The 54,663-nt window shown below is 62.0% G+C and carries 60 protein-coding genes and 2 pseudogenes (1 of these 62 only partly in view); 36 read left to right on the top strand and 26 right to left on the bottom strand.

The annotated features are described in order from the left end of the window. A protein-coding gene (locus ACR3FF_RS09140; RefSeq protein WP_458187691.1) for an ABC transporter substrate-binding protein crosses the window boundary here: on the top strand, nt 1-868 show its end. The gene continues 920 nt to the left of window position 1, outside the view; the window shows 868 of its 1,788 coding nt (coding positions 921-1,788); its start codon lies beyond the left edge, outside the window; its stop codon occupies nt 866-868. Here the strand turns inward: ACR3FF_RS09140 and ACR3FF_RS09135 are convergent. Further along, nucleotides 865-1,179 carry a winged helix-turn-helix transcriptional regulator gene (locus ACR3FF_RS09135; protein ID WP_458187690.1) on the bottom strand — a complete coding sequence of 105 codons (315 nt, stop codon included), beginning with the start codon at nt 1,177-1,179 and terminating at the stop codon, nt 865-867. The two genes, ACR3FF_RS09140 and ACR3FF_RS09135, sit on opposite strands and share 4 nt — an antisense overlap. Nucleotides 1,180-1,453: 274 nt before the next feature. Between ACR3FF_RS09135 and ACR3FF_RS09130 the strand changes: the two genes are divergently transcribed. The 3 genes from ACR3FF_RS09130 (at nt 1,454) to ACR3FF_RS09120 (ending at nt 2,862) form a co-directional block, all read left to right on the top strand. After that, on the top strand, nt 1,454-1,921 hold the full coding sequence (locus tag ACR3FF_RS09130) for a VOC family protein (RefSeq protein WP_458187689.1): 468 nt from the start codon (nt 1,454-1,456) through the stop codon (nt 1,919-1,921). Nucleotides 1,922-1,968: 47 nt separating this feature from the next. Further along, on the top strand, nt 1,969-2,415 hold the full coding sequence (locus tag ACR3FF_RS09125) for a universal stress protein (RefSeq protein WP_458187688.1): 447 nt from the start codon (nt 1,969-1,971) through the stop codon (nt 2,413-2,415). Nucleotides 2,416-2,499: 84 nt separating this feature from the next. Next, entirely contained in the window at nt 2,500-2,862 is a 363-nt protein-coding gene (locus ACR3FF_RS09120) for a DUF7344 domain-containing protein (RefSeq protein ID WP_458187686.1), read from the top strand. 17 nt (nt 2,863-2,879) lie between these two features. Here ACR3FF_RS09120 and ACR3FF_RS09115 read toward each other — a convergent pair whose 3' ends face one another. Continuing rightward, nucleotides 2,880-3,422: a SprT-like domain-containing protein gene (locus tag ACR3FF_RS09115; RefSeq protein ID WP_458187685.1), complete on the bottom strand. Its 543-nt coding sequence runs from the start codon at nt 3,420-3,422 to the stop codon at nt 2,880-2,882. Between the two features lie 60 nt (nt 3,423-3,482). Here ACR3FF_RS09115 and ACR3FF_RS09110 point away from each other — a divergent pair, with 60 nt between their 5' ends. Continuing rightward, a complete protein-coding gene (locus ACR3FF_RS09110) occupies nt 3,483-3,959 on the top strand; it encodes a DUF6653 family protein (RefSeq protein ID WP_458187684.1) in 477 nt (158 codons plus the stop codon). Here ACR3FF_RS09110 and ACR3FF_RS09105 read toward each other — a convergent pair. Beyond that, entirely contained in the window at nt 3,956-4,801 is an 846-nt protein-coding gene (locus ACR3FF_RS09105) for an aldo/keto reductase (RefSeq protein ID WP_458187683.1), read from the bottom strand. The genes ACR3FF_RS09110 and ACR3FF_RS09105 overlap by 4 nt on opposite strands. 99 nt (nt 4,802-4,900) lie before the next feature. On the opposite strand from ACR3FF_RS09105, the gene ACR3FF_RS09100 reads away from it, so the two are divergent. Next, nucleotides 4,901-5,377 carry a DUF6789 family protein gene (locus tag ACR3FF_RS09100; protein WP_458187681.1) on the top strand — a complete coding sequence of 159 codons (477 nt, stop codon included), beginning with the start codon at nt 4,901-4,903 and terminating at the stop codon, nt 5,375-5,377. On the opposite strand, the gene ACR3FF_RS09095 is transcribed toward ACR3FF_RS09100, so the two are convergent. Then, nucleotides 5,378-7,150 (bottom strand): cbb3-type cytochrome c oxidase subunit I, encoded by a 1,773-nt coding sequence (locus ACR3FF_RS09095; RefSeq protein ID WP_458187680.1) that lies wholly within the window; start codon nt 7,148-7,150, stop codon nt 5,378-5,380. It abuts the gene before it with no gap. A 124-nt stretch (nt 7,151-7,274) separates the two neighbouring features. Continuing rightward, complete coding sequence (locus ACR3FF_RS09090; protein WP_458187679.1) at nt 7,275-7,676, bottom strand: universal stress protein; 402 nt, start codon at nt 7,674-7,676, stop codon at nt 7,275-7,277. 111 nt (nt 7,677-7,787) lie between these two features. Here ACR3FF_RS09090 and ACR3FF_RS09085 point away from each other — a divergent pair, with 111 nt between their 5' ends. Both ACR3FF_RS09085 and ACR3FF_RS09080 read left to right on the top strand, forming a co-directional pair. Further along, the gene (locus tag ACR3FF_RS09085; RefSeq protein ID WP_458187677.1) at nt 7,788-8,534 is read left to right on the top strand and encodes an SIR2 family NAD-dependent protein deacylase; all 747 of its coding nucleotides are present in this window, start codon (nt 7,788-7,790) and stop codon (nt 8,532-8,534) included. Nucleotides 8,535-8,583: 49 nt separating this feature from the next. Then, complete coding sequence (locus ACR3FF_RS09080) at nt 8,584-9,021, top strand: hypothetical protein (protein ID WP_458187675.1); 438 nt, start codon at nt 8,584-8,586, stop codon at nt 9,019-9,021. Here ACR3FF_RS09080 and ACR3FF_RS09075 read toward each other — a convergent pair. From ACR3FF_RS09075 to coxB, 3 genes are read right to left on the bottom strand one after another with little or no spacing between them, the layout of a single operon-like run. Continuing rightward, nucleotides 9,018-9,278 (bottom strand): cytochrome C oxidase subunit IV family protein, encoded by a 261-nt coding sequence (locus ACR3FF_RS09075; protein WP_458187674.1) that lies wholly within the window; start codon nt 9,276-9,278, stop codon nt 9,018-9,020. The genes ACR3FF_RS09080 and ACR3FF_RS09075 overlap by 4 nt on opposite strands. Before the next feature lie 2 nt (nt 9,279-9,280). Then, nucleotides 9,281-11,722, bottom strand: coding sequence for a cbb3-type cytochrome c oxidase subunit I (locus ACR3FF_RS09070; protein ID WP_458187673.1), 2,442 nt, complete (start codon nt 11,720-11,722; stop codon nt 9,281-9,283). Continuing rightward, nucleotides 11,719-12,474, bottom strand: coding sequence for a cytochrome c oxidase subunit II (coxB, locus tag ACR3FF_RS09065; protein ID WP_458187672.1), 756 nt, complete (start codon nt 12,472-12,474; stop codon nt 11,719-11,721). Before coxB ends, ACR3FF_RS09070 begins: the two co-directional genes overlap by 4 nt. Nucleotides 12,475-12,646: 172 nt before the next feature. Between coxB and ACR3FF_RS09060 the strand changes: the two genes are divergently transcribed. Continuing rightward, a complete protein-coding gene (locus tag ACR3FF_RS09060; RefSeq protein WP_458187671.1) occupies nt 12,647-13,168 on the top strand; it encodes a DUF6789 family protein in 522 nt (173 codons plus the stop codon). 27 nt (nt 13,169-13,195) lie between these two features. Here ACR3FF_RS09060 and ACR3FF_RS09055 read toward each other — a convergent pair whose 3' ends face one another. Further along, nucleotides 13,196-14,518, bottom strand: coding sequence for a M28 family peptidase (locus ACR3FF_RS09055; protein WP_458187670.1), 1,323 nt, complete (start codon nt 14,516-14,518; stop codon nt 13,196-13,198). A 96-nt stretch (nt 14,519-14,614) separates the two neighbouring features. Between ACR3FF_RS09055 and ACR3FF_RS09050 the strand changes: the two genes are divergently transcribed. The 6 genes from ACR3FF_RS09050 to ACR3FF_RS09025 all read left to right on the top strand — a co-directional run bounded on the left by ACR3FF_RS09050 (nt 14,615) and on the right by ACR3FF_RS09025 (nt 21,703). Beyond that, nucleotides 14,615-15,841, top strand: a complete 1,227-nt coding sequence (locus ACR3FF_RS09050) for an MFS transporter (RefSeq protein ID WP_458187669.1) — start codon at nt 14,615-14,617, stop codon at nt 15,839-15,841. A gap of 33 nt (nt 15,842-15,874) precedes the next feature. Then, on the top strand, nt 15,875-17,734 hold the full coding sequence (locus ACR3FF_RS09045) for a bacterio-opsin activator domain-containing protein (RefSeq protein ID WP_458187668.1): 1,860 nt from the start codon (nt 15,875-15,877) through the stop codon (nt 17,732-17,734). Between the two features lie 104 nt (nt 17,735-17,838). Beyond that, a complete protein-coding gene (locus tag ACR3FF_RS09040; RefSeq protein ID WP_458187667.1) occupies nt 17,839-19,620 on the top strand; it encodes an asparagine synthase-related protein in 1,782 nt (593 codons plus the stop codon). An 84-nt stretch (nt 19,621-19,704) separates the two neighbouring features. Then, the gene (locus ACR3FF_RS09035) at nt 19,705-21,009 is read left to right on the top strand and encodes a hypothetical protein (RefSeq protein ID WP_458187666.1); all 1,305 of its coding nucleotides are present in this window, start codon (nt 19,705-19,707) and stop codon (nt 21,007-21,009) included. Between the two features lie 293 nt (nt 21,010-21,302). Then, on the top strand, nt 21,303-21,446 hold the full coding sequence (locus tag ACR3FF_RS09030; protein ID WP_458187665.1) for a hypothetical protein: 144 nt from the start codon (nt 21,303-21,305) through the stop codon (nt 21,444-21,446). Nucleotides 21,447-21,538: 92 nt separating this feature from the next. Next, on the top strand, nt 21,539-21,703 hold the full coding sequence (locus tag ACR3FF_RS09025) for a hypothetical protein (RefSeq protein WP_458187664.1): 165 nt from the start codon (nt 21,539-21,541) through the stop codon (nt 21,701-21,703). Here the strand turns inward: ACR3FF_RS09025 and ACR3FF_RS09020 are convergent. Beyond that, complete coding sequence (locus ACR3FF_RS09020) at nt 21,700-23,427, bottom strand: ATP-binding protein (protein ID WP_458187663.1); 1,728 nt, start codon at nt 23,425-23,427, stop codon at nt 21,700-21,702. The two genes, ACR3FF_RS09025 and ACR3FF_RS09020, sit on opposite strands and share 4 nt — an antisense overlap. A gap of 157 nt (nt 23,428-23,584) precedes the next feature. Here ACR3FF_RS09020 and ACR3FF_RS09015 point away from each other — a divergent pair, with 157 nt between their 5' ends. Continuing rightward, complete coding sequence (locus ACR3FF_RS09015; RefSeq protein ID WP_458187662.1) at nt 23,585-23,734, top strand: hypothetical protein; 150 nt, start codon at nt 23,585-23,587, stop codon at nt 23,732-23,734. A 1-nt stretch (nt 23,735) separates the two neighbouring features. Next, nucleotides 23,736-24,773 (top strand): NAD(P)/FAD-dependent oxidoreductase, encoded by a 1,038-nt coding sequence (locus tag ACR3FF_RS09010; protein WP_458187661.1) that lies wholly within the window; start codon nt 23,736-23,738, stop codon nt 24,771-24,773. Here the strand turns inward: ACR3FF_RS09010 and ACR3FF_RS09005 are convergent. Then, a pseudogene (locus tag ACR3FF_RS09005) lies at nt 24,770-25,240 on the bottom strand (transcriptional regulator FilR1 domain-containing protein). The gene ACR3FF_RS09010 and the pseudogene ACR3FF_RS09005 overlap by 4 nt on opposite strands. Nucleotides 25,241-25,411: 171 nt before the next feature. Next, nucleotides 25,412-25,549, bottom strand: a complete 138-nt coding sequence (locus tag ACR3FF_RS09000) for a hypothetical protein (RefSeq protein WP_458187660.1) — start codon at nt 25,547-25,549, stop codon at nt 25,412-25,414. Between the two features lie 129 nt (nt 25,550-25,678). Here ACR3FF_RS09000 and ACR3FF_RS08995 point away from each other — a divergent pair, with 129 nt between their 5' ends. The 5 genes from ACR3FF_RS08995 (at nt 25,679) to ACR3FF_RS08975 (ending at nt 27,956) form a co-directional block, all read left to right on the top strand. Then, the gene (locus ACR3FF_RS08995) at nt 25,679-26,089 is read left to right on the top strand and encodes a DUF4870 domain-containing protein (protein WP_458187659.1); all 411 of its coding nucleotides are present in this window, start codon (nt 25,679-25,681) and stop codon (nt 26,087-26,089) included. Beyond that, nucleotides 26,090-26,563, top strand: coding sequence for a hypothetical protein (locus tag ACR3FF_RS08990; protein WP_458187658.1), 474 nt, complete (start codon nt 26,090-26,092; stop codon nt 26,561-26,563). A gap of 39 nt (nt 26,564-26,602) precedes the next feature. Further along, the gene (locus tag ACR3FF_RS08985) at nt 26,603-26,731 is read left to right on the top strand and encodes a hypothetical protein (protein ID WP_458187657.1); all 129 of its coding nucleotides are present in this window, start codon (nt 26,603-26,605) and stop codon (nt 26,729-26,731) included. A 118-nt stretch (nt 26,732-26,849) separates the two neighbouring features. Then, a complete protein-coding gene (locus ACR3FF_RS08980; RefSeq protein ID WP_458187656.1) occupies nt 26,850-27,557 on the top strand; it encodes a winged helix-turn-helix transcriptional regulator in 708 nt (235 codons plus the stop codon). A gap of 108 nt (nt 27,558-27,665) precedes the next feature. Beyond that, the gene (locus ACR3FF_RS08975) at nt 27,666-27,956 is read left to right on the top strand and encodes a hypothetical protein (RefSeq protein ID WP_458187655.1); all 291 of its coding nucleotides are present in this window, start codon (nt 27,666-27,668) and stop codon (nt 27,954-27,956) included. Between the two features lie 74 nt (nt 27,957-28,030). Here ACR3FF_RS08975 and ACR3FF_RS08970 read toward each other — a convergent pair whose 3' ends face one another. Further along, nucleotides 28,031-28,222, bottom strand: coding sequence for a DUF7511 domain-containing protein (locus tag ACR3FF_RS08970; protein ID WP_458187654.1), 192 nt, complete (start codon nt 28,220-28,222; stop codon nt 28,031-28,033). Between the two features lie 57 nt (nt 28,223-28,279). Beyond that, a complete protein-coding gene (locus ACR3FF_RS08965) occupies nt 28,280-28,711 on the bottom strand; it encodes a universal stress protein (RefSeq protein WP_458187653.1) in 432 nt (143 codons plus the stop codon). Between the two features lie 457 nt (nt 28,712-29,168). Between ACR3FF_RS08965 and ACR3FF_RS08960 the strand changes: the two genes are divergently transcribed. Next, entirely contained in the window at nt 29,169-29,303 is a 135-nt protein-coding gene (locus tag ACR3FF_RS08960; protein ID WP_458187652.1) for a hypothetical protein, read from the top strand. 351 nt (nt 29,304-29,654) lie between these two features. On the opposite strand, the gene ACR3FF_RS08955 is transcribed toward ACR3FF_RS08960, so the two are convergent. Beyond that, nucleotides 29,655-29,840: a DUF8028 family protein gene (locus ACR3FF_RS08955; RefSeq protein WP_458187651.1), complete on the bottom strand. Its 186-nt coding sequence runs from the start codon at nt 29,838-29,840 to the stop codon at nt 29,655-29,657. A gap of 370 nt (nt 29,841-30,210) precedes the next feature. On the opposite strand from ACR3FF_RS08955, the gene ACR3FF_RS08950 reads away from it, so the two are divergent. The 5 genes from ACR3FF_RS08950 (at nt 30,211) to ACR3FF_RS08930 (ending at nt 33,506) form a co-directional block, all read left to right on the top strand. Then, nucleotides 30,211-30,528, top strand: coding sequence for a HalOD1 output domain-containing protein (locus tag ACR3FF_RS08950; RefSeq protein ID WP_458187650.1), 318 nt, complete (start codon nt 30,211-30,213; stop codon nt 30,526-30,528). 37 nt (nt 30,529-30,565) lie between these two features. Further along, on the top strand, nt 30,566-30,706 hold the full coding sequence (locus ACR3FF_RS08945) for a hypothetical protein (RefSeq protein WP_458187649.1): 141 nt from the start codon (nt 30,566-30,568) through the stop codon (nt 30,704-30,706). Beyond that, nucleotides 30,703-31,797, top strand: coding sequence for a tyrosine-type recombinase/integrase (locus ACR3FF_RS08940; RefSeq protein ID WP_458187648.1), 1,095 nt, complete (start codon nt 30,703-30,705; stop codon nt 31,795-31,797). Before ACR3FF_RS08945 ends, ACR3FF_RS08940 begins: the two co-directional genes overlap by 4 nt. A gap of 86 nt (nt 31,798-31,883) precedes the next feature. After that, nucleotides 31,884-32,225: a DUF7344 domain-containing protein gene (locus ACR3FF_RS08935; protein ID WP_458187647.1), complete on the top strand. Its 342-nt coding sequence runs from the start codon at nt 31,884-31,886 to the stop codon at nt 32,223-32,225. Between the two features lie 9 nt (nt 32,226-32,234). Next, a complete protein-coding gene (locus tag ACR3FF_RS08930; protein WP_458187646.1) occupies nt 32,235-33,506 on the top strand; it encodes a DUF7405 family protein in 1,272 nt (423 codons plus the stop codon). 31 nt (nt 33,507-33,537) lie between these two features. On the opposite strand, the gene ACR3FF_RS08925 is transcribed toward ACR3FF_RS08930, so the two are convergent. From ACR3FF_RS08925 to ACR3FF_RS08895, 7 genes are all read right to left on the bottom strand, one after another. Continuing rightward, nucleotides 33,538-33,726: a DUF8147 domain-containing protein gene (locus ACR3FF_RS08925; RefSeq protein ID WP_458187645.1), complete on the bottom strand. Its 189-nt coding sequence runs from the start codon at nt 33,724-33,726 to the stop codon at nt 33,538-33,540. A gap of 301 nt (nt 33,727-34,027) precedes the next feature. Next, nucleotides 34,028-34,513 carry a hypothetical protein gene (locus ACR3FF_RS08920; RefSeq protein ID WP_458187644.1) on the bottom strand — a complete coding sequence of 162 codons (486 nt, stop codon included), beginning with the start codon at nt 34,511-34,513 and terminating at the stop codon, nt 34,028-34,030. Between the two features lie 3 nt (nt 34,514-34,516). Continuing rightward, a complete protein-coding gene (locus tag ACR3FF_RS08915) occupies nt 34,517-35,092 on the bottom strand; it encodes a hypothetical protein (protein ID WP_458187643.1) in 576 nt (191 codons plus the stop codon). Nucleotides 35,093-35,125: 33 nt separating this feature from the next. Further along, the gene (locus ACR3FF_RS08910; RefSeq protein ID WP_458187642.1) at nt 35,126-35,347 is read right to left on the bottom strand and encodes a hypothetical protein; all 222 of its coding nucleotides are present in this window, start codon (nt 35,345-35,347) and stop codon (nt 35,126-35,128) included. A gap of 759 nt (nt 35,348-36,106) precedes the next feature. Beyond that, nucleotides 36,107-36,430 carry a hypothetical protein gene (locus ACR3FF_RS08905; protein WP_458187641.1) on the bottom strand — a complete coding sequence of 108 codons (324 nt, stop codon included), beginning with the start codon at nt 36,428-36,430 and terminating at the stop codon, nt 36,107-36,109. A gap of 282 nt (nt 36,431-36,712) precedes the next feature. Further along, nucleotides 36,713-38,056, bottom strand: a complete 1,344-nt coding sequence (locus ACR3FF_RS08900; protein ID WP_458187640.1) for an MmgE/PrpD family protein — start codon at nt 38,054-38,056, stop codon at nt 36,713-36,715. A 73-nt stretch (nt 38,057-38,129) separates the two neighbouring features. Further along, nucleotides 38,130-39,113, bottom strand: coding sequence for a DUF3179 domain-containing protein (locus ACR3FF_RS08895; protein WP_458187639.1), 984 nt, complete (start codon nt 39,111-39,113; stop codon nt 38,130-38,132). A gap of 380 nt (nt 39,114-39,493) precedes the next feature. Between ACR3FF_RS08895 and ACR3FF_RS08890 the strand changes: the two genes are divergently transcribed. From ACR3FF_RS08890 to ACR3FF_RS08875, 4 genes are all read left to right on the top strand, one after another. Beyond that, nucleotides 39,494-41,299 carry a bacterio-opsin activator domain-containing protein gene (locus tag ACR3FF_RS08890; RefSeq protein ID WP_458187638.1) on the top strand — a complete coding sequence of 602 codons (1,806 nt, stop codon included), beginning with the start codon at nt 39,494-39,496 and terminating at the stop codon, nt 41,297-41,299. Nucleotides 41,300-41,582: 283 nt separating this feature from the next. After that, nucleotides 41,583-42,431 carry a hypothetical protein gene (locus ACR3FF_RS08885; RefSeq protein ID WP_458187637.1) on the top strand — a complete coding sequence of 283 codons (849 nt, stop codon included), beginning with the start codon at nt 41,583-41,585 and terminating at the stop codon, nt 42,429-42,431. Nucleotides 42,432-42,451: 20 nt separating this feature from the next. Next, complete coding sequence (locus ACR3FF_RS08880) at nt 42,452-43,924, top strand: stage II sporulation protein M (RefSeq protein ID WP_458187636.1); 1,473 nt, start codon at nt 42,452-42,454, stop codon at nt 43,922-43,924. 38 nt (nt 43,925-43,962) lie between these two features. Beyond that, a complete protein-coding gene (locus tag ACR3FF_RS08875; protein WP_458187635.1) occupies nt 43,963-44,529 on the top strand; it encodes a DUF998 domain-containing protein in 567 nt (188 codons plus the stop codon). On the opposite strand, the gene ACR3FF_RS08870 is transcribed toward ACR3FF_RS08875, so the two are convergent. Further along, the gene (locus ACR3FF_RS08870; RefSeq protein ID WP_458187634.1) at nt 44,530-46,167 is read right to left on the bottom strand and encodes a potassium channel family protein; all 1,638 of its coding nucleotides are present in this window, start codon (nt 46,165-46,167) and stop codon (nt 44,530-44,532) included. It lies immediately after the preceding gene. Between the two features lie 80 nt (nt 46,168-46,247). Here ACR3FF_RS08870 and ACR3FF_RS08865 point away from each other — a divergent pair, with 80 nt between their 5' ends. Next, on the top strand, nt 46,248-46,682 hold the full coding sequence (locus ACR3FF_RS08865; RefSeq protein ID WP_458187633.1) for a DUF7960 family protein: 435 nt from the start codon (nt 46,248-46,250) through the stop codon (nt 46,680-46,682). 182 nt (nt 46,683-46,864) lie between these two features. After that, the gene (locus ACR3FF_RS08860; RefSeq protein WP_458187632.1) at nt 46,865-47,656 is read left to right on the top strand and encodes an HAD-IIA family hydrolase; all 792 of its coding nucleotides are present in this window, start codon (nt 46,865-46,867) and stop codon (nt 47,654-47,656) included. Nucleotides 47,657-47,688: 32 nt separating this feature from the next. On the opposite strand, the gene ACR3FF_RS08855 is transcribed toward ACR3FF_RS08860, so the two are convergent. Further along, a complete protein-coding gene (locus ACR3FF_RS08855) occupies nt 47,689-49,185 on the bottom strand; it encodes a cryptochrome/photolyase family protein (RefSeq protein WP_458187631.1) in 1,497 nt (498 codons plus the stop codon). 245 nt (nt 49,186-49,430) lie between these two features. Between ACR3FF_RS08855 and ACR3FF_RS08850 the strand changes: the two genes are divergently transcribed. Then, on the top strand, nt 49,431-50,471 hold the full coding sequence (locus tag ACR3FF_RS08850) for an enolase-like domain-containing protein (protein ID WP_458187630.1): 1,041 nt from the start codon (nt 49,431-49,433) through the stop codon (nt 50,469-50,471). Between the two features lie 66 nt (nt 50,472-50,537). Here ACR3FF_RS08850 and ACR3FF_RS08845 read toward each other — a convergent pair. Then, nucleotides 50,538-51,917 (bottom strand): annotated as a pseudogene (locus tag ACR3FF_RS08845) (PAS domain S-box protein); the annotation flags it as partial. Between the two features lie 182 nt (nt 51,918-52,099). Next, nucleotides 52,100-52,729, bottom strand: coding sequence for a response regulator (locus tag ACR3FF_RS08840; protein WP_458187629.1), 630 nt, complete (start codon nt 52,727-52,729; stop codon nt 52,100-52,102). Nucleotides 52,730-53,092: 363 nt separating this feature from the next. Here ACR3FF_RS08840 and ACR3FF_RS08835 point away from each other — a divergent pair, with 363 nt between their 5' ends. Continuing rightward, nucleotides 53,093-54,067, top strand: a complete 975-nt coding sequence (locus ACR3FF_RS08835; RefSeq protein ID WP_458187628.1) for an aldo/keto reductase — start codon at nt 53,093-53,095, stop codon at nt 54,065-54,067. Nucleotides 54,068-54,663: the final 596 nt, after the last annotated feature.

Genomic DNA, 54,663 nt, shown 5'->3' with positions numbered 1-54,663 from the left:
GTCGGGCACGTACGGCCCGGTACAGAACGGGAAGACGATGAACTACCTCTCCGTGCCGACCATCAACGCCTTCTATCTCGGGTTCAACACGAACGCGGTGGAGAAACCGGCCCGGCAGGCCGCTGCCTACGCGCTGAACCAACAGGTCGCGGTCGAACAGGTGTTCAAAGGCCGTGGACAGGCCGCCTACCACTTCACGCCGCCGAGAATCTACCCAGGTGGTGTGGAGGCCTACGACCAGCACGCACAGAACAACTACCCCTACGGGTACAACGAGACGCAACTCCAGCAGGCGCGACAGGTGATGGAGGAGGCGGGATACGGGAGTAACAACCGCTACCAGTTCACGCTCACCACGTACGAGTCGACCACGTGGCAGGCCATCGCCAAAATCCTGCGCGACCAGCTACAGTCGGCGCACATCGACCTCCAACTCCAGCAAGCGCCGTTCTCGACCCTGCTCAGTCGTGGGCGGGACGGGAACCTGCAGGCGTACACGCTGGGGTGGATCATGGACTGGCCGGCACCCGACAACTTCCTGCAACTGTTGAACCCACCGCTGACGGACACGTCACGGTCCGACCCGATATCGTACACGAACTGGTCCGACACGGAAGCAGCGAACCAGGCGACGCAAGCGTGGCAGCGAATCCAGAACAATCCTGCGCCGACCGACCAGGCGCAGAGTGCCCGCAACGAGGCGTACGTCACCATGGAAGAGGCCAACTGGGAAGACGTGACCTTCCTCCCGGTGTACCACCGGGTCGACGAAGAGTTCTCCTACCAGTGGGCCAACGTTCCGAAGTTCGGTGCCGCCGGTCTGAGCAGACAGATGTACAACACGACGACGATCGGCTCTCGGAACTAGAGCCAGTCGGCGGCCCACGTTTCGATTTCTTCGAAGATGGGACAGAGCGAGCGGCCTTTGTCGCTGAGACTGTAGAACGTCGCGATGGGGGCGTCTTCCTCGGTGCGGCGGCTGACGAACTCCATCTCCTGGAGGTCGTCGAGCACCCGAGAGAGCGTCCGAGAACTCGCCCCCGTGGAGCGTTTGAGCTCGTTGAACCGTTTTTCACCCTCCTGTAAGTCGTAGAGGACGACCAGTCGCCACTGCGACCCTATCTGTTCGAACGACTCGACCACGGAACAGGGACCGTCCGCGATAGATTCCGATGACATCAGTGTAATCTGGTTACGCCTATGTCCGCGAACACGTAAATCGGTTCGGGCTCGAATCAGGTAACGCTGTGATACTACGACCGGAGGCGTTCGACTCGCTGAATAGATACGTGTCCGGACGCGTTTCGAGGCCGGTCAGACCGTCGCGGTACACGACTTCGAGAACGCCGGACCGCCCGGTAGATCGACGGACCTTCTCGCCTCCGGAGACGCATCGTCCGACACGGTCGGAATCGGCGATATCGGTATCCGAATCTACTCTCTCCCCCGAACCATGACCGACACACCACCCACCACTGGACTGCACCACGTGACGAACATCTGTACCGACATGGAGCGAACGCGAACGTTCTACGAGGACGTGCTCGGCTTTCACACCGTAAAGCGCACCGAGAACTACGACGACCCCGGAACGCTCCACTACTACTTCTCGCCGACACCGAAGGGAGAACCCGGCACCGTCATCAGCTACTTCGAGTATCCCGGTTCGCAGGGACGGCCCGGCGGCGGCGCGAGCCACCACTTCGCGCTGGGCGTCGAGGACGGCGCGACACTCCGCGAGTGGCGCGACCATCTACAGTCGAAGGGCGTTCGGGTCTCACCGGTCCGTGACCGGACGTATTTCGAGAGTATCTATCTCACCGACCCGGACGGACTCACCATCGAGTTCGCCACGTCGGGGCCGGGATTCGACGTGGACGAGGACGTCCCCGGAGGGGAGTTCGTGGAACCACCGAACTAACGACGGAAAGCCCAATTTATTTATCCTCCCTGTGTGCGTCGTCTGATATGGAACGAGCACTGGCGGTCGTCGAAGCGTCCGAGTCCGCGAAGAGTCTGGTTCGAGAGGCGGGTGAACTCGCGGCAGGGGTCGGCGCCGACCTCGTCTTGCTCCACGTCACCACCAACGACGAGTACGCGGACACCCGCGATTCGCTGGAACAAATCTCGTCTCTCGAAACCTCTTACACGGCTGGACAGGCCCTGGAGGGTGCCCGAAACTTCGCTGCAGACATCGGACGGGAGGTTCTCGAAGGCGTCGACGTAGAGTACGAAGCGGTCGGGCGCATCGGCGACGAACGCGACGAAATTCTCGACACTGCTCGCAAGTACGACTGTGACCACATCTTCCTCGCGGGTCGCAAACGCTCGCCCACCGGGAAAGCACTCTTCGGTGACCGTACGCAGTCGGTAATCCTCGATTTCGAGGGTGCAGTCACCGTCGTCACAACCTGACTGACCGAATCGAGGCCGTTCGTGCAGGTATCCGTTCTTTCCGAATCGAAACCCGTAAGTCGTTCTCCAGGTAATATCGAACGAATGTTCGGCCGACTACTTACCGGTGGGCCGGTTTCTGAACCGATAGCGCTGTCGTCCGACGACCTGTTCGACCTCTGTCGCGTCGAACGCCGGCGACACGCCATCTCCATCATGGCGAGCGTGGACGACCGCATCCCGATGCGGTCGCTCGTCGACGAGGTGACTGCTCGGGAATTCGGACCGAATGCGCCGACCGAAAAGCGAACGACCGTCTACACGACGTTCTACCAACGACACGTCTCCGTGCTGGCAGACGCCGGCGTGCTCTCGGCTCCGGACGGCCCGAGCGGCGTGCTCTATCCGGGCGAGAACGCAGCACCCGTCGCCGAACTGCTGTCGTACGTGGACGACATCTCGGACTGATTTCGTCTCACCGCGACCTACCACTCGTCGCCGAGTCTTCTGCGGGCGACCAGATACCCCGCGTGGGTTCGCCACCGCCTCCCGCTCGCTGCGTGTTCGACGCGATAGCGCGACCCGCAGGACCCACAGCGCCGTCGAGCGGGTCGTTTCACGGCCTCCGACGCGCGAAACCGTCGCGCCTCCCAGTCACAGGACGAACAGACGAGGCGAAGGCGCGCGTCCGCGAACGACCGACAGTGCCGGGGCGCGTCGAGTTCTCGCGCTTTCGCCTCGAATCGCGACCCGTGGCCCGACTCGCCGAACTGCTGAAACTCCCAGGCGTGAACAAGTTCATGTCGAATCGTTCCGGTGAACTCCTCCCACCCGAACGCATGGTAGGCGTCCCACGTCAGTCGAATCGTCACGTTCTCGGTCCGCCGGTCGAAGAGACAGGCTCCCGCGCGTCGCACCGCCCGGTCCGAACACTCCCAGTCGAGAGTGGCGAAATTGACGTCGATGGGAACCGTCCTCGCGTAACGTTCCGCGGCGGCGAGCAACTGGTCTCGCGTCTCCGGTTCCATTCGACGAGGGCTTCGAACCCCCGGGATATAACTTTCATCTTCGCACGCGAAGTGGCAAGCATGGAGCCGACGAAGACGGAGCCGACCGAATCCAGCAGTGACCGTCTGGTGCAGACGTTCTGGGAGCGACACTCGAACCCGAAGAGTGGCTGGACGCGGGTGCTCTCCTATCCGGTACTGATGGTCGCGCTGTACCGTCACGACTGGAAGATGCTCGGGTCGACGATTCTTTTCGTCCTCGTCAACCCCGTCCTCTTCTCGAAACCCGACCCGGAACGTGTCGGGGATAGTTGGATGTACAGGGGCGTCCTCGGCGAGCAACTGTGGATAGAACACGGCGACAGGGGAGGTTATCCGAACGTCCTGAACGCGCTCAACGTCCCGGTCTTCTTCTATGGGCTCTACGCGGCCTATCGCCAGCGGCCTCGCGAGACTGCCCTCTGTACGATTCTCTCCGCCGGTCTCAAGTTTTGGTTCGTCGGCGAGATGGTTCGCTACTACGACCGGCACCACGAGGAGTTGGCGTCGGCGGTCTAATCGAGCCTCGCCATCTCGTCGTCGGAGAGGTCGATGGTGGACGCCGCGACGTTCTTGTGGAGGTGGTCGACGCTCGACGTGCCCGGAATCGGGAGGGTGACGGGCGAGTGATGGAGGAGCCACGCCAGCGCAATCTGGCGCTGTGACGCGTCGTGTGTCTCTGCGATGGCAGAGAGTGCGTCGGCTTTCTCCCCGAGCTCGCCCGCGCCGAGAGGGTACCACGGGATGAACCCGATTCCAGCGTCCTCGCAGGCTTCGAGTACGTCTTCGTGCTCTCGATTGGCGACGTTGTACTGGTTCTGGACGGTCGCGATTTCGACGACGTCGCGGGCAGCGTCGAGCTGGTCCGTATCGACGTTACTCAGCCCGACGTGCTCGATTTTCCCTTCGTCTTTCAGCTCCGCCAGCGCGTGCACCGAGTCTTCGAAGTCGACGTCCGGGTCGGGTCGATGGAGTTGATAGAGGTCGATGCTGTCGGTGTGGAGGCGGTCGAGACTCCCCAGTATCGCGTTTCGGAGGTAGTCGGGGTCACCGTTCGGAAGCCAGTCGCCGTCGTCGTTTCGCAGCAGACCGCCCTTCGTCGCCACGACGAGTCTGTCGGGGTAGGGGTGAAGCGCCTCCTCGATGAGTCGTTCGCTGACACAGGGCCCGTAGGAGTCCGCCGTGTCGATGAAGTCGACGTCGAGCGATATCGCTTCGTGCAGGACTCTTCGCGCTTCTTCCTCGTCGTTCGGTCGTCCGATGATGCCCTCGCCGGTCAGCCGCATCGCGCCGTAGCCGAGTCGGTGCACTGTCGTCTCGCCGCCGATGTCGAAGGTGTCACTCTCGTTCTCAATGACCATACGGGGAGATTGTGGGGTAGAGAGTAACCTCTTTTGGCGACCGCGGAAGGAAAGCCGGGAGGGAGTACCTATAAATCGCTGCTCCTCTTGCGTGCTACTATGTCGCAGGAAGTTACTCGGTTCGGCGACGAGTCTAGCCTTCCGCCCACGGCGAGGCAAGCGTTGCAGACGTTCAAGGCGGGCGCGCTGAGTACCGGGCTCATGGTCTTTATTTTTCTCATCGCGGAGGTGGAGACGCGGTTCAACCTCGGCGTTCCCGCCGCTATCGCCAAGTTCGTCGGGATGCCCGGCCAACTGTATCTCGGGTTCGGCGTCTTCGTCGTGGCCGGCGTCGTCGTCTGGCCGCTACTGTTCGCGGTCATCGAGGAACGGCTCACCGTGCTTCCGGGTGGCGACGACATCGCCATCCGTGGAGTGCTTTTCGCACTGGTGCTCTGGGCCGCGTTCCTCACGCTCGGGTCGGCGGGACTCCAACTCGGCGGGGCGTTTCTCGTGCTCTATCTCGTCTTCACATTCATCGCCCACGTCGTCTACGGCTACTCGCTCGGCGTGCTGTACGGCCGATTCACCCGGTGACTAGTCGAGTCGGTCTTCGAACCACTGCCACTCGCGGGTGAAAAAGCCGTCTTCTTTCAGGTTCCACACGTCCGCGTCCGTGACGACCGGCCCCTTCCGGTAGGACTGAAGCATGTTCCACACCCAGACGGCCGTGCCGAGCGCGATGAGAATCGCGCCGACGGTCGCGACCTGCTGGAGCGGTTCGAACCGCTCTAAGTACTTCGCGTACCGTCGCGGTTGGCCGAGCATCCCGATGACGATGAGGGTGTTGAACGTGACGGTCACGCCGATGAAGGTGAGCCAGAAGTGGACTTTCGCCAGCGTCTTGTTGAACATCCGACCCGTGAAGAGGGGATACCAGTAGTAGACGGCGGCGAACATGGCGAACGGAATCAACCCCATGATGATGAGGTGGAAGTGGCCAACGACGTAGTAGGTGTCGTGGTAGACGAGGTCGACGGGAATCGAGGCCAGGAAGACTCCGGTGACGCCGCCGACGATGAACGTCGCTATCGACCCCACACAGAAGAGCATGGGGGCTTCGAGACGGACCCGTCCGTTCCACATCGTCGATATCCAGTTGAACACCTTCACGGCGCTTGGTACGGCGATGGCCAGCGACACCGCCATGAAACTCGCCCGGATGCGGGGGTCGATGCCGGTGGTGAACATGTGGTGGGCCCAGACGCCGAAGCTCAGGACGCCGATGGCCAGCGTCGAGTAGACGACGAACTTGAACCCGAACAGTTTCCTGCTCGAAAACTTGGGCAGGATGAGACTGACCAGTCCCATCGGCGGTAGGACGAGGATGTACACCTCGGGGTGGCCGAAGAACCAGAACAGGTGTTGCCAGAGGATGGGACCGCCACCGTTCAACGCGAAAAACGCCGTCCCGAAGTTCCGGTCCAAAAGCAGCATGACGAGTGCGCTCCCGAGCAGCGGGAACGCGAACAGGATGATTCCGGCCTGGGTGAGCAGCGTCCACGAGAAGATGTCCAGGTCGCGCCACTCGACGGCGTCGCCTCTCTGCGTGAACGTCGTGGCGATGATGTTGACGGCTCCGATGGTGGTGCTGACTCCAGAGAGGTGCAGACCGAGCAACATCAGGTTGATCGTTGGATTCGGCTGTTGCCGCGAGAGGGGGGTGTATATCGTCCATCCCGTCTCGGGTGGTTTGAGCGCGAAGAGGGGCTCTGCTGCTGCCGCCCCCAGAATCGGTTCGACGACGTACCCGCCGACGTCGGAGATGAGACCGAAGCGAACGAGCAAGAGCGCCGGTGGCAGGAGCCAGAATCCGATGGCGTTCAGTCGCGGGAACGCCATGTCGTCGGCGTCTAAGAGCAGGGGGAGAAAGTAGTTGGCGAAGCCGAACAGCACGGGCGTCGCGAAGAAAAAGAGCATCGTGATGCCGTGCATCGTGAACAGACCGTTGTACGTCTCGGCGTTCCACACGTCCACGTTGGCGGTGAACATCTCCGTTCGCATCATCATCGCGTCCGTCCCACCCCAGAAGAACGCCACCGCTCCGAGGAGGAGGTAGAGTGCGCCGATGTCCTTGTGGTCGACCGTCGTTATCCACCTGACGAGACCGGACGGTTTCCCGTATCCCGTTTCGAAGCCGGTGACATACCCGCCGTCGGCTTTGGTGGCTGCTTTTTCGTCGGTAGTCGTATCTGTGCGAGTGTCGGGTGCGGTTTCGGGGCTATCTATCGACCGCGTGAGCCAGAGTGCGACCGCTATCAGCGTGAGACCGAGGAGCGTCCCAGCGGCGGCCTGACCGAAGAGATTCATGTGTGTGAACGAGTTTTCGTCGATTGCGATGGTTTCCGTGCGATGCGGGTCGTACGCCGTGGTTAGGAAGGTCGTTCCTTAACCGTCCGGGCCATTCCCAGAGTTTGAAAACGCCCCCGGGTTTTTAGGTAGATTTCGAAATCGGGACGCCGACCACCGGTCGCTTCGTCTGCAGGAGGACCGACTGGGTGATGCTTCCGAAAAGCACCTTCTTCGCAGGAGTCCGTTTCTGGCTGAGACCGATGACGATTTCGTCGGCGTCGCGTTCGTCCGCGAGGGTCAGGAGGTCGTGTGCCGGGTCGCTGGCGTGGGTGTTCTGTTCCAGTTCTACCTCGAACCGTTCGCCGAGACGGTCTTCGAACACGCGGAGTGCTCGTTTCCCTTCTTCGACCGCCTCGTCGTCGTTTCCGCCGTGGAGCGAGTTCACGACGGTTACGATGTCGGTCGCGTCGAGTCGGGACTGCAGGTACTCACAGATGCGCTCGCTCGTCTCTACGTCGTCCGTTCCAGCGACGATACGGGCCATGTGGGGGGAGAGAACCGGCACCGGTATAAACCGGATGGCAGCGGTCGTGACACGTCGGTCGTTCGTCATTCTCCCACAACTATACAATCTCGCCGGGACGAACTGACTCGTATGGAGGAGGTCGCACGTCTCGCGGAGGAACTCCGGGTTGCCGACGCCACGGTCGCACTCACCGGTGCCGGTGTGAGCACTGCATCTGGCATCCCCGACTTCAGAAGTGAGTCGGGCGTCTGGAACCGGTTCGACCCCAAGGATTTCCACTACCGGCGATTCCGGACGGACCCGGCAGGGTTCTGGGCCGACCGACTCGAACTCCACGAGACGATGTTCGGCGATGACGTCGAACCGAACGCCGCCCACGACGCACTCGCCGACCTCGCGGCAGGCGGTCACCTGGACGCTATCGTCACGCAGAACACGGACGGATTGCACGACGGAACGTCCGCCGAACTGGTCGAACTGCACGGAAACGCTCATCACGTCGTCTGTCAGGCGTGCGGACGTCGGACCGACGCGGGGCCGGTCAGAGCGCGCGTCGAATCGGGAGAGTGCCCACCGCGCTGTGCGTGCGGTGGCGTCTTCAAACCCGATGTGGTGTTGTTCGGCGAACGACTGGACGAATCCGACCTTCAGCGCGCCCGCGAGCACGCGCGGCGGGCCGACGTGTTCCTCGCCATCGGTTCGTCGCTCAGCGTCGAACCGGCGGCGTCACTGCCGCGAATCGCTGCCCGGAGTGCGACGACGGCAGTGATCAACCTGGAGGAAACGCCGGTCAGTTCCCGCGTCGAATTCGACCTGCGCGGTGACGTGACCGAGGTGCTTCCCGAACTCGCGGCCCGCGTCGAAGACGGCACGTGACCGAGACGAACGTTTATGCGCCTGGGAATGTAACTAAAGACCGTTACGTATGGCGTCGTTCGGTTACGGTGCAAGCGTCCTGGTGATGGGATTCGCGCTGGTCGCGCTCGCGTTCGGACTCGCGCGTGGGTGGAACTGGAAACGATACGCGGTTGACGGAAAGACGCCCGACGTAGAGGAGAGACTTCGAGCGTTCGCATCGAATCCCACCGTCTGGGTGGCCGGATTCGTTCTCGGTGCGCTCGTCGCTGGCGCGGGGGCCGTCCTCTTCGTCAGTGGCGAGACGGTCCCGGCAGCCATTCGGCGAGGTGCGTCGACGGCCGTCGTCGCTCTCACGGTCCTGGTCGGCGCTGGGTACGTCTTCTGGGGGACCTACCAGTCGTCGCGGTACCGGGGGCTGGACAGTGCACAGGCCACCCTCGCGGCGCTCTGGGTCTGGGCTTCGCTGTTCGTGCTGGCCGTCGTCGTGAAACTCGTGATGGGCTAGAGGATGGAGTACGACGCCGCGAGCGTAAGCGCGAGCGCGGCGAGCAGTCCCACCAGCACGACGAACGAAATCGACCGTGGTTCGTATCTGAGATGCTGATAGTAGCCCGCGACGAACAACGCTTTCACGAACGACAGCGCGACGATGGCCGCGAACCCCGTCCAGTAGGCGAATCCCGCGAACTCGACGAGCACCTGTGCAGTCGCCAGCACGAACAGGAGGACGTATATCGCCGTGTACAGTTTCGTCTTGGTCATGGTTACAGGATGTAGAAAAGCGGGAAGAGAAACAGCCAGACGATGTCCACGAAGTGCCAGTACAGCCCGAAGTACTCGACCGGTCGTTCGTCGTCCAGGTAGGCCCCGCGCCACGCTCGGGCGACGAGGTATAGGACGACGAACAGGCCGACGATGACGTGTGCTGCGTGCAGTCCGGTCGTCAGGTAGAACGTCGACGTTCGGACGTTCGCAGAGAGGGTCAGCCCTTCGTGGAACAGCTCCTGCCACTCTATCGCTTTGTTCACGAGGAACGCCACTCCGAGGGCGAACGTGACGACGAGACTCGCCACGAGTCCCCGTCGACTGTTCCGCTCCGCTGCCACGAGTGCCAACACGACGCTGAAACTGCTCGTCAGCAGCAGGTAGGTGTTCACGAGACCGGGCAGCGGGTCGTGGGGAACCGGATGCCACTCGACCCACCCGGAAGCGACGCGGATGAAGACGTACGACCCGATGAACGCGCCGAACAACACCACGTCGGAGGCGAGGAATATCCACATGCCGAGTTTCGTGTTCTCGACACCTTCGAAGGGCCAACTCTCGCCGAACGGCCCCTCCGGTCCGTGGAATCGCTCGCTCGCCATCGAGACGAGCGCGAACAGCCCGAGCGCGAACCCCCCACCGAGCGCGACGAGGTAGGCGACTCCCGCCGTGCCGCCGACCAGGCGGCCCTGTTCGAACCCGGACAGACCGAGGAAGGTGAAAAACGCCCCGACGCCGACGACGAACGGCCAGATGCTCGCGTGGTCTTCCCCGTGTCCGACGCTGGCCACCCCGCCGTCGGGTTCGACGCCCGACGAGACGCGTGATGCGTCTCCCTCGCCCCCGTCCGTCGCGCTCGGCTCGAATCGGAGCGACCCCCCGGCGAAACTCGGACTGCCGGGGAAGTTGTCGAGGGGCGGTGGCGAGGGAATCGCCCACTCGGTCGTGGTCGAGAATGCCCACGGGTTGTCCTCCGCCGTCTCGCCGGAGACGAGGCTCTTCGAGAGGTTGTAGAACATCACGAGAAACGACACGCCCAGGACGAACGCGCCGACGGTCGCGAGACGGTGCCACGGGACGAAGGCGACGTCGTAGACGAAATCACGGCGGGGGGTCTCCCAGGCGACGAACATCGGGAAGTAAAGCAGGTTGAAACCGACGAAGTACAGCGCGAAGTGAACCTTGCCGAGGAATTCGTCGTACATCCGCCCGGACATCTTCGGGAACCAGTAGTACAGTCCACCGACGAGTGCCGTCACGCCACCAACCATCACGTAGTGGAAGTGCGCGACCACCCAGTAGGTACCCCGGAACTCGTAGTCCAGCACGACCGCACCGAGGAAGACCCCCGTGATGCCGCCGATGATGAACAACAGGAGTGCGCCGAACGAGAAGAGAAACGGCGTCGTAAATCGCACCCGTCCCTTCATCATCGTATAGATGAGCGCGAACACCATCAGGTCGAACGGAAGCGAGATACCGATGGTGGTCGCCATGAACAGCGTCTTGATCTGGAGGTTGATGCTGGTCAGGAACATGTGGTGCATCCAGACCAGGAAACTCTGGAGCGCCACGAGTATCATCGCCAAGATGAACCACTTCCGGCCGACGAGGCGCTGACCGGTGAAGGTCTGGAACGTCTCGGCCATCACGCCGAGCGCCGGGAAGAAGACGATGTACACCTCGGGATGACCGAAAAACCAGAACAGGTGTGCCCACAGCAACGAGCCACCGGCCTTCGCCGTGAAGTAGGTCGTCCCGAGAATCCGGTCGGACGAGAGGATGAGCAGTGCCGCGAGCAGAGCGGCGAACGCGAAGAGCATCATCCAGACGGTGAGCAGTATCGTCCACGAGAAAAGCGGCATCCGCCAGAGCGTCATCCCTTCGGCTCGCATCCGGTGCATCGTCGTCAGGAAGTTGACCGACGAGACGGTGACGGAGGCGACGAAGAGGGTCAACGCCAGCACGCCGGTCGTCGCTCCCACGCTCGGCGTGTAGACGGGGAGATTGAGCGGTGCGTACATCGTCCACCCGCCGGACAGACTGCCCCCCAGGAAGAACGACACGCCGAGCAAGAGCCCTGAGAAGAGATAGAGCCAGTACGACAGCGCGTTGAGTCGCGGAAACGCGAGGTCTTTCGCGCCGAGCTGTAGGGGGACGACGTAGTTAGCGAATCCGAACGCGAACGGCGAGAGGAACCAGAACACCATGATGAGACCGTGTGTGGAGACGGTCTCGTTGTACGACAGCGACGAGAGGATACCCGTTCCCGGCGTCCACATCTGAACGCGCATCAGCAGCGCCAGGACACCGCCGAAGAGCAGGAAAAAGAGCGCGGTGATGGTGTAGAGGATTCCGACGTCCTTGTGGTTCGTCGTGACGAGCCACCGTCGGACGGAACTGGTCGGCGGGAACGCGCTGTGATGGGTTTCGTCGGTCATGCTGTCGAATTGGTGGTCGTGGGACTGGTCGTCGTCGTGCCGTTCGAATTACTGGTGGTCGAGTCGTTCGTCTTCGCGTACCACTCCCGGTATTTGTCCGGTTCCATCACGACGACCTTCGCCGTCATGTAGGAGTGGCCCGACCCGCAGAGTTCGAAACATCGCGCCGCGTAGGTGCCCGTCTCCTCTCCGATGAACCATGTGTCGGTCTGCTGGCCCGGTATCGCGTCCGTCTTCACCCGTAGCTCGGGGACGCCGAACGTGTGGAACACGTCGTCCGAAGTGACCGTGAGTTTCACCTCCTTCCCACGCGGTGCCCGCAATGTATCGCTCTCGTGACCGTTGGGATAGATGAACGTCCAACTGAACTGGGTGCCGACGACTTTCACGTTCAGGACGTCCTCGTGTTCTGCTGGCGAATCGTCCTCGACGTAGAGGAGCGTACCGTACGTCCAGAGGACGAGTGAGACGACGATGATAGCGCTTAGACTGAACGAGTAAAGCAGTTTCCGCCCGCCCTCGTTCCCGCTCGGGAGTTCGCCGAGCGTCGGAGGCGTAAATTCGTGTGACCCGTTACCGTCCCGGTACTTGTACGCCGTGTAGAGCATGTATCCGATGACGACGACGCCGACGAGGACGCCGAGAACGAGAAAAACGACGAAAATCTGCTGGAACACCTCTGCTCGCGTTCCGCGTGGAATCAGTCCACTGGATTGTTCGTGTAGGGGTAAGAGACGGATGTACCCCATCATCTCTTTATCTTTAATGAACTTCCATTTACTTAGTAGTTCCGGGGATTTTTACTAACTATTTTCTATTTACTTAGAGCATTTGAAGGACATTACTAACTATACCCTCTCTATTTAGCTATATCGGATATTCAGACTGGGAACGTTTTTGCCGTTCGGGGTGGTAAGGACTCCCATGGCAGATAATGATACACAACCCGTCGTGGAGGTCAGTGACGAAGTCGCAGAGCCGGACTTCGACAACCTCACGGGCATCGTCGTCGACGGTTTCATCGGCGCTATCGGTGGGTTGGTCGGCACGGCAGTCATGACTGCCGTGCTCATCGTCGCCGCGAGCATCGACGCGTTCGACCTCAACTCGTTCGTCGTGCTCGCCGACCTCACTGGAGCAGGGGGGCTCTACCCCGCGAATCCGGCGGCGGTCGGGTACATCATCTTCCTCGGCGGCGGGATGATAACGTGGCCGCTCCTGTTCGCCTCCATCGGGACGTACCTCCCCGGCGAGAAGTACGCCACGAAAGGCCTCCCCTACGGATTCGTCCTCTGGACCGGGTTCTCGCTCGCGTTCTACGACGGCTACACCGGGATGTTGCTCGTCCTCTATCTCCTGCTCACGCTCCTCGGCCACTTCGCCTACGGCTTCGCGCTCGGTGCCGTGTTCGACTACCTCTCGAACCGCCCGACGACGTTGGTGTGAGTCGCCTCTCGACCCCGATTTTCGAACTTACTCGTCGTAGGGCCACCGCCCGCCGATTTTCAACTCTTCGACGTAGCCGTCGTCTATCTCGTCTCTGATGTCGTCGCGGGACTTGTGGGGTATCTCGCGTCCTTCCTCTGCCAGCGCGACCACCACGTTCGTCAACACGAGCGCCAACGCGCGCAGGTCGCGGATGTCCAGTTTGTCCAGCGTGTCGGCGTGGGTGTGGCCCCACCCGCGCCCACTGCCCTCCGAGCGCGAGTAGGCCATGACCGCCGGGACGCCCTCCTGGACGAACGCCCACTGGTCGCCGTGCGGGCTGATTCCTTCGTGCGTCGAGAGTGGCACGCGCAGGTCGTCGGTCACCTCCGCGAACGTCTCGCCGAGTTCGTCGAACCCGTTCGTTCCCACGCCGAGGTTGCGGGAGTTCCCCGCGCCGTCGATGTTGACGACACACTTCACCGAATCCAGGTCGTGCGTCTCGGCCCAGTGGTAGGCACCGTACAGACCGATTTCTTCTGACCCGAAGGTGACGAGGCGAACTCGCGTGTCGAGTTCGACCTGTTCGAGTAGCCGTCCGATTTCGGCGACCAGGGCGCTCCCCGCGCCGTTGTCGTTCGCACCCTCGCTGATGTCGTGGGCGTCTACGTGTGCGGTCACCAGTACTTTTTCATCGGTGTCCGGGCCGACGACCGCCTCGACGTTCCGCGAGTCGGTGGGTTCGTTCCGGCAGTCGACCGAGAGGGTCGCCGTCTCGCCCTCGTACTCGCGGCGCAAGCGTGCCCCGATTTCGGCAGAGACGCCGACCGCCGGAATCGGTCCGGGGCGGTTGTGATAGCCCACCTCGCCGGTCGGTGGCAGACAGCCCTCGACGTGGTTGCGGAAGACGAACCCGACCGCCCCGGCGTCCGCCGCGCTCGCGTACTTTTCCATCCGGTGAATCCAGCGGTCGTGGCTCTCGGGCGTCTTGCTGGACGCCATCACTATCTTTCCGTCGAGGTCGCGTTCCTCGAAATCCTTCGGGAGACCACACCCCACGTCCACGAGTTCGGCCGTCGCATCGCCGCTCGGCGTTCCCGGGAGTGCGATGACCTCGTGGTCTGCCGTGAGCGTCTCGTCTCCGAGCGCGAGCGACGACGACCCGCGCCACCAGCCCGGAATTTCGAACTCGTTTATTTCGACCTCGCGTGCGCCAGCGCGTTCGAAGGCGTCCACGACGACACGCGCTCCCTCGGCTTCGCCCTCCTGTCCTGCCATCCGGTTGCGAACCGCGACCAGCGATTCGAGCGTCTCCCACGATTCGGTGCTCGTGACGGCGTCGCCGACGACCGGCTTGGGAATTCGTGACATACGTCTCCCTCCCACTCGGCTACCAAGAACCTCCGGAACCCGGCACGCCTTACAGCCAATCGATGCCTTTTCGGCCCAGCCTGCGTGTCGTTCGACGTGTTCGACGACTTTCGTGGGTTCCGTCGCGCCGTCTACGTCGTCGCCGTCGGACAGTTCATCAACCTCTTTGGCTCCGGCATCGTCTATCCCTTCGCCACCCTCTACTTCTACGGCGAGGTCGGCATCCCCTTCACGCTGGTCGGAACTGGTCTCCTGGCGAACAACGTCGCCACTGCGGTCGGCACGACCGCCGGAGGGTATCTCGCCGACCGCTACGGTCGCAAGCCGGTGATGACGGCGAGTATGGCGCTCTCGTTTCCGACCCTCGCGGCCTACGCGCTGGTTCAGACCGCGCCGGCGTTCGTCGTCGTCGCCACGGCGGCGGGGCTCACGCTGGGTCTGTTTCCCCCCGCGAGTCAGGCGATGGTGGCCGACCTGACCGTCCGCGACGACCGTGAACGCGCCTTCGGTCTCCTCAAGGTCGCCAACAACGCCGGGTTCGGGTCCGGGTTCGTCGCCGGGGGCGTCCTCTACGGACTGGCGAAATCGGCCGTCTTCGTCGTCGACGGCGTGACCTGCGGCGTGGTCGCGCTCTTGCTCGCTGTCGCACTGCCGCGGTCACACGATGGGGACGACTCCGCCTCGGTCGGTCGAACCCTCGGGAACTGGTCACGAGCGGTCACGCATCCTCTCATCCTGTGGATCGCGGTCCTGAACGTCGGCTTCGCGGTGGCCTACGCTCAGATGCAATCGACGGTTCCGGTGTTCGCACAGTCGGCGCTGGGGCTCTCGAGCGAACAACTCGGAACGCTGTACGTGCTGAATCCCCTCGTCATCGTCCTCTTCCAGATGCCGGTCGTCGCTCGCGCGCGCCGGTGGCGGCGCACGCGAGGACTCTTGCTTTCGACCGGGTTCTGGGCCGCGAGCTTCGTCGCGATAATCGTCGCCCACTGGACGCCGCGCGCCCTCGGAGTCGCGCTCGTCGGTGCGTTTCTCGTCCTCAGAACCGTCGGCGAACTGCTCCACTCGCCCATCGTGACCGCGCTGGCGAGCGACGTGGGCGAGCGTGACGTTCGGGGCTCCCAGCTTTCCGTCGTCGAAGTAGCGAAGCGACTCGGCTTCGGTGTCGGCTCCGTGGTCGGCGGAGCCTTCTTCGATGCGGGCATGGAGAGCGTGCTCTGGCCCGTCCTCGTGGGGATGTGCGCCGTACTCGCGCTCGGGACGCTCGCACTCGAAACCCGCGTCACGCCGAGTGCGAACGGTCGGCCACTGGCCGACAACTGAACCACTTTTTTCCCATCACGCCGTACGTCGCCTATGGACAGTTCTGAGCAGTCTGCGGCGGCGCGACGGGCGGTCGAACGCCTCGCAGACCCGGTGCTCGCGCTCGACGGCGACTGGACGGTCACGTACCGGAACGACCCTGCATGCGAGCTCCTCGGACTCGGATTCGGGGAACGGCTTCCGGACTCGCTTCCGACGACCGTGGGCGAGACGATTCTCGACCACTGCGAGGCGGCGATTCGTCACGGCGAACCGCAGTCGTTCCGAATCTCGCTCGGCGAGACGCAGTACGAGATTACTGCCCATCCCGACGACGAGTGTGTTACGCTCGTGTTCCACGAGTTCGACGTGTTCGAGGACGTGACCGCAGAACTCGAACTGAAAGAGCGAGCCATCAACGAGGCACCCGTCGGAATAACCATCGCCGACGCACACCGCGACGACAACCCGCTCATTTTCATCAACGAAGCGTTCGAGGAACTGACGGGCTACCCCGAAGACGAGGTGGTCGGTCGCAACTGTCGATTCCTCCAGGGTGAAGACTCCGATGCCGACGCCGTCGCGGCGATGCGAACCGCCATCGACGCCGCCGAACCCGTCTCGGTCGAACTCCGGAACTACCGGAAGGACGGCGAGCAGTTCTGGAATCGCGTGGACATCGCGCCGGTTCGCGACGAGACGGGCGACGTCGCCCACTTCGTCGGCTTCCAGACCGACGTCACGGACCGAAAACGCGCCGAGTTCGAGGCCCGACGGCGGGCCGACGAACTCGAACACCTCCTCGAACGCATCGAAGGATTGCTCGGAGACGTGACGAGCGCGATCGTGGAAGCCTCCAGTCGCGAAGCCATCGAGGCGGCGGTCTGTGACCGCGTCGTGAGCGTCGACCCGTTCACACTCGCCTGGGTCGGCGACCGCGACATCAGAACCGACAGCGTCACGGTTCGAGCGATGGCGGGCGACTGTGACCCCGACCCCGACCACCCCATCGTTACGCAGACGCTCGAAACCGGCACGGTGCAGGTCGCCGAGGTCGGAATCGAGGGGTGTGCCGCAGTCGCCGCCGTCCCCCTCGTTTACGACGACACGGAGTACGGCGTACTCGTCGTCTGTGCCGCGGAACCGGACGCCTTCGACGAGCGCGAACAGGTCGTCTTCCGGTCGTTGAGTCGGGCCATCGGAAGCGCCATCAACGCCCGCGAGACGCGCCGCATCCTCATCGCCGACAGCGTCGTCGAAGCGGAGTTCTCGTTCAGGAGTTCTGAGTTGTTCTTCGTGGACGTCGCAGAACGGGCCGACGCGGAGATCACCTACCGCCAGTCGGCGAACCGCGACGACGGCTCCGTCGTCTCCTTTTTCTCGGTTCGCGGGGCCGACCCCGACGCGGTTCTCACGGCGGCCGAACGCAGAGACGACGTACGGGAAGCCAGACTGGTCGCCGAACACGACGGGGAGGCGCTGGTCGAGTTCGTCCTTCCGGCAGGAACGTTCGTCTCGACCATGTCGGATTACGGCGGGAAGACGCAGGCGATTTCCGCCACGCCCGAGGACTCGCGGGTCGTCGTCGAGTTTCCCCAAGAGGCCGACGTTCGCGGCCTCGTCGAGCGACTGAAAGCGTCGTATCCCGGGACGGAACTGCTCGCCTACCGCCATCGTGAACGGCCGGCGCGGACGAAAGCGGACTTCATCGAGAATCTGACCGACAACCTCACCGAACGGCAACTGACCGCACTACAGAAAGCCTACGTCAGCGGTTTTTTCGACTGGCCTCGCCCCGTCACCGGCGACGACCTCGCGGAGTCGATGCGAATCTCGCGTTCGACGTTCCATGAACACCTGCGGGCCGCGGAACGCAAACTGTGTGCGGAATTTTTCGAGGACGCTCCGGAGTAGGCACTCCCCAACCGATTTCGATTCCTCTACGTTCGCCGGCAAACACGGCCTAATTCCGCCGAAGGCGTCACATAACAATATAGGCAGTCGTGAACGTCTGAGCTATGCCCGGCGTAACAGGTGGCACTGTCAGCAGTCGAGCACTCGGTGAGATGTTCGACGCGATGGACGACGAACCGTGGTACGAGACTGCCGAACTGCCCGCAGGAGACTGTCGAATCGGCCTGGTCCATCACGGACAGAAAGACGAGAATGGCTGGACGACGTGGGACGACGGTCGCCGTGCTGGCGTGCTCCACGGCGTGGTTTCGAACCGCTCGGAACTGGGACTCTCGACCGCCGAGATTTTCCGACGCGTCCTCGACGACCCAGACCGAATCCTCCCGCAACTCAGCGGCCCGTTCTTGCTCGCGGCCGCCGACCGGTCGTCGCTCGTCGTCGCGACAGACAAACTCGGGACGCGGCCCTGTTACTACTCGACCGTCGACGGGTTCCTGTTCGGCAGCGAACTCTCATCGCTCGTGACGCGCCTCTCCGACCCACGAATCGACGACCGAGCGGTGAGCGACCTCCTGTTCATGGGGTACGTCTTCGGTCGGAAGACGCTCGTGAACGACGTTCGATCGCTCCGTCCCGCTTCCTACCTGCGATACGACGACGGCAACGTCGAGACGAATCGCTACTGGGAACCCGACTTCGGTATCGCACCGCAGGCGGGGTACGTAGAGGAGGCAGTTCGACGGTATCGCCGCGTCGTCTCGAACGTCGCGGATACCATCGATGGCCGGGCGGGGGTGTGGCTCTCCGGGGGACTCGACAGCAGGACTCTCGTCGCCGCCCTGAGAGACGAAATCGGCCCCGTCCAGACGTTCACGTACGACAACTCGGTGACACAGGAAGACCGTATCGGGGCAGAGCGCGTCGCCCGGTCGCTCGAACTCCCGAACCAGTTCTGTGAGTACTCCGCCGAGGAGTTCGTGACCGCCATCGACCGGGGCGTGAGCATCATGGACGGGATGTTGCAGTGGTCGTTTTTCGTCAATCTCCCCGCGGCGCTGAACGACGTCTCCGGACAGGTAGACGTCCTGTTCGAGGGAAGCAGTCAGGGTGAATTTTTCGGCGACGTGATGTATCGCTCGCACCTGACGAGTAAACAATCGGTCGACGCGCTGGTCGCCCAGAAAGCGCAACTGTCTCCCGCCGACGTCCAGACGCTCCTTGATTCCGACGTGATGCCAAAACAATCGCTGGGTCGTGTGGTCGAACGGAGCACGCAACCGCAGCGCGAACATCGCACACTGGACGCGCTCTGGGAGATATTCGCCGACTCACACTTCCGGTCGAACCGCCTCTACCGGAGTCAGGCCGGAACGCGGGTTCCCTTCGCCGACGGCGAGTTCATGGACCACGTGGCTCGAATGCCCTACGACCGGTACCGAATCGGGTCGATTCCCGGCACTCGCGGCAAGATTCCGTCCGCCGTCGCACCGCTCAAACTCGAAGTCGCTCGCCGGGTCGCCGGTCCCGCGAAAAGCGTTCCGTACAACCGTACGAAACGACCGCCGACCTCACCGCTCGCGCTCCACGCGGTGGGATTCGTCGCGGACAACGTCAAAAAGCGAGTCGTCGGCCCGGACACCTGTCGGATGGGTCGCTGGTACAGGGAAAACGAGACGATGCGAACGTTCGTCGACGGTCTGCTCGACGATGCCTGCGAGCGCGATCTGTTCGATTCGGACGCGGTGCGTGACCTCCAACGCGAGCACCTGGACGAACGTGCCGACCATCTCCAGCCGATTTCTGCGCTCACGACGCTCGAACTCTGGGCACAGAAACACCTCGACGCACTTCGACCCACCGCCGGTCAGCGCGTTCCCGTCCGATAGCCGTCAGCGTAAACTTAAGAATATCATCTTACATTGAACTCGAATCAGAAGCTTCAATAATGGTCGATTTGACGTTCTGGGTGCATGGCACGCGACGAAATGGCAAGCAAGACTCGATTAGAGACATCACTGCTCGACCGACGGTCGTACCTCCGATTGGCAGGTGCGGCAGTCGCGTCGGCGACGGGGGTCGTGGCGAGTGGAACCGCGACCGCCGCGAACTATCGCACCATCACCCTCTCGGCTGGTGAGACCAAGACGATACAGGTCGGAAGTGGGGAGACGTTCGAGAACGTCCTCATCGACCAGAGTGCCGACGGTGCGCAGGCGAAACTCGTCGCCACGGGAAGCGACTGGACGATTCGAAACGTCGGCTTCCACGGGAAGGCGGTCGGTTTCGGCGACGGAAGTTTCTATCAAATCATGCCGAGAGTCGACGCCGGAGGCACAGGCGTCATCGAGAACGTCTACCTCGGCGACGGGTGTGAGAAAGTGGACGGTGAGACCGGGTACGCTGGCGGTATCTGGGTGCAAGACGAGCACGCGGGTACTCTGACGATCAGAAACTGTAATCTCCAGCGATTCTCGAACAACGGCATCTACGCCAGCGGCCCGGGGGTGCCCGAACACGCGACCGGAAACGGTCCAGTACAGGTCGAGGGCTGTTACGTCGCCAACTGCGACATCGCCAACGTCCGACTCGGTACGCAGGGGTCGTTCATGCGAGACAGCGTCATCGAGGTGACCGGCGACGGGCCACAGAACCGAAACGGACCGAACCGGCGCGGCTTCTGGGGCTGGTACGCCGACATCGCGGTGAAAAACAGCGACATTCAGGTCGGTGGTTCCGGTGCTGGCTACGCCGTCAACGGCGGCTTCCACGGCGGAAGCGTCGCCGTGAAGAACTCCGACGTGACCGGCGGCACGACGGGCGACGTGTCCACGACCAATGTCGGAGCGTCTCCCGACACGTCCATCCCGGTCGGTGTTCCAACCGAGGCGAAACAGGCGGCAGCGGGCCGCGGAAAAGCGAGAACCGACGGAAACTCCGGGAACGGTGGCCGTTCCGGCAACGGCGGTGAATCCGATACCAACGGTTCCAGCGACGGTGGACGTTCCGGCAGTCACGACGACCGACCCGAAAACCTCCCGAAGACCATCACTGTCTACGGTGGTCGGCCCGATGCCCCCGCTTCCTACAGCATCTCGGTCACCGGTCGTATCGCGCCGAAAGCGGGTGGCGCTCCGGTCGAATCGTCGGACGAGGTTCGAAAGCGAACCGTCGACGGAGTCGTCGTAGGTGCTAGCGACTGCTACCAGTTTTCGGGCCGACTCGACGAACTCGACGTCGAGGACGGCGCGATGGTGTTCGTGAGCAGGTCCAGCTGAGTTCACCACTAATAGAAAACATTCACTTTTGATTGTTGTCTCGGTGGGCCGTCCACGGGACGTGTTTCCCACGAACGGGCATCGCAGTTCGCCGGAGCGGGCGAGTCGACGCGGAGACGATGGACTTTCGAGTCGACTCAATACCCACGCGAACGTACTCAACACCGAATTCGTTCTTTATGCTTTGTTGTAAATTCTTATATTTAGTATTACGTAGATGAATTTATGACTCCCTGGCACGACAGTGGCGATAGAGGCAGGTCAGTAGTGGACAAAAACTAACCGACCGAACGATGGGCGAGACGGGTGACGACCGTCGGTACACGCTTTTTCTCCCCATTCTTGGCGTCCTGTGGTTTACTTGTCTCGCGTATCTGGATCGGAGTACCGACGCCGGGACCGTCGATTTCGTCGCCATGACGGCCGGTATCGGCTGATGGCCGGCGGTGCGTTCTGGTTTCTCCGAGGGGCCGACGACGAGGACGAGGAGGCCGAAAGACCGAGGCTGACGGAGCGCTAACGAGTACCGATGGTGCAACTCAGTGCGCTCCTCCTCGTCTCCCTGTTCGTCGTTTGCGCACTCCTCGCGGTCGGTGGCTTGCTCGTCTACCGATGTCGCGTGTCCGGCGAGTGGCAGCCACGGGACCTCCTCGATGCGGAGCGCGATGCCGGTATCGACGAGGAGTGGCGTTAGTCCCGCCACTGCGAGTGCAGTTCGGTGTGTCGTGCGCGCTGGTCGGGGTCGGTGATGACCGCGGTCATCCCCTCACGGTCAAGTGCGTATCGCCGTTTCTCGTCGCGCCCGACGAACGACCGCTTTTTGAGTTCCGACAGGAGGCTTTGAATCTGCTCAACGGAGGCCGTCACCTCGTCCGCGAGTTCGTGGACCGTCATCGGGCCGTCCCTGGCGAGTGCGGCGACGATGTCCCACGTGTGACTTTCGTTACAGAGTGATTCCCGACGTGCGGCCGCTATTCGAACCACGACGGGGCTCGCGTTCGCCAGTTCCACGAGCGACGCCGAATCGGGATTCGGCTCCCCCGAGACGGCGCTGCCGAGTTCCTGCCCCCGTTGCCGGAGTCGTTCCTGGTAGGCGGCGACCGGGTCCTCGGCTTCCGAAATTGGGGTGAGGTCCGCATCTTCCCTCCCTCCGTCTTCGTTCGTGGAGTCGTCTGTCGCCGGTGCGTCGTCTCCCGTCGCTTCGACGTCCGTCGTTTCCTCCGTCCGCTTCGTCGCTGTCACGTCGGGCGAGTCTTCGCCATCGGACTCGCCCACCTCGAACGCGACCAGGTCGGTCTGGTCGTTCTCGAGTTCGTCGATTCGAACTTCGAGTTCATGGATACGCTCGTTTTTCTCCCGGAGTCGCTCTTCGAAGTCCTCCGGGCCTCCCACATCGCCGTGGGCGAGCGCGTTCGCCATCTTACGCGCGGCGGCGGAGACGTCCCGCGCCGTCTGGAGTTCGTTTTCCAGATCGGCGATCTGCTCTTGCTTGCGCTCCAACTTGCTTTCGAGTTCCGCTACTCGGTCGTGTTCTTGCTCTTTGAGTTCCGTGATTCCTTCCAGGTCTTCCATCAGCGCGTCGCTGACCGACTTGAGTTCCGGGCGCTCGAAGTCGTCCAACCCCGGCGTCGCACCCGCGTCGAAGGTTCGCTTACGGTTGAACTGCACCCGCCGGATGCTGCTGTCGGTCCAGTCGGTCTGGACGAACCCCTCGCCAGCGTTCAGGTCGGGAACCGCCTCGCCGTACTCGTCGCCGACGATTCGGCTGACGACCTTGGTGTCGTTCTCCCACGTCAGGCGGTGCCAGACCAGCCAGTTCGCCTGCGTGATGAAGTCTTTTTTTACGTCGGCGGGACGCTGGCTGATGCCCATGATGCCCAGTCCGTGTTTCCGCCCACGCTTGCCGACCTTGATGAGCATCTTGCCCGTCTCGCCCATCCCGCCGCCTTCCGGAATGTACTCGTGACACTCCTCGACCACCAGCAAGAACGGCTTCTTTAGCTTCTTCTCCTTGGCGAACAGGTGACGTGCCGTCTCGCGGATGAGTTCATCGGCCTCGTCGTCGTCCAGATACCCCGACACGTCGATGATGACCGGGACGTTCTGGTCGAGCGCGAGCGACGCCACTTTCTCTGCGTGTTCGGCCCCGACCTGGATGTCACACTCTTCGTCTGCGCCGACGTGTAAGAGCTCATACTCTTCTTTCAGTCCGTAGTACTCACCGTCCGCATCGATGATGGCGACCGGATACCCGGCGTCCAGCAGCTGCTCTACGATGACTGACGCGGTGTTCGACTTCCCCGACCCCGATTTCCCGGTGACGAACCCTCTTCCCGTCAGGATTTCAACCACTGGAATCGTCACCTCGGAGCCGTCCGAGACGAGGTGCCCCACCGACAGTTGCTGTTCGTTGTCCATTTTCTCGCATACTGATATCGACAGATGTTCCTTGAACTTTTGCATCAATCGTGATGTTAGAATGACGAGTGGGCCGAACCCGGATTTCAGTGATGACCCTCTCGGACGCCACAACCACTTTCCTGCCGGCGTCCGAACTCTCGATAGGTGTCCAGCCATGCCGATACCAGGAGACGACACGTTCATTCAGGACGAACTGGAGGAAGCGGCACCGGACGACGAGGAAGGTCAGTCCGAGGAGAGTGAGGAGGCGGAAGGGGAGAGCGCAGAGAGCGAGGGTACCGAAAACGAGGACGAGGAGAACTGACGTGACTCGCGTGGCCGTCGTCGGTGCTGGTGTCGCCGGACTCGGCGTCGCGTACGCGCTTCGAGACGACGCAGCCGTGACCCTCTTCGAGCGAACCGACCGCGTCGGCGGTCGCGCAGCCACGCGAACGCGGGTCGGACGTGTCTACGACACCGGAGCTAACTACGTCAAAAGCGACGACGAGCGCGTCTCCCGCGTCGTCCGTGAACTCTCGGACTGCTCGGATGAACTGGTCGAAGTCGACGGGCCGGTCTGGACGTTCGACGTGGACGAGACGGTCGCCGAGGGACGCGACGAGGACACGCCGAAGTGGACGTATCGTGACGGTATTGAAACCCTCGGCGAGCGACTGCTCGACGCGAGTGGAGCGACTGTCCGACTCAACACGCGAGTCACCGGCCTCCGTCGAGACGGACGGTGGTACGTCGAAGACGCCGATGGGGACAAGTACGGCCCGTGGGACGATCTCGTTCTCACGCCGCCTGCGCCGGTCACTGCTTCCCTGATAGACCTTGCGGACTGGGACGACGACCTGCGACGTGACCTCCGTGAGCACGTCGGCCACGTTCCGTATCGCACGATTCTGTCCGTGGCGCTCCACTATCCGTTCGAACTCGACCGGCCGTACTACGCACTGGTGAACACGGACAAGGCCCACGACGTGGGCTGGGTGGGCCGCGAGTCCTGCAAACCCGGTCACGTTCCCGACGACGAGAGCCTCCTCGTCGTTCAGATGGCTCCAGCGTGGTCGGCGGAACACTCCGACCACGAGGACGCCGACGTCGCCGCAGCGGTGGCAGACAGGGTCGCAGACCTCTGTTCCGACCACTCGCTGGCGGCCCCTGACTGGTTCGACGTGATTACGTGGCGAGACGCGCTGCCGGACAAGGGGGCCGACCGGGACGTACTCCGACAGGCGGAAGACGAGCGTCTCTGGTTCGCCGGCGACTGGGTCGCCGGTGAGGGGCGAGTCCACCTCGCGCTGAGCTCGGGTCTCGACGTGGGCGACCGAATCGCCGAGCGCAGAAACGCGGGTTAGCGCGGGACGTCGGTGTGTTCTCGCAGGGGTGTCGCCGCCTCACGATGCCGTGCGTACAGCGACTCGGCCCACTCTCGAACGTCGGGGTCGTCTGTGTCCGCGAAGACGCGGAGCACGCCCATGGCGTCGTATCCACCGATTCCGACGCGCTCGTCGAACAGCGCCAATCCGAACGGCAACTCGTCGTGGACGAACAGTTCGAGTCACCCGCTCCCGATGGCGTCGTCTATCTCCTCACTGTGGTCCGACAGAATCTGGTCGACGACAGTCGGGAGATAGACGATTTCGGTCTGCATCCCATCAAAGATACTGGCGCGGATTTCGTGTGCGTACATCGGTGCGATGCTCGTCGTGTCGAATCCTCGAAGCGTCCCGGAATCCTGTAGCAGGGAGACGAATCGTCGAAGCGGTCGGCAGGGGTCACCGACCGCCTGCGTCGTAATCGTCGCGACCGTGAGCAGTTCCACTTCGAGACCTGTTTCGGCGAGCGACGGCAACGGTGGCTCCAGTCGGACTGCTAACTCGACGGTCGTCTGTAGTCGTTCGACCTCTCCTGCGGCGACGTCTCCGAGCGGTGTCAGTGCGTACTCTCCGTCGGTTCGCTCGACGAGTGCGTCCTCGCGTAACTTCCGGGCGATTCAGTGGGTCGTCGTCCGCGAGACTCCGAGTTCGGTTTCCAGTTCACTCCGAGTCAGTGGCCGGTTCCGCAGTGCCCGGAGTGCACCTGCTCGTTTAACGACGGTGATCGCGAGTTCCGCTGTTTCCCCCTCTGCCATTGGTTAACTCTCTCCGTTCTCTTTTATAATATTTCGTTCTCTGAACACTGTCTCACTCGGTGAAACCGTTCCGTTTGATGGAATAGTGTCAATCAGTAATTATATAGATACATCGTTCAAAGTGATGCCATGGCAGTAGAGCCGACAACACGGTCTGACGTGGACGAATCGACCCACTTGAAGACGGGGACGGGACTGGACGAGAATATCGCTGGCGCACTATCGTATCAGTTCGCACCATTGACCGGTATCATCTTCTTCCTCGTCGAGAGCAAAAACGAGTTCGTCCGATTCCACGCCGCCCAGAGCATCGTGTTTGGGGTCGGGCTATTCGCCCTGTACGTCGCCATGAGCATCTTCCAGTTCGCACTCCTGTTGATTCCACGCATCGGTGGGCTGTTTTCGCTGCTGTTCACGCTCATCTACTTCGTCGTCGGATTCCTCGCGTTCGTCACGTGGCTCTTCCTGCTGTACAAGGCGTACTTGGGTGAGACGTACGAACTGCCCGTGTTCGGAAAGCTAGCGGCCCGCATCGCGTAAATGCGTCCCGACATCTTCGTGGTCGTGGTCGTCCTTCTCGCAGGGTGTACGGGTGGTGCCGAGATGCCCGACAACGCCTCGCCCGACGGGCCGGGCGCGGACAGTGCGACCATCACCGACGACGCGACGTTCACACCGTTCGTGTTCGACAATCCTGCGACGTACACGTACGAGATACGCGACCAGCGAGAAGGTTCCGGGCAACTCGTCTGGGACGTCCAGTCCGTCGAAGGAAACCAGATAACGATACACAGCGTCTTCACGTTCGAAGGCGAGACGACGGAGAAGACGCTGACATTCGAACGCGACGACGCGCTCGCAGAAATCGGCTTTTCGCCGGGCGGCCGGTACGCGATAACGACGATGTTTTCGCCGTCGATGAGTGGCGTCTACGACAAAGACCTGCAGGGCGGCCAGACGTGGACTGCTGTGTCCGGGAAGGGGTCGATGGAGTACGACGTGACCGAGAAATGAGCCTACGCTGGCGTCGAGTGTTACGTCTCACAGATTCGAATGACCGGGAGCGTCGCCATGGAAGGCTGCTACGCCCCGGAACACGGCGTCGCCCCGTACGGAGCGTACTACGACGAGACCGGTGCCCGGATTGCGGAAGTCAAATTGATCGATTACATGCGGAAATAGACGTTTTTGGTCGATTTCGACGTTTAATTCGAGCCTCCTTTCGTGAACGGCTCCAAAAGGGAGATAACGCTGCAGGTCTCACCTTTTCTCTCAGACTGCCTGAAAGGAAACCCGTATCATGCACCGACATATCCAGCGAATAGTAGTGGCGTTCATCGTCTTCACCGTCGTTGCGACGGTTCCGCTCGCGTTCGCACTGCCGGCCGGTGCGACCGCGACGTCGATGGACGACGACGGAACTGCTCTCCGAACTATCGACACACCGGACGCGTCCGGGAGCGACCTCCACTACCCCGAGAAGCTGTTCACCTCGATGGAGTACGCCGAACTGGACGCGACGCCCGGGCCAAATACGGTTCGGAGCTACAGTCGATACGACAGTTCCAATCCCCTCGACAACGTGACGCGGGCGACGATTCACGACGCAGTCGTCGCTGACCCTGGTCTCTCCCTGTCGGCGTTGAGCACCCGCGCCGGAATTCCCCGTTCGACGGTCAGGTACCACGTTAGAATCCTCGAAGAGGAGGGGTTGATAGAGACGGCGACGGTTCGTGGTAAACGTCGCGTCTCCCCGACCGACGGTGCCGCCCCCGAACTGGCCGCGTCGCTCTCCGACGATTCGACTGCCACCCTGCTCGAAGCCGTCGCACAGGACGGCCCGGCCAGCGTCTCGGAACTCGCGGCGACGCTCGACCGTACGCCGGGAACCATCTCCTACCACTTGGATCGACTCGCGGACGACGGCCTCGTAAAGCGTGAGCGTGCGGGCAACGCCGTCGTTACGACGCTCCCCGACCACGTACGAGACGCCGTCGACGCCGACTGAGTCGGTTTCGAGAGACTGGTCACAACTTCCTTTATTTCGCCCTGAGTGCTTTCGACTGGGAACGACACCGGGGAGCGTTCCCGCCGAGAACGACGAACGCGACACACGATGGATTCATGGGTTCGATTTGTCCGCCTGTCGACGCGAAACACCACACCGTTTCCCCGGAACGCGGGTGCTCGGGAGGTGGACTCCGAAGCAGACCCTACACGAGTCGCTATCGACCGCCCTCTCGACAGCGGCCCGCCCGTCGAACGCTACCCAACGCTTCGGCCCTCCCGAGTCTCCGCGACCCGAAGGTTCCGGTTTTCCGCCCGAGACGTCCACATTGCACCGACCGTCAGTGGAAGCCAAAAGCAGTTCGTTGGTCGATTCGCCCACGGACGGCGTCTCTCGTGATGACGAGACTCCTTTTCTCGGAGGAATAGGGGAACCGACCGGCGGCGTCGGTGGAGCTAGCGAAAAGAGTTCGGTCACCGCATCGATTCGAGACCGACGTACGACCCTTCTCTGGCCGTTATCCAGCGTGTCATCAGTAGGTCACCATCCACACCTCGGGGATAGATGGTGTACTCGTCTGGTTGGTCTTCGTACCGGACCAGGGTGCCGGTCAGTTCCTGCTTCGTCGTCGATCCGTCCTGCTTCGTGCGGTAATCGATTACCATTGTCTTGGAGTTCGTCGGAATAGTCTGTTACATTGGGTATCTGTTTGTAGAGCGGGCCTATTCGTCGGAGATGTCGACGACGAGCACGGGATGCGGTGAGAGGGTGACCACTTTCTGGGAGACGCTTCCGAGGAGGTTACGTCGCGGGTCTGCGCCGTGTGTCCCCATGACGATGAGGTCCACGCCGTTTTCGTCGGCGTAGGTGCCGATTTCGTCCGCGGGATTTCCCTGTCGGAGTTCGGTCGTCGCGTCGATTCCGGCATCTTCGATTCGCGTAGCTGCGGAATCGAGTGCCTGCTCACCTTCAGCGCGGAATTCGTCGGTCACCGTCGGTATCCGGTCTTCGTCGAGCGTCAAAAACGCGCGGTCGTCGACGACGTGGAGGACGTGTACTCTCGCGTCGCGTGGCCTGGCGATTTCGAGCGCGTGCTCGATGACTGTCTCGGTGGCCTCGCTTCCGTCTGTCGGGAGCAGGATGTCGTCGTACATCTGTATCTGACTCTTCTCGACAAGGGGATAAATATCAACTATGCGGTTCTCGGAAGATGAAAACGATTCCCGGCTAGCGAAAAATTCGCATCTAGTTTCTACCCTCACCTCGAATCGACGCGTCGTTCGGCTTGTTCGGACCGGTCGGAAGCGTTCGTAGAAACGGTCGACTCCCGAAGCAGTCTCCTCGAAGTTACCGTTCTTCTCCACACCGGTCGCCAGTGGTGAAGAACTCGCCATCGCGGACGACCGCACGCTCCCCTCGACATGTGGAGGCCGGTCTGTCACTCCACGAGGGGTGACTCCAGTGCTCGCTCGGCCGTCTTCGAACGCCTAGAATCGGTCAGACGGTGGAGTTCGGCCCACCGAGGTTACGACCATCCCGGCGAACTTTCACTTTCACTCCGCTCTGGTGAACTATATACTGCTCACTTTCCAAACGTGGGGCATGAGACTGATGCGACGATTCGGGGAGTCCTCGGAGCAAGAATCTCCGTACGAGTGCAAGGGGTGTGGTGCTTCGTTCGGCGTTCAGTATCAGGTCTGTCCGGAGTGTGGGGGCTACACCATCGAGCGAGACGACTGGGACTGACGAACGATGAGTCCGTAGCCCGGTTCCACGCCGTCCGCCGCGCTGGCTCGGAACTCAAAAAACGCAGTCGCCCGTTCCACGCGCCACACCCATTCAGGCAGACAGTCGCGCGACGTCCGTTACTCGCCCGCGCTTGTCCAGACCACGTTGAGCGATACCGGCGTGAACAGGGTCAATGCCGGTGTTCACCCATCGACTCGAATCGAAACACCAGTGCGTACTCCGTCCGTCGAACGAGTCCTCGGAGCCGACTTCCGGGCGTCTCGACCCGTTCGACTCTGTGCGAGTCCGTTCGATTCCGTCTCGTCGGTGTACAACGTACTTGCTCGGGTTCGTCCGGCTCCGTCAGGCCTATTCGTGGCGGTGGTCGTGTCCGAGATAGAGCGTGAGGACGTGGAGACAGACCAACCCGACGAACAAAAGGACGACGTTTCCAGTCAGTCCATCGAGGAGCAGCGGGACGTAGAGCAGAGGGAGAGCGATGGATGACCAGAAGCAAATTTGCCGTATCGGTGCGGCGACGAACTGGTGGTTCACTGTGGCGAGGACCTTGACCCACGACAGGGATAATTATGCGGGAGCAGACACGAATACTATTGACCGATTAACCGCCTCTAACCGGTTGTTAATTCGGTGTCGGACGACCATAGAAAGTCGTTTCAACTTCGTGTAGGGTCGAAACAGCCGTTCGACGCACCGGCTCTCTTATCTTTGTCCGATATCTGGAGAATCAAAATCACCAGACTGCGGCACGTAAGACAACTCCGAAGCGGGGACAGAAACCCCGTCTCGGGAATTTCGTTCGACCGTATGACTTTCACTGGTTAATCGTCTGACAGGGGTTTATGATTTATCAGGTGGTATGTGAGACGCACACGAGTCCCGTGTCTCACGGAGGTTGTTCCCAATGAGCAAATCAGAAAACAACGCGTGGCGAACCGGAACGAATCGAACGACGTACCACACGAATCACGACTGGGCCGATTCGGAACCACTGAGTACTACGGTCATGACGGCAGTTGCCGAAGCGATGGGCGAAGATCCCTCGGAGATTGGCCCCCTGTACGAACGATTCGACCCCGACGCCCTGGATGGGTTGTTCTCACCGCGACCCGGCGGTTCGCCCCGGACGGGTGGGCACGTCGCGTTCACGTTCGAAGGGTATCACGTCTTCATCCAGAGCGACGGTCACATCGCCATCCACCCGCCAGACGAAAGAACGTAACTTTTTGTCGTTTCCGTTCCACGGAAACACAGACGCGATGATTCAACTACCGATTCGACGGTGTCCCAACTGCGGGTACATCGGCCCCGTCGGCCGGTTCAAGACGGACGAGCAGGAACTGACGTGTCCACGGTGTGGCACCGAACTCGCCGGAATCTTCGACCCACGACTCGCATGACGGAGACGCCACTCACTGCGGCTATCGAAGAGTACCTCGTCAGCATCGAGGGAGGCAACTACCGCGCGAACACCGAGTCAGTGCTCCGCCAGTGGGCAGATTGGCTCGCACGAGAGCGAAGTGTCAGACACGTTAAAAACGTGGCCGTCATCGACTGTCGTCGGTACGCCCGCCACCTCAAACGACGGGTGCGAGAGGACGACCTGAAAGCATCGACGGCCCACACCTACTACGCATACGTTCGGGCGTTTCTGGGCTTCTGTGAGGCCGACGAACTCATCTCCACGAATCCCGCCGCCGTCGCTCGTGCGCAGGCCGAACTCCCCGAGGACAACGGCGACACGAATCGCCAGTTCTGGTCGGAACGCGACCGGAAGGCAATCCTCGCGTTCATGGACCGGCGAGTCGAACAGGCGTTGGACGACGACGGCGACGTCTCGCGCGAACGAGCGTACCGTGACCGTGCGCTCGTCCGCCTGCTCGCGCTCTCGGGCGTGCGCGGCGCGGAGGTGTTCCGCGACGCCGGTGACGAGAAGCGAACCGGCATCACGTGGGACGACGTGGACATCGAGGGCGGTGCGGTTCGCGTCTTCGGCAAGTCACGGGAGTACGAGTACGCCCAACTCCCCCGCAAAGCCGCCGAGGCGCTGGAACGCTACCGTCGGGTGTCGGAGCCACCGACACCACGATTTCCGGTGTTTCCGACCGACCACGCACCCTCGAAGTATCGGGCCGCACGCGAGCAATTACGGGACGAGTACGACGACGACCACGTCGAGAAACTGTTGGAGGAAAACGACATCGACGACGTGGTCCGCGAGCACGAGATCGTCGTTCCGGCGATATCGACCCGCGGCGCGCGCAACCTCATGAAACGTCTCTGCGAGGAGGCCGGACTGGACATCGACGGCGAGTACCTGAAACCCCACGGCGCACGACGCGGCCTGGGACACCAACTCTATAGCGCGGGCCACGCCGAACTCGCACAGTCTGCGCTCCGTCACGCCTCCATCTCGACGACCCACGAGAGCTATTCGAACATCCAGGCGAGCGAGACCGCAGACCGCGTAGACGACGTTCTGGAGGACTGACCGTCGAAATCGGCACCCGAAGCTCTCGAACGGACCCCAACCACGTAGGGAGAGAACCCTTATTACTCACGTCCTAGGTTAGCGGTATGAGTGCTCCAGACTCGCTCACCGGACGGTCGGACTCGCTTTCGACCGCGTTCGACGCGCTCTCGAACGAGCATCGACGACGCATCCTCTTCGAACTCCTGGCGGAGAACCCCCAGGAGTTCGACGTCGCGATTCCACAGGAGACCGACGAAGAATCGCGGCGAAACGCCGAACTGATGCTCACCAACGTCCACTTGCCGAAGTTGGAAGATTACGGTTACGTAGAGTGGGACAGAGAGGCCGGCGAGGTAACGAAAGGGGCTCAGTTCGACGATGCCCGATTCGCCCTCGAACTCGTTTCGACGGGCGTACCAGAACCCCTTTTCTCGCGTAGTCGCTAGCCTCGGGTGATGACCGAACCGACGCGCGGAATTCCCCGCCGCGAATTCATGAAGGCAGCCGTCGCCATCGGCGGGTCGGCGGCGCTGTCGGCGTGTCTCGACCGGGGTGGAGCGCCCGACGTGAAACGGGGGCCGGACGACCCATCGACATTGCCAGAGCGCCAGCACGCGTGGAATCAGTTCCTCGCCACGGACGACCACGGCAACGACGTGGCTCCCCGACATCACGTCCTCCTCTTTCTGAACTACGCCGGGGCTGGCGCTACGCCGACCGATTCGGAGCGACGGACGGTCGAGGAAGCGTTCCTGAGTCTCGAACGCGCCTATCGCCGGAGTCACGACGGATTGCTCTTTACCGTCGGTTACTCGCCGTCGTACTTCGAACGATTCGATAACGGCGGTAGCGACGTCCTGCCGAAACCGAAGGCACTCGCCCCCTTCGAAGACCCGAAACTGGACGACCAGGACGCCGTCGTCCACCTCGCCAGCGACCACGCACAACTCGTGCTGGCGGCCGAAGAGGCACTGCTCGGCAACCGTGACGAGTTGAACGGCGTTGACGTGACCGGTCTCGCCGACGTCTTCGAGAAAGCCGACCGCCGGACCGGATTCGTCGGCGACGGGCTTCCCGCCGACAACCAGGACGTGTCCGGCATCCCCGACTCGAACCCCGTCCCCGAGGAGTCGCCGCTGTACATGGGCTTCAAATCGGGCTTCCGAAAGAACCAGGCGACCGAAGACCGCGTCACGATTCGGGACGGACCGTTCACGGGCGGGACGACCCAGCACGTCTCTCGGATTCATCTCCACCTCGACCAGTGGTACGAACAGGATAGCCGCGACCAGCGCGTCGCCAAGATGTTCTGCCCGGTGCACGCCGAAAAGGACATGGTCGACGGCGCGGGCGACAACCTCGGCGATTCGAGCGAGATGAACGACGACTGTATCGAACAGGTGGAAGCACACGCTCGCAAGCGCGGCATGGTCGGCCACTCACAGAAATCCGCCGGCGCACGCGAAGACGACGCACCGATCATCCTCCGCCGGGACTTCGATTCCACCGACGGTGGCGAGGCCGGACTCCACTTCGTCGCCGTTCAGCGGACGATTCGTGATTTCGAGACGACCCGCGAGGCGATGAACGGCACCGACCTCGCCGGAAACTCGTCCGTCGGCCAGCGCGTCAACAACGGCATTCTCCAGTACATGACCGTCGAACGACGCGGGAACTTCTTGCTCCCACCACGTTCTCGCCGTTCCCTGCCGACAGTGCGTCCATAACGGGGATTCGGACGGTCCGATCGCCGACTTCTCACCGGGTTCGTCCACGGTAGTAGTGGAGCAGCGCGAACGCGACCACTCCCGCGACGATTCCCGCCGGAATCCCGACGACCAGGGAGGGCCAGATGCGCTCACGGAGGACTTCCGTCACGAGTGCGCCGACGACGAGAAACGATACGAGCGCAAAACCGACTTCGACGAGGACATCTCTGACGTTCACGGGCGTCGCAACTCACCGGAAGGCAGTAAGATTTCTGGCGCACGCGAATAAAAAGGTCGAACGAACCGAACGTTCCGTCGACCGCTCGACAGCTCGATTATAAGACCAGTCGTAGACTTTTGCTAGAGTCGTCCTTGCTCCCGTCGTCTTGCCGCTGGTCGTCGGTGTTGGTCGCGCTCGATTCGGCGACCTGCACGTTCTCGTTGACCTGGTAGTTGGCCTGCTCTGCGTTGGCGGATCCGTCGTTATCGGCGTAGGCGACCGCGCTGTTCTGCTCGTTGACTTTCAGCTGTTCGACGTACTACACCTGCGTGATGTTGGCAGCAGCGTACTGTTCGTTGACCTGCTCGTCACCGTCGTCGTAGCTGACCGCCCACGAACTGTCGCCATTCACGTCCGTTCCGTCCATCACTGCGGTGGCCTCGTAACTACCGTCTTTGACGTTCACAGCGCTCGATTCCGCGATTTGTGTATTGAAGTTCGCCTGGTAGCTGACCTGCGTGGACGTCGCCACACTGCAGTCGAGAGCGACGGCGATCGCCGCGTTCTGCATGTTGATGTTCTGCATGTTGATGTTCTGCTGGCTGACGTCCTGGAACTGGCTGATGTTCGCCGACGCAGTCTGTGAGTTCGACTGAGTGCCGTCGTCGCTCGTCCGCTTCACGTCTGAGTCGGAGAAGTCACCCTGCGTGTCGGCGGACGCCGTGACCTCCTCGACCGACTGCGGGTCGAAGTTGATCGCGGTGGCCTTGCCGACCTGCTCGTTCACGCTGTACTGACAGCTCACCTGCTACGCTTTGGCGACGCTGCCCTCGCCGACCGCGATGGCGACTGCGACCCCCTGTTCGTTGACGTTCAACTGGGAGATGTTCTGGTACTGCCAGACGCTCGAATTGGCGCTCTGGGAGTCGCCATCACCCACGTTCGTGGCAGCCGCTTCGCCGTGCTGGACGTTCTCGTTCGTCTGGTAGCTTCGCTGGTACGCCCGAGCGTAGCTTCCGCCCTCCGCGATGGCGACAGCCGTGCTCTGGTTGTTGTAGTTCAGCTGGTCGACGTCCTGATACTGGTCGACGTTCGCGTCCGCAGACTGCTCGCTCTCGTAGGAGTCGTCGCTGACGACCCAGCCGGAGAACTCACGCGAACCGGTCTCGCCCGCGAAGACGATGTAAACGTTCTTCACGTCTTTGAACGTCTTCTCCTTCGTTTCCTTCTTCACGTTCACGGACTCTGCGACACCCGTCTGGGTGTTCGTGTTGTCCTGGTAGGTGTGCTGTATCGCCTCAGCCTTCCCACCATCGATAGATATCGCGACCGCGTTTCCTTGCTGGTTGACGTTCAACTGCTGAACGTCCTGATACTGTATCACCTGCGAAGAAGACTCCTGTGAACTCGCCTGAGCTCACTCTTCGTGGTTCTCGACCCACGTTTCGAGGTCGGTAGAAGACGTGTCCGCCCCGAAGACGATGTACACGTCGTCACCGTTCGCCTGAACCGCGCTGTCGTCTTCTCCCGCTAGCGTGCCATCGAGGGACGCCGCGTTCACCAGTCCGACACTCATCGCCGACAGGACGAGCAACGCTGCGAGGACTACGCTACGTCTCGTCTTAGATTTCCACACCATTCTATCACCGGGTTCGAATCTTCGTTACGATTTGAATCCTCGTTTGTTACTCTGGCAATTTGCCGCAACTTGGTCTAAACCCGGTATTTACCTTTGTTATTGACAGTTTGAAAATTGACAGCTGGTGGCTATCGATGTGGTAGACGGTCTCTAACGGTCGATAGTCCATCACGAAGTTCGTGTACCGAACCGCCGCTCGAACCCGTTATAACTGCAGTCTATCGCCATTTATCGAATCGGCAGTCGTGAAAGTACGTCAACAGATAGTTTTGACTCGGCTTATCCAAATTCCGTGACAAATGTGAAAAGACGAGTCGATAGAGGAGAGATCTTAACCTCGGGGTAGATAATCGAACACTGACACGACGGCGAACGAGGCTCTCCTGAGACTCGCGTTCCGGCGGCACTCGGGGCGTGAGGTGACGACTCGTGTCACGAGAGGGCAGTCGCTCTCCGCGACGGTCACTGCAACGCCCGTGTGTACCCACGCGGTCGTCGGAAGACCCGGTTCCCAGGATAGCAAGAACAGTCACCACGTCCGAAAACCTACGAGGTCCGTGGTCACCGTCCAACGACGGAGAGCGGTTACGTCTCCCCACGACGGACCGTGCGCAATCGACGGGGAGTCCGGCAACTCCCGGTGAAATTCAGTACGACTGTCGTCCGAAGGTCGGTACGACTGCACTGGCGGTGAACGCTGCCAGCGTCTTTGCAGACCTACCGTAAGTCGATGGTACCCTATAGTAGTCGATGGTACAGTTACAACGGCGCCCACGGCGGTTCGCCGACCTGGTCTATCTGTTCGCCTTCCGGATACCTAATGAACCCGTCGTCCTGACACCCGCCCCCGTACCGTTCGATGTGCCAGACAACGTTCTCTTCGCCCTGTGAGCAGTCTCCGGCCGCGATGCTGGTGGTCGTAGCGCCTGCACCGAAGAGAACGCCCGCGACGACGCCGAGCGACAGAAATGCCACCAACCCGAGGACGACGAGTTGACGAGTCGCGTTCTTTCGCCGACGACTATTCGTTCCATGTCGGGTCGTCCCCCGCTCTCTCCGCCAGTTTTCCCCCCGTTCGGTCATATGCTCTCTCGGCGCGAGAGATGGGACACTCGGCCTTTGTTATTCGGCGACCAGCGAGGACATAATCAAGGTTACCGACTGCGACCTGAACGGTAGTCATCGGAACTCGACGCCAGCGCTCGAACAGACGCGGACGTACCGAATCGTCCCGAGTGGGTCTGTACTTCGTCGTCCACGGGTTTCTCACAGCGTATGTTTCGTTACCGGTGACCGTGGCGTCTCTCGCCGAGCGTCGTCATCTTAAGGAGTCGTTCACTGTCACCGCTCGGTGAGTCGTCGGTGTCAGTCGAGAAGTGCCACCAGGTCGGCTACATCGTGGTTTTCCAACTGGAGCACCGTCTCGACTATCTCCTCTCGTCGCTGCTCGTCGTATCGCGTCTCTGCCATCCGGTCGAACTTCGATTCGACCTGCTCCCACGACATCGAGTTGTTCGGGTGCCCCTCGAAATCGTCTTTCTCGACCTGGTACGTCGTCCCGTCGGCCAGCATCACCTCGATGACCGCCGGCATCTCGCCCGCTTCGAAGCGTTCGGTCAACGCTTCGTCTTCTTCCACGTCGACGGTACGCAGGAGGTCCTGTACGTCCTCCCGTCGGATTCGCTCGGGGTCGTACTGTGCGTTCGTCATCTCCCGGTCGATGAGCGCGGCGGCGAGCATGTACGGCAGGGAGTGGTCGGCCTGTGCTTTCGTCTCGACTTCGTACCGTGACCCTTCGCCGCCGCCGATGATGAGTTTCGCTCCCGCGAACGTGTCGAGGTGGATGGATTCCACGTCGTCGGGGTTGACGTCTTCCCGGTTGGCCAACTCGATGATACCTTCGACCGCAGACTGGGCGTACGTCTCCGCGACGTACTTTTTCGTCATCACGTCGTGGACGTGCTCGCCCGGCGAGTAGTCCACCTCGAAGTCGCCGGAGACGATGTGTTTCCACCCCTTCTGCCCCTCGAAGAGGTTCGTCGGGCCTTCGACGCCGTTTTTCGCCAGCATCGCGGAGTAGACGGCGTTCCGGGCCGCGTTCGCGGAGGCCAGTCCCTTCCACTCCGTGATACCCTCGGTTCGTGTCACCCGGAGTGCGTTGTGTGCGGTGCCAGCGATACCGACCGCGGACCGGGTTTCCTCGCGGTCCAGCCCCAGCAGTTTCGCAGCACCCGCCGTCGCCGAGACGACCGTGTGGGTGACGTGGTCCCACCCTCTGTCCCGGACGGGGGCGTTCCACGCGAGTTCTCCCTGTACTTCGTAGGCGATTCCGACACCAGCCAGCAGTTCTTCTCCGGAGCGGTCTGTGTACTCTCCACACGCTATCGTCGCTGCGATGTTGTCGCTCGGGTGTGGCGTCTCGCCGGGCGCGAGAAACGAATCCATGTAATCGAGGTAGCGGACGTACGCCGTGTTCAGCATCGTCGCGTCCGGTGGTGAGCCAGTGCCGCCCCCCCAGAGCGTACAGTCGCCCTCGCCCAGTTCTTCGACCGTCGCGCGAACGTCCTCGACCGGTCTCTCCCCCATCGCCCCCACGGCGATTCCTATCGCGTCGAGGATTCGCTTTTTCAGTTCGTCTACCGTATCTGCAGACAGGTCGTCGAACTCCGTCTCCGTGACGAAGTCCGCTATCTCGGCAGTCGTCGTCATGCTACCTGCCTGCAACGGGAACGACCAAAAGCACCGACGGGCGTTCAACGCCGTTCGAGGAGGAAACTCCGCCTTACTCCGCTGACCAGAGGCACCCGGCTTCCTCGCCCCCGGTCTCGCCATCGCGGGTTCCGTCCTCGTGGTCGTCCAGCCACGCGAACGCGAACAGTCGACGTGCCGGAAGGCGCGTCAGTTCGCGCCCGTCGTCGCTCTCGCCCCGCGCTCCGTGCCACCGCGTGCCGTCGCCCAGGAAGTACGGCCCCTCGTTGTGTTCGAACGCGAATCCCTGGTGCTCGAAGGCGTGGATTCCCTCTGCGGCGAAAACGACCACTTCGCGGTCACCGACGGTCGCTGTCACGACGTTCCCGGCCTGCTCGACGTGCGCGAGGGGGAAGCCGAGTGCGTCGCCGCCCGACTCCAGTCCGAGAACGACCGCTTTCGGGCCGATGTCCTCGCGGTGCCACTCGCGGGAGTCGCCGCCCCGATGGGCGGACAGGCCGAACCCGTCGCGTTCGAAGTACGCCCGGTACGGTTCGACGTCGTAGTCGATCGGCTCCGGTTCGTCGCCCGGTCCGCTCGCTTCGCTCTCGCCGCCCGGCGGTCGGAGGACAATACCGTCGGGATGGCGTTCCCGGAACTGCTCCCAGGGGAGGAGTGCGGCGGGGAGGACGTCGAGCGATTTCCCACGGCGTTTTCCCGCAATCGCCTCGCCACTCGACTGTTTCCACTCGCTTTCTGTCTCGCGGTCGTACATCACCAGGTCGTCGTCGGCGAGTTTGCCAGAGACGCCGAACGTGAGCGTCTCGTCACCGACCTCGCGCGAGTAGACGACCGCACTGCCACAGAGCGGACACCACGTCACCGCGATTGGCCCGTCCACCTCGTCGTTTACGATTTCGTGATAGTGGAGATATCGAATGGGATAGGCCCGCGCTGACCTGTCTTCGGGCTCGAAGACGACGACGAGGTCGTCCGGATCGCCCTCGTATCTCTCCCCGAACTCCGGGTCGTCGACGCTCGGGATGGCGTCTCTCGGAACGACCTGTCTGACGTTCATCGACCGTCGGTTCGGACTCCGAGTGGAAAAGTCGATTGAAACGAAGGACGTTCTCGACGACCGTCCGTGACCCGTTCGGGTACGAGCCTCGGGTCGAGCGAGGGGTGGTTTCGAACGCTGTGGTCGGTCTCGTCGAACTCACCCGTGAATCGTCGTGACGCAGTACGGTTCGTTTTGACGTCGTGTGAAGGAACCCTAACACATTAGGACGAATCCGGCGACGTGTTTCGGATGCGGATACGAGTCGAACGTCGTTCGTCGTTTCTGGTCCGAGTGTACCGGCGGCGTACCCGACAACGTTCGATACGGCGGTGGAAGCGACCTCCCGATTTCACTTCTGTTAACGGAAGAATCACTATCCGCGAGTTCCTACGTGGCCTATGGCCGACGGGGATTCCACTCATCTCACGGAGACGCTGGCCGTTTTCGACACGCTTGATTCTCTACACGCACCGCTCACGACGAGTGAAGTCGCGGACGACCTGGCGTGTACGCGACGCGCGGCGTACGACCGGTTGACGACGCTGGTCGAACGAGACGAACTTGAAACCAAGAAGGTCGGTGCCCGCGGGCGGGTATGGTGGCGAAGCGAACAGGACGAAGACGTCGCTCTCCGAGGACAGAAAGAGCAGTTCTCGGCTATCTTCCAGGAGTCGTTCGACGCGATGGTTCTCGCTAACGACGACGGCGAGTACGTCGCCGCGAATCCGGCGGCCTGCGAACTCTTCGGTCTTCCTCGTGACGAACTACTTGGGTGCACTATCGACGATTTCGCGGTGGCCGAGTACGATCTCGAAGGTGCGTGGGAGTCGTTCCGAAACGGAGACCAACCGCACGGGACGTTCCCGCTGCGAAGACCGGACGGTACCGTACGAATCACCGAGTACGCCGCGACGCCGAACGTTTTCTCTGGCCGGCATCTCTCGGTCATCAGAGATGTCACAGAACGTGCAGAACACGAACAGCAACTCGCCCGACAGCGCGAACGACTCGTAGCTCTCGATGATCTGAACACCGTCTTCCGGGAGATAACCCACGGCGTGTTGGACCAGTCGACGCGCGAGGAGATAGAGCGCGTCATCGTCGAATCGCTCGCCGAACTGGATTCCTACACGTTCGCCTGGATAGCGGAAGTCGATGTGAAGACGGACACGGTTTCTTCGCGAGTCGAGGCCGGTGTCGAGGGCTACCTCGACGACACCGACCTCTCGATGGATGCCGACGACGCTCTGGGTCGTGGACCGGCCGGGAAGGCGATTCGAACACAGGAGCTACAGGTGGTGAGGGACGTGTTCGACGACCCGGATTTCGAGCCCTGGCGCGACATCGCCCGTGAGTACGGCTACTCCTCGGTGGTGTCGATTCCTATCGTCTACGAGGATACCCTCTACGGAGTGTTGAGTCTCTACACCGACCGGCCGAACGCGTTCACGAACGAGGAACTGGAGATTATCGGCCAACTGGACGAGATAACCGGACACGCGATAGCAGCTATCGAGCGCAAACTGGCCCTGATGGGCGACGAAGTCGTCGAGATGGAGTTTCGCGTCCCCCGTGTCTTCGATATCTCGAAGGACGCGGAACCGCCGGGAGGAACGGTCGTCATCGACCGAACGATTCCGGTCGACGGCGAGACGTACCTTCAGTACGGTACTGTGAGAGACGACGGGTACGAGGCGTTAGAGCTCCTCGTCGAGCAGCTGTCCCACTGTAAGGAGGTGACTCTCTTCGAACAGGAGGGCGAGGACACGCGATTCGAACTGCGGCTCACCAGACCACCCGTAGTATCGCTCGTCGCGTCGCACGGCGGGTTCATCAAAGACGCGGTTATCGAGGGAGGAGACTTCCATATGACTATCCATCTCCCTCCCAGTGCAGAAGTGCGACACGTCACCGACGCGATTCGGGAAGCCTACCCCACAGTAGAGATGCTCTCACGTCGTCAGAAATCTCGCTCGAACACGACTCCGGAGGTTTTCGATGGGGCGTTGACCGACCTCACCGAGCGCCAGCGGGCCTCTCTCGCAACGGCCTTCTACTCGGGATACTTCGATTGGCCACGCGAGAGCACGGGTGAAGAGGTAGCCGACGCGCTCGGCGTCAGTCCTCCGACCCTCCATCAACACGTTCGCACCGCCGAGCGGAAACTCTTCGAGGCACTGTTCGACGAACGCGATGGTCGATGAGTTGGGCCTACCTGTCCGGTCGAACGTCGCCTTTCACTTCGGATATCTCACGTAGGGACCGGGAAGCAACGCGCGAAGCGAGTACGACCGTCGACGTGTTCGTTTGCGATCTCGGTACGTCGTCTCGTCTGGCGGTGTCGTCTCCTGGGTGGTCGGTTCTCGTGTTTTCGTCTCCGTGGTGTTCGTACCTTCCTAAAAAATTCCATATATAACTATTGTGAATCGAATAACGGAACGACGAGGCGGGCGTGAACTGAAATAGCGAGGAGGCCAATCGGGTAGCATGAACCTGCGAAACGGGCGTCGGTGGTGGTCGGTCGTCGCCCTCCTCGCTCTCGCCGGTGTCGCGGTTCGCCGTGTTCTTCGGGCGTTCGCGCGCACACGAAAGGTTCCACTCAGCCCCCTTTTCGCACGTGGGCGGGTCGGTGCCGACTACCTTCGACGTCACGACGTGAGGACGGGGGAACTCCTCTCGGGCGAGATGGACGACATGGCCGAGTACGCCCGACGGGACTTCGACCCAGAGACGATTCACCCCGCAGTCCGACGGTTTTACGAACGCACCGTCGAGTACGACCTCGCGTATCGCGTGCGGTGGCATCCGGGATTTCGGCTGGGTGCGGGCCTCGCGTCCCGACTCACCGGTCGGATAGAACAGCTAAATCTGCCCGGCCCGCGGGCGAGTGGAGCCGGGATACTCACCAGTCGAATCGTCGCCGTCGACGGGGGCGACGACCCCCGTGACGGCGCTCGGGCGTGGGTTCGGACGGACGATTCGGGCACTGCCGTCTTCGTCGCGATTTACGCGAGCCACGTGAGCGACGGGACACGCTACGTCAACATCGCGGCCCCGCTCCCGTGGTCGAATCTGAGTACGGTGTTGTCCATCCAGCCACTCGACCGGGGCGAGGAATCGGCGGGTATCGAACTGACGACGAAGACGGGGGTGGGCGACGAGGGGTTGTACTTCGTCACTCCTCTCGGGGCCATTTCGCTTCCGATGGACCAGTCGTTTCGCGTCTGGCCTGCGGGCGACGGAATCCGAGCACGTCACGAGATGTGGGTGTTCGGCGCGCAGTTTCTCACCATCGAGTACGAATCGGACGCCGCCGACACCAACACGTATTTTTAAACTGAGTGAAATATTGGAGTATGAAATTCAGCGACGCGAGTTCGTCGGTCCGGTCGGTACTCCTCGCCCGACCGGCCACCGTGTTACCGGTGTACCTCGCTGGAACCAGCGCCGGTCTTATCGGCCAGACGATACCACTGGTCGGCGTCGCGCTCGCCTATCTCTTTCTCTTCGGAACGGGGCGAATCGAAGCGGCGGTCACGACCGTCGGTCGAATCGACTTCTCGGGGTCGGAACTGACCGACGCCGAACTCGAACGACTCGGTGAGGCGATACTCGGATTGCTCACGCCCGAAGTCGTCACCGTCCTCCTGCTCTCGGCACTGTTGGGTATCGCCGTCTCGTTCGTCGCCGGCGCACTCGCGGGTGCAGGACAGATTCACGCGGTGACGGCGGCGCTCCGAGACGAGCGAGCCATCCCCGCCGGCGTCGCCGGCGCGAGCGAGGACTGGGGGACGTTCCTCGTGTTGAGCATCGTCCAGGTGGTCTCGTTTCTCCTGGTAACCGCTCCTGTCTTCGTGTTCGGGGGGCTCGCAGCGACCGGGAGTGTCGTCGCCGGCCTCCTGTTCGTCTTCGCGATACTCGCGTGGTTCCCGCTCGCGTTCGGCGTCTACCTCCTCTTTCTGTTCGTTCCACAGGCCATCGTCGTCGACGACGTCGGCGTGCGGAGTGGTATTCGTCGGAGTGGCGGTTTCGTTCGACGACATCCCTTCCGAGTCGCCGCCTACGTCGTCGCCGTCGTCGGTCTCGTCGGACTGTTCGGCTTCGCCTCGTTCGCGTTCTCACTGTTCGGCATCCAGCGGCTTCTCGGCGTCGTCCTCGCGTTCGGTCTCGCCCCCACGCTCGGCGTGTTGAAGACGGCGCTGTATCTCGACGAACCCCCCGTCGAGTTCCGTCGTCGGGGGTCTGTTCGGGGTGCACTGGGACGCGGTCTCAGCGAACTCCGGTCGTTCGTCCTCGGCTGCCCCGGACTCGTGGTCGCCGCACTCTCCCTGTTCGCCGTCGGCAGCGTCGGTGGCTGGTTCGCAACCCGTCCGTTTGCGCTCGAACGTCTCGGGTCGGAGCTATCGGGGAACGTGTTCGGCACGATTCCGCTCGACGTGTTCGTCACGCTGACCGCCAACAACTGGCTGGTCGCTATCTCGGCGGCCTACGCCGGCCTCGGCTTCGGCGTTCCGACCGTCGTCACGCTCCTGTTCAACGGTGCCGTCGTCGGCGGTGTCGTCGGCCTGTTGCCCGACACGACGCTCACGTTCGCTCTCATCGTGCCACACGGCATCATCGAGATCCCCGCGCTGGCGGTCGCGGGTGCGCTCGGTCTCCATCTCGGCGGTTCTGCGTGGTCGTACGTCCGCGGTGGGGCGTCGGCAGCCGACCTCGCGGCGGAACTCGTCCGGGCGTACTACATCCTCCTCGGTCTGTTTCCGGTGTTCGTCGTCGCCGCGTTCGTCGAGGCGTTTTTGACGTGGTGGGTCGCTTCGGCGTTCGTGTAGGTGGGTAGGTTTATGTTCGCTCGTCCAAACGACAGGTCGTGAACTCGACTCGAACCGTACCGCAGGTCAGCGGTGTGGTCGCACCGGCCGTCGCGTTCGGGTCGATACTACTGGCGACGGTTCTCTCACCGACGTTTTCGTGGACGATGGACGCGCTGTCGGAACTCGGTGGTGCTGGCGAACCCACCGCGTGGCTGTTCAACGGCGGCCTCGTGGCCGGGAGTCTCCTGTCCGTTCTCTCCCTGTGGGCCGTCTGGAGAACCCGCGAGAACGCACTCGACACGGTCGGCTGTGTCGGACTCACGATATCTCTCGTCGCCATGGGGTTGGTCGGCGTCTTCCCCGTCGGAACCGACCTCCACCTGCCGATGGCGGTCACGTTCTTCGGTGCGTTCACCTACGCCCTCTTTTTCTTCGGTTCCGGACGTGTACTCGCGGGCGAACCCCGATTCGGTCTCGCGAGTCTCTGGCTCGGCATCGCCCACGTCACATCGTGGGTGGTCTGGGCGGCGGGCCTCCGACCCGGACCGGGCCTCGCACTGCCGGAGACCGTCGGCGCGCTGATTCTCGTCGTCTGGATGGTGCGTACTATCCGACGCCTCTGATCACTGGGCGATTTCCGCGAACTCGTTCGTATCCTCGTCGGTTCCGGCGATGACGAGCTGGTCGTCCGACTGAATCACGAAGTTCGGGCCGAGGTCGGTGATGACCTCGCCGTTCCGGTCGACGGCGATGACGGTACAGCCGGTTCGAGACCGAACGTCGGCGTCTCTGAGACTTTCGCCCGCGAGTCGGGGGGCGGTCGTGCGCACGACTTCTATCTGCTTGTCGGGCGAGATTATCTCCTCGCCTTCGAGAATCGTGGACGCGAGCATCCGTCCGCTGACGGTTTCGAGTGCGAGGACGTAGTCCGCACCCGCGCTGTACAATTTTCCGATGTTGTCGGTCTCGTTCGCTCGGGCGACGATTTCGACGCCCGGTGCGAGTTCTCGGGCGACGAGCGTCGCGAAAATCGTCGTGGTGTCGTCCGCGAGTGCGAAGATGAGCGCGTTCGCGTGTCCGATTCCGGCGTCTCGAAGCGTGGCTTCCTCGGTCACGTCGCCGACGACGTCGATGTTTGGTTTCTCTTCGATGTCGACGACGATGGTTCGCATCGCGGTCGATTGCATCGCCTCTCGAACCGTCGAGCCGACTTCTCCGTGTCCGGCGACGATGACGGTCCCACGGACGGGGCCTCGCTCGCCCGAGATGGTCATCTCTTTCAGTCGTTCGAGTTGCGCTTCCCGGCCCGCCGCGACGAGAATCGTGTTCTCGTCGAGCATCGTATCCGGAGACGGAGAACTCTGGAACTCCCCCCGACGCGAGATGCCGATGATGCTCGCACCGGTCTTCTCTCGAATCCTGCTCTCAGCGAGTTTCTTGCCGCAGACCTCGCTTTCCGCCTGAATCGACAGTTCGACGATTTCGAAATCTTCACCGATGACGACCGTCTCACCGAGGTCGGTTGTCACCGACGCGGACACCTTCTCTGCCAGGCTCTGACCGAGGAGGTGGCGTGGTGAGAACACCTGGTCAGCCCCGGCGTAGTGAAGGTAACTCGTCAGGTCGGGATTCTCGACGAGACTGATGACGCGCACGTCGTCCGACACCTCCCGCACCGCGAGTGCGATACTGGCGTTTTGCTCGTCGGTCGCGTCTGCGATGACCGTGTTCGCCTGCTCGACGCTAGCCCTCCGAAGTACCTCTGCGGACTCCGGGTCGCCGTGGACGATGGAGACGTTCTGTTCGTACAGGTCGAGCGCTTCGTCGCGGTCTCTGACGATGACGACGTAGTCACGGTTCCACGACTGGAGTTCGTCGATGAGCGTCTCTGCACGCGGCGAGTACCCACAGATGACGATGTGGTCTTGCAGTCCGTCCACGGTCGTCGGTGGACTCACACGAAGCATCTCCTGAATCCACGGCGCGACGAAAAGCGGCAACGCCATGAAGATGAGAAACACCCCGGTCATCTGCATCGCGACCATCAGTAGCTCCATGCCGACTGAATCCCAGAATTGGGCGTCCTCTCCGTATCCCGTCGTGGTGAACGTCTCGATGACGACACTGAACGATTCGAGGAGGTTGCGGTCCATTCCCTCGAACGTCGCCATCGCCCACGAGTAGGCGAACGTGTACACGACGAGAACCGTGATGAACGCCCCGATGTAGAGGAATGCTCGTCGTCGCCGCTGTGGATTCATTCTCGTTTTCGCAGTGTTATTCGGGCGACTTTACTCTGCCGTCCGGCATCGACTTATTCGTCCGGCCCTTCCCTTCTTTCGTGTACACCGGGAAGACTGAACAACCGTGCTGTCTCTGTGACGAACCGGACGCCCCCGTCCGAATCGACCTCCCGCCGAGGGCGGTCCCGGAGATGAAACACGGCGACCCCATCGCCTGGCGAGACATCGTCGGTGAGGTGTCGATTCACTTCTGTGAGAACGACTGGAACACCGTTCGTGACCTCGTGGTCGACCTGGGAATGAGCCCACTGCCTCGATGCAACGTCGCTCGTGCGTCGTTCGACCTGCGAGAGGACTTCGAAACCTTGCTCGATAGACCTCGCGAGGAACCCGACCACAACGGCGTCGAATCACGCCTCCGAGAGAAGAGCGAGGACGTCGTCGAGGCGTACGGCGAGGATTCTCTCTACACCGACCGCGACCTCGTGGAAGCACGAATCGTCCAGTGGGTGCTCGACGGCGACCGTCCGTAAGTTTATATCCGAACACGGGACCAGACTCGCCGAGATGTATCCCGTCTCTCTGGACTCGTTTCCCATCCCTGTCCCCGTTCTCGTCGCTCGTCTCGCGGCACTCTCCGCCCGTTTTGTTTCCCCTCTCCGTGCCGTTCGCAGAGGCGGACGATTGAACACCCTCGGGCGCGTCGTCCCGTCCGATGGCCTCCTATCGAGGTGCAATCGTGGACGTGGACGGAACGCTGGTGCGTGGAAACGACCGTCTGCCCGGTGCGAGCGCGGGTGTGCGAACGCTGAGAGAGGCAGGGATAGACCTCCTCCTCTTTTCCAACAACCCGACACACCCTCCCGAACACTACGTCGGACGACTCGGTGCCCACGACGTGACCATCGACGCGGAGCAGGTGCTCACGTCGGCGCTCGTCACGGCGGAGTTCCTCGAAGCCGAGTACGCCGAAAGCGAGTTGTTCGTCGTCGGTGAGACGTATCTCCGTGAACTCCTGTCCGACCGTGGGTTCATCCTCCGTGACGACCCCGACGCCGCCGACGTCGTCGTCGGCTCAATCGACCGGGAGTTCGACTACCGGACGCTCACCGAAGCGTTCTGGGCGCTCGAAGACGGTGCCACGTTCGTCGGTACAGACCCCGACGTGACGATTCCCGCATCGCAGCGGCTCGTTCCCGGTTCGGGTGCCATCCTCAACGCGATTGCGGGCGTGGCAGGTCGCGACCCCGACCACGTGCTCGGGAAACCCTCTCGTGAGGCAGGAGCGGCGGCACTCGACCGTCTCGGTGTTTCGGCGGCGGACTGTCTCGTCGTCGGGGACCGACTCGACACCGACATCGCACTCGGTGAACGACTCGGAGCGACGACGGTGCTCGTCCACTCGGGAGTGGCGACGCCGGACGACCTCGAAACGGCGACGGTTCGCCCCGACTACGTCGTCGATTCACTCGGGGAGATAGCCGACGTTCTCGACGACGGGGTGTAGCCGATGACCTATTTTTTCGCCTTCACACTGGTCTAGAGTTCGCCTTCTCTCGCTCGCTCTCTCATCTCGGAGGCACGGTCGCGGATCGCTTCTGTCTCGTCGCTTTTCCTATCGAAGTTGCTGTACACGAGCGCCATTCGGTAATTGTCTCGTAGTGGTTCTTCGTTCTCGGCGAGGAAATCCCAGTAGAGTGCGTTGAACGGGCAGGCATCCTCGCCAGTCGTCTCGTCGACGTCGTATCGACAGTCGTCACAGAAATCGCTCATTCGGTCGATGTATCGTCCGCTGGCGGCGTAGGGTTTAGTCGAGAGAGCGTCCGTGCCGAAGACGCCCATGCCGACCACGTTCGGCGTCGTCACCCAGTGGTACGCGTCGACGTACCCGAAGTGGAACCATCGGTTGAGTTCCCGTGGGTCGACTCCGTACAGAAGCGCGAAGTTCGAGAGCACCATCAGTCGCTCGATGTGGTGGCTGTAACCGCGCTTCCACACCCTATCGACTGCATGAGACAGACAGTTCATGTCGGTGTCGGCGTCGTAGTAGAGGCTCGGTAACGCTCGGTTCGCATCGAGTCGGTTCGCACCGACCATCTCGGGCATCCATCTGCGATAGACGTGACGCACGAATTCACGCCAGCCGAGCACCTGTCGGACGAACCCTTCGACGCTGTTGATGGGTGCGTCGCCGGCGTCGAAGGCGTCGACGGCAGTTTCGATGAGTTCACGGGGATGAACCAGTCCGAGGTTGACCGACGAGGAGAGAAGCGAGTGGTTCAGTGCCCACTCGGAGTCGGACATCGCATCCTGATACGGCCCGAAATCGGCGAGGCGGTGGGTGACGAAGTGGTCGAGCGCGTCGAGTGCCTGCTCGCGCGTGACGGGCCACCGGAACCCGTCGGGGTCACCCCACGTCTCGAACTCCCGGTCGACCACCGTCCGGACTTCGCGGGTCACCTCGTCGGGTTCGAACGACGGCGGGGGCGGAAACTCGTAGTCGGTCGGTGGTGTCTCGCGGTTCTGTTCGTCGTAGTTCCACTCACCGCCGATGGGTTCTTCGCCGTCCATCAGATATCCCGTCTGCGTTCGCACCCATCGATAGAACTGTTCGTGGCGAAATCGTTCGCTCTCACCGGCCCACTCGTCGAACGCCGTCGGTGAGACGACGAACAGGTCGTCGTCTTCGAGTTCGAGTCGACCGCCCGCAACCGAAACGAGCGCGGCGAGTCGTTCGCCACCCCCGTGACTCGCAGGGGTCATCAACCGGAGTTCGTCGTCGGGAAACTGCGCGAAGTGGGCCGAAAGCGCGTCGGCAAACGTCTCCGACTTCCGGTAGACGACCTCTCGTCCCGCCTCTCGGAGTTCGTCCCGGAAGTGTCGCATCGCGCTGAATACCAGCGTCAACTTCTGTGGGTGGTACGGCATTCGCCGTGCGAACTCGTGCGCTTCGACCAGCAGTACGCGTTCGTCCGGTCGTTCTGCGAGCGGCCCTACTCGCGTGGTCAGTTGGTCACCGAGCACCCAGACGGTCATGGACCGGGGACGACTCCGAGCGACAAAAGTGTACGCGCTCGTCGGAAGCCTGCTCGCGCGAGAGAAATGACGGTCGAGACCCGATTTCGGCAGTGTGATTGCGAACCGTTCTCGTCCCGCGTCGGTATCCGCGATGCGGGTCGAAGTACCGCCAGGGCGAACCGAGTTTCGTCGACCGCGAAAACCATCGCCCAGTCGAAAAGAACCCCCCGGCAGTTAACTCCGCCCCCACCGTTTCACTCCCCATGGCCCTTTACGAGGCAGTTGCAGACCTCCTACTCGAAATCGAATCTTGCGAGTTCGAGACACACGAACGCGAAACGTCGAGTGACTTTACGCGCGTCACGACCGAGATTGCCCTCCACGGTGCTGGAGAAACCGGGAGAGGGGAAGACGTGACCTACGAGGAAACCGACCAGCGCGCGCTGGCGGACGCCTCGTTCAATTTCGCGGGCGAGTACACCTTCGACGAGTTCTCGGCGCAACTCGCTGGCCGCGACCTCTTTCCGCAGGGGCCATCCCGTGAGGACTTCCGGCACTATCGACGATGGGGGTTCGAGAGCGCGGCGCTGGACCTCGCACTCAGGCAGGCCGACACCGACCTTCCGACCGCGTTAGACCGCACCGCACTCCCGGTTCGATTCGTCGTCAGCACCCGATTGGGTGACCCGCCGAGTGCCGAACGAGTGCGGTTGTGGCTCGACGTCGACCCCGAACTGTCGTTCAAACTCGATGCGACGTCCGAGTGGTCCTCCGAACTCGTCTCGAAACTGGCGGAGACGGGGCGAGTTCGCGTCGTCGATATGAAAGCGCAGTACGACGACACCGACGTGGGCCAGTCGCCGGACCCCCACCTCTACCGGCGCGTTCGTGACGGCCTGCCGGACGTGGTCATCGAAGACCCGGCGTACACCGACGAGACGTCGTCCATCCTCGACACCGCCCGCGACAGAATTTCGTGGGACGCACCGATAACCGGCATCGAGAGTATCGAATCGCTCCCGTTCGACCCGCGGTGGCTGAACGTCAAGCCATCCCGATTCGGAAGCGTGGAATCACTGTTCGCCGCGCTCGAATACTGCGAACGACACGACATCCGACTGTACGGAGGCGGCCAGTTCGAACTCGGGGTCGGTCGGGGGCAGATTCAATTGCTCGCGTCGCTGTTCTATCCAGAGTCCCCGAACGACGTCGCCCCGCGGGGATACAACGACCCCACCCCTTCCGTCGGACTTCCGTCGAGCCCACTCGAAGCGCCGACGGTCGAAGGATTTCGGTCGGTGTAGTCCCTCCAGTCGAATCCGAAAGCACGCCCCTCCGTCACTGCCCTCACAAACCGACACCGACCATCCGTGCGCTTCGACGATGCCGGCGACGATGGATAGTCCCAATCCCGACCCACGGTCGGCCGTCGTGTGTCCGTATTCGAACACTGCCTCGCGTTTGTCAGGGTGGATGTCGGGGCCGTCGTCTTCGACGTAGAAACCGCCGAGAGACTCGGCCGAACCGCTCGTTTCGTCGGCGGAGTCGGTGTCGAGAGCGCCGACGTGGACCGTCGCCGCACTGCCCGCGTGCTCGATGGCGTTTCGAAAGAGATTCTCGAACAGTTCCAGGAGTCGCCCCTGGTCTGCGTTCACCGTCCCGAGCGAATCGACGGTGAGACTACCCTCCTGTGTTTTGACGTTCGCCCACGCCTGTCGAACCACCGCGGACAGTTCGACTGGCTCCGTCTCGCTGACGACCAGTCCCTGTCGTGCGAGCGTCAACAACTCCTCGATGAGGCTCCCCATCCGACCTAAAGCGTCGTCTGCCTTCTCGAAGTGGTGGCGGTCGCCGTTCTCTCTGGCGAGTTGGAGGTGTCCTTGCGCGACGTTCAGCGGGTTGCGAAGGTCGTGCGAGACGACGCTCGCGAACTCTTCGAGGCGCTCGTTTTGGCGCTTGAGGTCCTCCTTTCTTTGCTTTCGCTCGGTCACGTCGCGAGCAGACCCGAGTTGTGCCGTCTTCCCCTCGTAGGTGATGATGTGAACGTTGAACTCCACGTGGCGGACGGTGCCGTCTTTCGTCACGACGCGCGCTTCGTAGTGGGGTGACCTGTCGCCCTCCAGTCGCTCTCTCGCGATGTCTTTGACTCGTTCGCGGTCGTCGGGATGGAGCAGTTCCCAGATTTCCATCCCCGCCAGTTCCTCGCGGGAAAATCCGCTGAGTTCGCACACACGCTGGTTGACGAACACGAACGCATCGTTTCGGTAAATGTAGATCGCGTCGTGACTCTGTTCCACCAGGGTCCGATACTTCTCTTCGCTCTCGCGGAGTGCGGTCTGCGAGTGGATGCGTCGGAGCGCTTCGGTGGCGTGCGAGACGAGTAGTTCGGCCAGTTCCGCTTCGTCTTCGTCGAACGAACCGACTTCCCGTGACCCGGCCTGGAAGACCCCTTCCTCGCCGATTGGGACGCTCAGGAGCGACCGATACTCGACCTGCGCCGGAACGGCACTCGCTTCCTCGCGCACGTCGTCTACGACGTACGTCTCGTGGTTCTGGTAGGTCTGGCCCGCGATGCCTTCGTCTACGCGAAGTTCGTCGTACCCGTCGTCGGTCATCCCCGTCGATGTCGCCTTGGGGACGAAGTAGCCGTCCTCGACTATATCGACGCCGCAGATGTCGAATTCGAGGATGCTTTCGGCCGCGTCGACGGTCAGTGCGGCGATTTCGTCGACCGTGTGGCATGCTTCCATCTCCGAGGCGACTTCGTGGAGTTTTTCGATTTTTCGTTTTTCCTCCCGGAGTGCCGTCTTGATGCGCTCGTGGTCTGCGATGCTACAGAGCACCCCGACCGTCCCTCGAAACTCGTCGTCCTGTGTGAGGAGGCCGATACGCGTTTCACAGGGGACGGCTCGTCCGTCTGCTGTGTTGAGCGTCAACCGGAGCTTTGCGACGTCCTCTCCACCCCGGAGGAGGTCGCGGATGAGTTCGTCATCCCGGCGAACGTCTGCATCGTCCAGGAGGAAAGAGACGTGCGCGCCGACGAGTCGTCTCGGTCGTAGCCAGACATCTCGGTCAACGTGTCGTTGACAGCGGTCATCTTTCCCTCCGTGTTCAGCGTGTACACGCCATCGCCCATCGCCTGCACGATGGACTTGTAGCGGTCGAGTCGCTCGCGTGGTTGGCGGGCGTCGGCGACCGCTCGCTCGACGACCTTGATGAGTTCGCCGAGCCGGTCTCCGTCAGTCTGGTCGGGGACGTACCCGGACACGTTTGCCGCGATGGCGTCGCTCGCGATTCGTTCGTCGCTGGAGGTAGTACAGGGGACGAATGGAAGCGTTGAGTGTCGGTCACGAACTCGTTCTAGCAGCGTGACCCCGGTTCCGTCTGGCAGTTCGTAGCCGCTAACGATGCAGTCTACAGTCCCCCCCGTTACTTCGTCGAGAACCGTTTTCTCGTCGTTCGCTGTACGCACGGCGAGTTCCGGTACCTCCTCGAGTTCACTCGGACTTACGCCTGTATCGTCGAGGGGGTCGACGTGCAGTACCCGGATGTTTGTTTCCATTCTATCACTTCTTGGTCAGACATAGAACTACTCCCCTAAAAATCAATACTATAGTCTGGTACTAGACTATTGTCCTCTCCTATCGTGACTCGTCGACAATACATCGACAACCGAACAAGTTTGCCGTACTCCGAACCGCTTTTACTGTTATTCGAGTCTCGAACGCCGACTCCTGGCCCACCGTCGCATATCCGGACCGATAACACGAGATAGCCGACGAGAACCCCGTCGAAACCGCTCGTCGCTTATGAAGTTCGTCTCGCGGTGGTCGTTCCGTGTCGGTCGCCAGAATCCCCGATGATGATTCGACTATGGATTTCTTCGTGGAGTAGTTTTTTCCTATCCGCACGTGAGAGCCGAGATATGGAGTACACGACTCTCGGCGACACGGGAATGGAGGTCAGCAAGATCTGTCTCGGCTGTATGAGCTTCGGGTCGAGCGACTGGCGCGAGTGGGTGCTGGACGAAGACGAGAGCATGCCTATCATCGAGCGTGCCATCGACCTCGGCATCAACTTCTTCGACACCGCGAACATGTACTCGCGCGGCGAGAGCGAGCGCATCCTCGGGAAGGCACTCGAAGGCCGACGCGACGAGAGCGTCGTCGCCACGAAGTGTTACTTCCAGATGGACGACGACGACCCGAACTCGGGCGGTCTGTCGCGCAAAGCCATCGAACAGGAACTCGACGACTCCCGTGACCGCCTCGGGATGGACACCATCGACCTCTACCAGATTCACCGCTGGGACGGCGAGACGCCAATCTCGACGACGATGCGGGTGCTCTCCGACGCGGTTCGACGCGAGAAGGTGCGCTATCTGGGTGCGAGTTCGATGTGGGCACGCCAGTTCGCGGACGCACTCCACACCAGCGACCGACTCGGACTCGACCGCTTCGTGACGATGCAGAACCACTACAACCTCGTCTACCGCGAGGAAGAACGCGAGATGCTCCCGCTCTGTGACCGCGAGGAAATCGGCGTCATCCCGTGGAGCCCGCTCGCCCGGGGCTTTCTCACGCGACCGCACGATGAGTTCGAGGACACGACCCGCGGCAAGACCGACGACCACGCACACCAACACCCCTACGCCGAGGGCGGTGGCACGGAAATAAACGAGCGCGTACAAGAACTCGCCGCCGAGAAGGGCGTCACGATGGCCCAGATCGGGTTGGCGTGGCTCTTCCACAAGGAGTGGGTGGACGCCCCCATCGTCGGCACGACCAGCGTCGAACATCTGGAGGACGCCGTCGAAGCCCTCGACATCGACCTCTCGTCCGGTGATATGGCGTACCTCGAAGAGCCATACGAACCGGTTCGCGTGTCCGGGCACGAATAACGCATTCGTGTTCAGGGCACGAGTAAGCGGACATCGACTATCGAGATGTTCTCCCCGGTATCGACGTTCCGATGCTCGTGTGCGCCGGCGCAGACGAAAAGTGGCGATCAGTCCCTGTGGTCGAGCGAACCCCGGTCTCGTGCCCGAGGCTCGGTTCGAGCTATTCGAGGAGAGTGGACACTGCCTTACCGTCGAAGAACCGGAGCGATTCAATCAGGTTGTGCGGGATTTCGCCGAAAGTCTCTGATGGATGTGTGCCTCGTATATCGAGGCGGCTCGACGAGTTGCAGAACCTCTGTCACAAACGTCGTGCTGACTACAGAGCGTCTATTTCTCACTTAGAAGAGCCTGTCTAAGAATTTTGCCTCACCAATCCTCCTGACGTCGGCTGAAGATACTCTTACACGGTTCGACGGATCGATTCGGCCGTCGACAAAAAAAGAGAACCGGGCTCAGTTATCCGGCGATCGCGTCCACCACTTTGTGGCCGTCCGGCCCCCGGCCGGACCGCCACAGTTTCAGCAGATTGTGCGTCGCCGAAAACAACGACCACTCCGCTCGTGCCCCTGTCTCCCCACGTAACAGGAATCGGTCGC

The organism is Haladaptatus ordinarius (assembly GCF_054177595.1).
The sequence above is the reverse complement of the archived record's forward strand: the minus strand, read 5'-3'. Positions and strand labels throughout refer to the sequence as shown.

Excerpts from the sequence above, each read along its gene's own strand:
- ACR3FF_RS09015 (WP_458187662.1), top strand. The coding sequence starts at position 23,585 with ATGCCGATACCAGGAGACGACACGTTCATTCAGGACGAACTGGAGGAA.
- ACR3FF_RS08995 (WP_458187659.1), top strand. The coding sequence starts at position 25,679 with ATGGCAGTAGAGCCGACAACACGGTCTGACGTGGACGAATCGACCCAC.
- ACR3FF_RS09120 (WP_458187686.1), top strand. The coding sequence starts at position 2,500 with ATGTTCGGCCGACTACTTACCGGTGGGCCGGTTTCTGAACCGATAGCG.
- ACR3FF_RS08900 (WP_458187640.1), bottom strand. The coding sequence starts at position 38,056 with ATGACGACGACTGCCGAGATAGCGGACTTCGTCACGGAGACGGAGTTC.
- ACR3FF_RS09055 (WP_458187670.1), bottom strand. The coding sequence starts at position 14,518 with ATGTCACGAATTCCCAAGCCGGTCGTCGGCGACGCCGTCACGAGCACC.
- ACR3FF_RS09060 (WP_458187671.1), top strand. The coding sequence starts at position 12,647 with ATGGCAGATAATGATACACAACCCGTCGTGGAGGTCAGTGACGAAGTC.
- ACR3FF_RS08890 (WP_458187638.1), top strand. The coding sequence starts at position 39,494 with ATGGCCGACGGGGATTCCACTCATCTCACGGAGACGCTGGCCGTTTTC.
- ACR3FF_RS09135 (WP_458187690.1), bottom strand. The coding sequence starts at position 1,179 with ATGTCATCGGAATCTATCGCGGACGGTCCCTGTTCCGTGGTCGAGTCG.
- ACR3FF_RS09095 (WP_458187680.1), bottom strand. The coding sequence starts at position 7,150 with ATGAATCTCTTCGGTCAGGCCGCCGCTGGGACGCTCCTCGGTCTCACG.
- ACR3FF_RS08970 (WP_458187654.1), bottom strand. The coding sequence starts at position 28,222 with ATGGTAATCGATTACCGCACGAAGCAGGACGGATCGACGACGAAGCAG.
- ACR3FF_RS08980 (WP_458187656.1), top strand. The coding sequence starts at position 26,850 with ATGCACCGACATATCCAGCGAATAGTAGTGGCGTTCATCGTCTTCACC.
- ACR3FF_RS08930 (WP_458187646.1), top strand. The coding sequence starts at position 32,235 with ATGACCGAACCGACGCGCGGAATTCCCCGCCGCGAATTCATGAAGGCA.
- ACR3FF_RS08910 (WP_458187642.1), bottom strand. The coding sequence starts at position 35,347 with ATGGTGTGGAAATCTAAGACGAGACGTAGCGTAGTCCTCGCAGCGTTG.
- ACR3FF_RS09105 (WP_458187683.1), bottom strand. The coding sequence starts at position 4,801 with ATGGTCATTGAGAACGAGAGTGACACCTTCGACATCGGCGGCGAGACG.
- ACR3FF_RS08840 (WP_458187629.1), bottom strand. The coding sequence starts at position 52,729 with ATGGAAACAAACATCCGGGTACTGCACGTCGACCCCCTCGACGATACA.
- ACR3FF_RS08950 (WP_458187650.1), top strand. The coding sequence starts at position 30,211 with ATGAGCAAATCAGAAAACAACGCGTGGCGAACCGGAACGAATCGAACG.
- ACR3FF_RS09130 (WP_458187689.1), top strand. The coding sequence starts at position 1,454 with ATGACCGACACACCACCCACCACTGGACTGCACCACGTGACGAACATC.
- ACR3FF_RS08975 (WP_458187655.1), top strand. The coding sequence starts at position 27,666 with ATGGATTCATGGGTTCGATTTGTCCGCCTGTCGACGCGAAACACCACA.
- ACR3FF_RS09080 (WP_458187675.1), top strand. The coding sequence starts at position 8,584 with ATGGCGTCGTTCGGTTACGGTGCAAGCGTCCTGGTGATGGGATTCGCG.
- ACR3FF_RS08880 (WP_458187636.1), top strand. The coding sequence starts at position 42,452 with ATGAAATTCAGCGACGCGAGTTCGTCGGTCCGGTCGGTACTCCTCGCC.
- ACR3FF_RS09020 (WP_458187663.1), bottom strand. The coding sequence starts at position 23,427 with ATGGACAACGAACAGCAACTGTCGGTGGGGCACCTCGTCTCGGACGGC.
- ACR3FF_RS08870 (WP_458187634.1), bottom strand. The coding sequence starts at position 46,167 with ATGAATCCACAGCGGCGACGACGAGCATTCCTCTACATCGGGGCGTTC.
- ACR3FF_RS08855 (WP_458187631.1), bottom strand. The coding sequence starts at position 49,185 with ATGACCGTCTGGGTGCTCGGTGACCAACTGACCACGCGAGTAGGGCCG.
- ACR3FF_RS08960 (WP_458187652.1), top strand. The coding sequence starts at position 29,169 with ATGCGACGATTCGGGGAGTCCTCGGAGCAAGAATCTCCGTACGAGTGC.
- ACR3FF_RS09045 (WP_458187668.1), top strand. The coding sequence starts at position 15,875 with ATGGACAGTTCTGAGCAGTCTGCGGCGGCGCGACGGGCGGTCGAACGC.
- ACR3FF_RS08850 (WP_458187630.1), top strand. The coding sequence starts at position 49,431 with ATGGCCCTTTACGAGGCAGTTGCAGACCTCCTACTCGAAATCGAATCT.
- ACR3FF_RS08990 (WP_458187658.1), top strand. The coding sequence starts at position 26,090 with ATGCGTCCCGACATCTTCGTGGTCGTGGTCGTCCTTCTCGCAGGGTGT.
- ACR3FF_RS08895 (WP_458187639.1), bottom strand. The coding sequence starts at position 39,113 with ATGAACGTCAGACAGGTCGTTCCGAGAGACGCCATCCCGAGCGTCGAC.
- ACR3FF_RS08985 (WP_458187657.1), top strand. The coding sequence starts at position 26,603 with ATGACCGGGAGCGTCGCCATGGAAGGCTGCTACGCCCCGGAACACGGC.
- ACR3FF_RS08945 (WP_458187649.1), top strand. The coding sequence starts at position 30,566 with ATGATTCAACTACCGATTCGACGGTGTCCCAACTGCGGGTACATCGGC.
- ACR3FF_RS09085 (WP_458187677.1), top strand. The coding sequence starts at position 7,788 with ATGGAGGAGGTCGCACGTCTCGCGGAGGAACTCCGGGTTGCCGACGCC.
- ACR3FF_RS08965 (WP_458187653.1), bottom strand. The coding sequence starts at position 28,711 with ATGTACGACGACATCCTGCTCCCGACAGACGGAAGCGAGGCCACCGAG.
- ACR3FF_RS09125 (WP_458187688.1), top strand. The coding sequence starts at position 1,969 with ATGGAACGAGCACTGGCGGTCGTCGAAGCGTCCGAGTCCGCGAAGAGT.
- ACR3FF_RS08860 (WP_458187632.1), top strand. The coding sequence starts at position 46,865 with ATGGCCTCCTATCGAGGTGCAATCGTGGACGTGGACGGAACGCTGGTG.
- ACR3FF_RS09035 (WP_458187666.1), top strand. The coding sequence starts at position 19,705 with ATGGCACGCGACGAAATGGCAAGCAAGACTCGATTAGAGACATCACTG.
- ACR3FF_RS08905 (WP_458187641.1), bottom strand. The coding sequence starts at position 36,430 with ATGACCGAACGGGGGGAAAACTGGCGGAGAGAGCGGGGGACGACCCGA.
- ACR3FF_RS09070 (WP_458187673.1), bottom strand. The coding sequence starts at position 11,722 with ATGACCGACGAAACCCATCACAGCGCGTTCCCGCCGACCAGTTCCGTC.
- ACR3FF_RS09115 (WP_458187685.1), bottom strand. The coding sequence starts at position 3,422 with ATGGAACCGGAGACGCGAGACCAGTTGCTCGCCGCCGCGGAACGTTAC.
- ACR3FF_RS09110 (WP_458187684.1), top strand. The coding sequence starts at position 3,483 with ATGGAGCCGACGAAGACGGAGCCGACCGAATCCAGCAGTGACCGTCTG.
- ACR3FF_RS08935 (WP_458187647.1), top strand. The coding sequence starts at position 31,884 with ATGAGTGCTCCAGACTCGCTCACCGGACGGTCGGACTCGCTTTCGACC.
- ACR3FF_RS09090 (WP_458187679.1), bottom strand. The coding sequence starts at position 7,676 with ATGGCCCGTATCGTCGCTGGAACGGACGACGTAGAGACGAGCGAGCGC.
- ACR3FF_RS09100 (WP_458187681.1), top strand. The coding sequence starts at position 4,901 with ATGTCGCAGGAAGTTACTCGGTTCGGCGACGAGTCTAGCCTTCCGCCC.
- ACR3FF_RS08885 (WP_458187637.1), top strand. The coding sequence starts at position 41,583 with ATGAACCTGCGAAACGGGCGTCGGTGGTGGTCGGTCGTCGCCCTCCTC.
- ACR3FF_RS09040 (WP_458187667.1), top strand. The coding sequence starts at position 17,839 with ATGCCCGGCGTAACAGGTGGCACTGTCAGCAGTCGAGCACTCGGTGAG.
- ACR3FF_RS09030 (WP_458187665.1), top strand. The coding sequence starts at position 21,303 with ATGGGCGAGACGGGTGACGACCGTCGGTACACGCTTTTTCTCCCCATT.
- ACR3FF_RS09000 (WP_458187660.1), bottom strand. The coding sequence starts at position 25,549 with ATGGCAGAGGGGGAAACAGCGGAACTCGCGATCACCGTCGTTAAACGA.
- ACR3FF_RS08835 (WP_458187628.1), top strand. The coding sequence starts at position 53,093 with ATGGAGTACACGACTCTCGGCGACACGGGAATGGAGGTCAGCAAGATC.
- coxB (WP_458187672.1), bottom strand. The coding sequence starts at position 12,474 with ATGATGGGGTACATCCGTCTCTTACCCCTACACGAACAATCCAGTGGA.
- ACR3FF_RS09025 (WP_458187664.1), top strand. The coding sequence starts at position 21,539 with ATGGTGCAACTCAGTGCGCTCCTCCTCGTCTCCCTGTTCGTCGTTTGC.
- ACR3FF_RS08940 (WP_458187648.1), top strand. The coding sequence starts at position 30,703 with ATGACGGAGACGCCACTCACTGCGGCTATCGAAGAGTACCTCGTCAGC.
- ACR3FF_RS09075 (WP_458187674.1), bottom strand. The coding sequence starts at position 9,278 with ATGACCAAGACGAAACTGTACACGGCGATATACGTCCTCCTGTTCGTG.